Below are 57,671 nucleotides of genomic sequence, written 5' to 3'. Positions count from 1 at the left end.
ACAGGTTGTAGAACATCGACGAATAGGCGGGAGCGCCGAGATTCATGCCGCCGGAAATGACATATGCCGCTGTAAACTGCTGCATAGCGCCAATGACGCCGGTAATGAAGGTGAACAGAATGACCGGCGAAATCATCGGGACAGTCACGTTGAAGAACTGCTGGATGCGATTGGCGCCATCGATCTCGGCGGCTTCGTAGAGCGCAGTGGGAACGCCTTGAAGCGCCGAGAGGTAGATCAGCATCGTCCCGCCGAATCCCCAGAGCGACATGAGCGTAAAGGACGGAATGACCCAGTTCGGATCCTGGAGCCAGCGCGGTCCGGTAATGCCGAGCGGGATCAAACCATTGGGACCGACCAGGTTACGGATGATCAGATTGATCGCGCCGAACTGCGGATTGAGCAGCCAGGAGAAGAGCAGCGCAACCGCGACGCTGCCGCCGAGCAGCGCGGGCAGATAGTAGAGCGTGCGAAAGACGCCGAGCGCCGGAACGCGCTGATTGAGCAGCACCGCCAGCATCAAACCGAAAGCGATGCCCAACGGAACGCTCAACAGGGTGTAATAGCCGGTGACCTGGAGCGACTTCCAGTACACCCGATCATTGAACAGGTTGATGTAGTTCTCGAAGCCAACCCACACCGGCGGACTCGCCACGTTGAACACTGTCATGCTGTAGTACGCAGACATGACAATCGGGTAGAGGGTAAATGCGAGAAACCCGATGACCCATGGCGAAATGAAGATCCAAAACCAGAGCGCTTCACGCCGCTCGATCTTTCCAGCCGGAATCAAGCCAAACAGGGCTGGCTTTCGTTTGCTCCGGGCCGGAACCTGCGCCGTTTGCACCGCCATACTGCACCTCCTGCACCCATGTGCGCCATTGCGCCGTCGTGTTTTGGGCTTTCCTCATGTTGTTCAGCTCAGTAGCTCGATCACTCTGCCATCGGTTGTGCGCACATAGACTGCGCGTCCGGCAATAATCGGCGCTGTCGTTGCCAGGCGCGGCACCGCTTGCGACCAGACGGTTGCTCCAGTTGCCATATCGAGCGCCGCAACCGACGCATCCGCTCCCATGCCGCTGATGATAAACACATACTCCTGCGTCAGCGCGGGAAGCGAAACGTAGTTGACATCCTGAAACGACCACAATTCACGACCGTCGCTGCGATTGAGCGCAAACAATTCATTCGTCGTCTTGACGAAGACCACGTCACCATGCGCCCCCGCAGGAATGAGCGCTTTGCCGGGAACGCTCTTCTCCCAGCGCCTGGCGCCGTCGCGTATGTCGAGCGCAATCATGTTTTGCCCGCTGCTGATCAGCACCAGATCGCCGGTCGCCACCGATGAGAAGTAGACGGCGGAATGCGCCGGATACGACCAGAGCATCCTTCCGGTTTCCTGATCAATCGCATAGAAATTAGGAAAAGTCGGAGACGAACACCCGCCCATCGGCAACTGCTGCAGATGAGGTGATGAAGTCCTGCGCGCTAAACTCCCAGCGGATCTTGCCGTTGATTGCATCCAGCGCGTAGAGTTCTTTGCCGGCGCCGACGTACACTGTGCTATCGACAACCACCGGCGAGGTCAGATGACCGCCAAAGTAGTTGTTGGCAGCGGCGCTCAACCGTTTGGGAGTAAACGTCCAGCGTTGCCGTCCGCTGCTCAGTTCCAGCGCCACCATTTGCCCCTGATTTGCCTGTTCCGCTCGGAAATACACCGTATCGCCAGCAATGGCGGGCGAGATGTAGGCGCCTTTCTGACGATATGCCCAGCGTTGCCGACCGGTGCGTATATCGATGGCGCTCAACGCATCTCTGGTTTCCAACAGCATGAGACCGCGAGCGATGACCGGCGGTGACACGCCTTCTTCAAACGACGCAGTGACAATCACGCGCTGTTGTGCAGCGGCGGCGCAATTGGCGTTTCGACAGCGCGTGTACGCGCCGGGTTCAACCCTTCCATCGCCCAGTCGCCCGAAAGATTGGGGTCAGCATGCACGGAATCAGGTTGAGTGAACGGGTTTGCAGGAGCAACCGGCGCCGTAGCGACCGGCACCGTCGTTGGGGTAGGGGGAGCAGATTTGGCTGGCGTCTGTGACGGCGGCCGCAGAGCGACATAGCCAATCGCGCCAAGAACGGCGAGAATGGCGATCATCCACAAGCCACGTTGCCCGCTGGCATTCATACCGTGCTCCGTCAGGATGGCAGAGCGGCAATCATCTGGTGTGCGGAGAAAAACCTGAGCGGCGCCCACGCAGAGATGACGTACCGCGCTGTACTGTTCTCTTGCCCGTGGTGCAGGTTCCAGGATTATAGAACCTGCAACGTCTCCCTGTCAATCTGTCGTGCAGCGCCCCGTCGAAGCGCGAACGACCAGTTCGGTCTCGACGGTATACCGCATCTGTTCTGGCGTTTCGCTATCGATCAGTCGGCAGACCAGATCGGCGGCCATTTCGCCCATGGCGCGCAACGGCTGGCGCATTGTCGTCAGCGGCGGGCACGCCAGCGCCGCCTCTGGCGTATCATCGAATCCGATGATCGAGAGATCATGCGGGATGCGCAGCCCGTAGCGCGCGGCGACGTGCAGCGTTCCAATTGCCATCAGATCGTTGCATGCAAAGATCGCCGTTGGTCGCGGATCGAGCGCCAGCAGGCGTTCAGCCCCCACGATGCCGCTGGCAAAGCTGAAATCACCCGATGCCGTCAACGCCGGATCGAATACGATACCGTAATCGTGCAGCACCGCCCTGTACCCATCGAGCCGCAACTGGCCAACGGGAATATCGCCCCGTCCGGTGATAATCCCGATCCGGCGGTGCCCAAGCCGGATCAGGTGTTCGGTTGCCAGGTACGCGCCGTGATAGTTATTCACGGTGATGCCGTAGACATCCAGATCGTACTGCAGGTCGATGTGGACAATCGGCACGCGCCCTGGCGCCAGGCGGCTCAGGCTCAGACTGTTTGCCAGCGGCAACACGATGACCAGCCCATCAATGCGACGGCTGCGCTGTAAGGTGTCGATGACATCGAATTGCGTCGCGTCTTCGACCGTCGCCAGCAGCATAAATCGCCCGCGACGGCGGAGCGCCTGTGCGACGCCGTCGATGGTTTGCGCGAAGAAGGTGGACGTAACAGTATCAACAATAATGCCGACGATGTCGGTGCGGTTGCGTGAGAGACTGACGGCTTGAGCGTTGGGGTGGTAGTCGAGTTCAGCGATGACGCGCAGCACGTGTTCGCGGGTCGCTTCCGCCACGTCGGGGCTATTGTTGATCACGCGCGAAACGGTCTGATACGACACGCCAGCGCGGAGCGCCACTTCGCGGATCGTGCTGCGTCGCATGCTTCCGCCCCTGGTATTGAGAAAAGCAAGTAATGTGATCGGTCACACTATAGCACACAGAATGAGTTTGTCAAGACAGTTTTCCGTCCCACAGATACGTTTTCAGATCGACGTAGCCGCGCTCGTCGAAGACGACCCCTTCGGCTTCCAGGAGCGCGCGCTGTAATTCAGCGTGGTACTCATTGCTGATGCGCCCGGCAGCATTGATCACACGCCACCAGGGCACCTCGCGCGCCCGCGCGGGACCAAGCGCGTGCAGCGCCCATCCGACGCCGCGCGCGCCGCGCGGAACCGGCGTCATTGCTGCAATCCGCCCATATGTCGAGACCCGTCCGCGCGGGATGCAGCGGACAATTTCGTAGACGTCGTCGTAGTAACTCTTCATGGCGTAAAGGTATCATCATACCGCTCGAACGTTCCATCGGTGTACAGGACGTAGATCGTTTTCCCTCGTCCTAATCCCTCACGGCTATAGATCATCACGCCGCCGGTGAATGGCTGGTATGCGCCTTCGATCTCGTCGCTCTGCGGGCGTAGCGCAAAGCCGAGATTCTGGCGCACCCCCGGGTTAGCCGCCCAGATGATGCCGAAGGTGTTGGTTGGCGTCTGCAAGCCTGCCGGCGGCGTCGGGGTCGCGGGGGTATCGGGCGGCAGCGGCACGGGAAAGGAGAAACGCTGCCACTCGCCGCGCGCGAAACCCACCAGAACGAAAATATCGCCGATCGGCAGGAATGAGGTCATACTGCCGCCCTCGAAGCGCTGCTCGATGAGCGTGCGGTCGCCGCCGCGCTCGATGTCGGCCGGGCATCTGAGACGCCGCGCCACTGTTGCGTTCTTATTCCAGATCTCACCGAAGCCGCGGATGGGCGCAATCGGGCATGGCGTCGGCGTTGGCGTCGCGCTCGGCGTAAACGTTGCCGTTTCGGTCGGCGTCGCCGACGGTGTTGGCGTCACCGATGGCGTTGGCGTTGGCGTCTCGGTCGGCGCAGCGGTTGGCGTCGCGGTTGGCGCAGCCGTCGGGCGCGGGGTCGCCGTTGGCGGAACCGGCGTATCGGTCGGAGGAGAAGTGGCGGTTGGCGGTGCGGTCGGCGTCGCCGATGGCTCGGGTGTTGCGGTTGGAGTGGGGGTTCCGGTCGGCGTCGGAGTGAATGTCTGTGTCGGCGTTGCAGTGTCAACAACCGGCGGCAGGGTTGGCGTCGGCGATTGCGCGATCAGCAACCTGCCCGCTAGCACGGCTCCGCCGCCGCCGAGGATCAGGGCGCCCAGAGCCAGCAGCGCCAGTAACGCCGGATGCAACGGACGGTGCGGCGGTGCAGCGCCTTCTGCTGGCGGCGCCGGTGGGGGCGCCTCCTGTCGTGTGGAAGGCGGGCGCGCATCGCCGATGCCGGTCGGCGCATCAGGAGCGACGCGCACCACGTCCGGCGCCGGTCGTGGCGCAGCAGCAACCGCACGAGGCAGCGGCGCTTCCATCCGCTCTGCCGATTGCAGTGCACGCGCAAATTCTCCGGCGGTGCGGTAGCGGTCGTCGGGACGGCGCGCCAGCGCCAGGCGGATCGCGGCGCCAATCGGCTGCGGAATGGTCGGGACGAGCGCCGAGGGATCGACAATGGCGCCTTCGAGATGTCCCAGCAGCACTTCCTGCGTCGTTCCTTCGAATGGGCTGCGCCCGGTGAGACAGCGAAACGCCAGCACACCCAGCGCATACACATCCGCGCGCCCGTCGATGCGCGTATCACCGCGGATCTGTTCCGGCGCCATGTATTCCGGCGTGCCGACCAGAAAGCCGGTCGTGGTGGTTCCCGGCGTATCGAGCGCCTTTGCAATGCCAAAATCGGTCAGGATCGCGCGCATACCCGGCGCCGTCAGGCGCACCCGTTCCAGTGCGGAAGGGTCGCGCCCGTCCCACGGAACGCCCAACCCTTCCAGAATGATATTTGCCGGCTTGATGTCGCGGTGAATCACGCCGCGCGCGTGGGCATAATCGAGCGCAGCAGCAAGTTGATCGATCAGTGCAATAGTCTCATCGACCGTCAGGCGCTGGCGCGCCCGCAGCACATCGGCGAGCGAGGGACCATCGAGCAGGCGCATGGCAATGAACGCCAGCCCATTGAACTCGCCAACGTCGTAGATCGGCACAATGCCAGGATGATCGAGACGCGCAGCGAGCACCGCTTCGCGCCGAAACCGTTCGACGAGCGCGGCATCGCCGAGGAATTGCGGGTAGAGCACTTTCAGCGCCACATCGCGTTGCAGCGCCGTATCGCGCGCGCGGTAGACCGCCGCCATGCCGCCGCGCCCCAGCAGCGCGATCACTTCATACCGATCCACCCGGCGACCAACCAGATCTTCGAGCCGCATAGCGTTCCTGTCAACCAACAAAGAAACCGTTGACAAACAATGCTGCCGTCCACACCAGCAGCGTAAGCGCCACAGGCGTCGCCAGCAGCAGCACGGGACGACGCTCGATCAGCAGCGCCGCAGCAACGAACGCGGGCAACGCCAGCAGCACATACCGCGGGAGCGAATGCGAGACATTCGTCAGATACGCTGGCGCGAGCATTGCAATGGTCGCCAGCCCGTAGACCAGCGGCAGACGACGCAGCACGACCGCCGCCAACCCGGCGAACGCCAACCAGACGAGCAGTTGAAAGACGCGCGTGGGCCAGCGACCGCTCCAGTGATCGGCGCCGGCAACGATCGTCTCGATCATCATACGTGGTTGCACCCATGGCAGACTCAGTTGCTGATCCCAGATATCGCGCTGGGTCTGCATAAAAAGAAACGGTGACCCGAAGCGCCACCACTGGTATGCCATAAACAACCCCAGACCGAGCGCCGGCAACAACGGTGCCAGGTACGCACGCGTCAACGGCGGTCGCCGCCAGCCGGCATGTTCCAGTAACGCCAGTGCAATGACCGGCACCATCAGCACGCCTGGCAGCCGGGTCAGGCTCAGGAGGAATCCGGCGACGCCTGCAAGCAGCCAGCGCCGGCGGCGTAATCCCCACAGCGTCAGCGCCAGCAACGCCAGCGCTACCGACTCGGCGTACACAGCGCCTAAAAAGAAAGACGTGGGAAAGCACAACAGCGTTGCGATCGACCGGTAGGCAATCTGCGCATCGAAGTCGCGCCTGACGACATCGGCGAAGATCAACACAGCGGCGAAAAGCGCACAGTGTGTCACAATCAGCCCGGCCACAACGGCATCGCCTCCGGTTAACGGCAGCCCCATCCGAATGAGGAGCGGGTAGAGCGGCAGAAATGCCATATTTGCGTACTCCTCCGGCGGGTACTGGTATCCCAGGGTCACAATGCTCAGGTACAACCGCGAATCCCACTGCGACCAGGCTGTGCCAATCACGTGATCGAACGGCACGTACACCGGAATGGACAATGCAGCCAGCGCTCTGGCGTCGCTGATGATCCACTGCGCCAGCGGAGAGAGCCAGGCGCTGGTCTGTAATGCGACCCACGCGACCACCCACAGCGTCACACGCCACGTGACCACCAGCAATGCAACCGCAACCAGGGTTCGCCGGACGAGCCAGGACGGCGGGCGCGCCGCCAGTGCGCCAAATGCCGCTGTGACCGCTCCTGCGACGCTCCAGAGAACCGGCGAGGCGCTCTGGCTGCGCAGCACCCAGACGACCCATACCGTTCCAATCGCTGCCAGCGCCAGAAGCGCCAGCGCCAGTCGATGGTCATCGACCAGCAGAGTAATGGCGATCCATGCGCTGCCAATCAGGACCAGCGCGATACCCAACATTTGGAGCGCAGGCAGCGCCCATCCCTTCGAACGTATCTCCAGATGGTCGAGCAACAACCCCAACTGACGGGTATCGCCTGGCGGCTGGAGCGTGGCGCTCGTCAGACGCACCGCCAGCGCGCCGCGGGCATCGGCTGGCGCTAGAAAGCGGAACACCCGTATCGGACCAACGTCGCCAATAGCAGCGTTGCGCCTGCCGATCTCGATGCCTGCCGGCAGGGGATCGTGCCCGCCAGGACCACCCATCCGCACCAGAACTTCATACATGCCAGCGCCGGCCATTGGCGCCAGAATGAGCGACTGCCCCTGAGAGTAGGCATACGACATGGCGGCGTTGTACTCCGAACCATACAGGCGGGAAATCGGGGCAGGCTGGCTGCCAATATCATACACGGCGCGCAGGGGCGACAGGTACAACACAACAATGGCAGCGATCGTCGCCATGCCTATCGCGATTGATCCTCGCACGAAGAACGCGCTTCGCCGGAGGAACTGCTGATCAATGACCATGAAGGAACCTTATCAGGGCCTCCCGCAGGTTCCATGGCGTTCGACAAAAGTTCGGCATCGCCCGGTCTAGCCCGCGCAGGCGGGCTTCGCTTTCCATAGCCCACGGCTTCAGTCGCCAGGCGGGCGAGTGGATAGCAGAGTATTTATTCCAATTTCATCAAACCGGCGGGAAGCGCCCCAATTTCACGACGGCGATTATAGCATCTGCGACCAGATGCGCAATGTGTTACAATCGAAGGTATGGACAGTATACGCCGAAACCGTCGTTCCCGATCGCCGGGCCGCGCACCGTTGCCGCCAGGCATGTTGCGACGCGGGCGCACCGTTGAGCCAGACATCCGGATGGGCAGCGTGCTGGCGCGCCTGTTACTGGCACTCCTGGCGCTGAGCGTCGTGATAGCGCTGGGGGTCGTCGGGGTGGCGTACAGCGCCTATAGCGATCTTGCCGCATCGCTCAAACCGCGCCTGGCAGCCATCGAGAACCGCGAGAGTTTTGAAACCACGCGGTTGTACGACCGCAATGGGCAACTCCTCTACGAGTTCTTTGGCGCCGGAAAACGCACCCGCGTATCGATCGACCAGGTTTCAACCTACCTGATCAGCGCTACGGTCGCCATCGAGGATCGCACGTTCTTCGAGAATCGCGGCGTCGATTATGTGGGCATCGCGCGCACGCTGCTGACCAGCCTCCAGGCAGGCGAGGAAACCGGCGGCGCTTCGACCATCACGCAGCAGTTGATCAAAAACGTCGTGCTGAGCGACGAGGAGCGCCGGTACGAAAACCGGTATCAGCGCAAGATCACCGAGATTATTCTGGCGCAGGAACTCTCGGAGCAGTACTCGAAGAGCGACATTCTCGAGTTGTATCTGAACGAGATCTACTACGGCAACCTGGCATATGGCATCGAAGCCGCATCCAACGTCTATTTCGGCATTCCGGCGAAGGACCTGAACCTGCCGCAGGCGGCGCTCCTGGCGGGGTTGCCGCAGTTGCCGAATGTCTACGATCCGTTCAACTATCTCGATGGTGGCGTGCTCAAAGGTGTGCGCCTGGAAGATGGCTGGCTCAGCCCATCATACCGCCTGCCGACCGGCGCCCCGCCGCCGAAGTGGCGGCAGGTCGCTGTGCTGCGGCAGATGGTGGACGAAGGGATTATCACCGACCAGGTCGCCCGTCGTGCAGCGGCGGTCGATCTCACCTTCGCCAGCCAGGACGTGCCGCTCAATGCGCCGCACTTCGTCTTCTACGTGCGCCGTCTGCTGGAGGAAGAGTACGGTCCGCAATTCGCCAATATGGGGCTGTCGGTCTACACGACCATCGACCTCGATCTCCAGCGGATGGCGCAGGAGAAGGCTGCTGAACGCATCCAGGAATTGGAAGAGCGCAATATTCACAACGCAGCGGTCGTCATTCTTCAGCCGAACACGGGCCAGATTCTGGCAATGGTCGGCAGCATCGATTACAACGCAACGATCCCGACAAAAACCCCCGGCGAAACGGGCAATGTGCTCGATGGGCAGGTCAATGTCACGGTGCGCGAGCGACAACCCGGATCGGCGCTCAAGCCCTTCACCTATCTGGCGGCAATGGAACGCGGCATGACGCCGGAGACGGTCATCTGGGACGTGCCGACGAAGTTCCCGCTGATCGCAGGCGAGTGGTACGAGCCGCAGAACTACAACGGCCGCTGGAACGGTCCGGTGCGAATGCGTGCGGCGCTCGCCAACTCACTGAACATGCCGGCGGTCAAGGCGCTGAAGTTTGCCGGCATCGATCAAACCATCGGGCTGCTGCGCCGCGCCGGTATCACCACGCTCCAGCGCGGCAGCGGGTTCTACGGGCTGGCGCTGACCCTGGGAGGCGGTGAAGTGACGCCGCTGGAATTGACCGCCGCCTACAACACCCTGGCAAGCGGCGGGCGCTACTATCCGCCGGTCGCCATTCTGAAGGTTGTCGATTCAAACGGACGGACGCTGCAGGAGTTCCGACCAACGCTCCGCCCGCAGACGCTCAATCCGGATCATGTCGCAATCATTACCGACATCTTGAGCGACGACACAGCGCGCGCGCCGGTCTGGGGGTTGAACAGCAAACTGAAACTCTCTCGTCCGGCGGCGGTCAAAACCGGCACCTCGAACGACTGGCGCGACGCCTGGGCCGTCGGATACACGCCGTATGCGACCGTCGGCGTGTGGACCGGCAACAACAACAATGAACCAACGAAGAAGGTCGAGAGTCTGACCGGCGGCGGTGTGATCTGGCACAATATTATGGAAGAATTGTTTGCCAATCCGAAGTTTCAGCGGCTGCTCGCCGAACCGTATCCCGATGGTCGTTTGCCGCTCGATTTTACAAAACCTTCGTGGCTGGTGCGTAAACCGATCTGCCCGCTGCCGGGACCCTACCACGTCTCGAGGGAGGAACTGTTTGCGCCGGATATGCTGCCCGCCGGCTCTGCGCAGGTTTCCGACACGGCGCAACTCTGCCGTGATGTGTTCACCGAAGTGCAGTTCGTGCGGTTGAGCGATGCTCCTATCGAGGCAACCAGTCTCATTACCGATACCGCGATTGCAGGGCAATGGTACTGCATCCCCGGCGACGGACAGGGCGCAGCGTCAGAACAGGTGACGACGATCCTGACCTGGAACGTGCCGCCGCCCGACCCCGATGAGCAGATCGTGTACCGATGGGAAGGGATGAGCGCTTCGATTGGCGACCGAACTGTCGCGCCGGTCATTGCCTCTGCCATTCCTGCGTGCACGGCAGATATGCTCATTCCCTACGCGCCGCCCACGCCGGGCGCAGTGCGCATGCCGGATCTGCGGCGCTTCGGCGAGAACCAGGCGAAGGAGCAACTGGCCGCGCTTGGCATTTTCAACGTCTATGTCGATTACCAGACGCGCGACCGCATTCCCGATGTGTTCGACGAATACACGCCGTATGCCGTCGTCAGCACGCTGCCTGCCCCCGGTGAGTGGATCGACCCGAAAATGACCGTTGTGCTCGGTGTGCGCGCGCCGTAATCACCTGCCTGTGACGATGCGCGCAGCAATGGCCGCAATCTTCGCGCCATAATCGACGCCAGGGCTGGCCCATCCCTGTCCCGTCGGGTTATGCACCTTGCCGAGTTGCTTGAGGATCGGCGCCGAGCCGCGCATGCGCGCTAGCAGCGGCCGGTAGCGCAGCGCGCGCTCGATGGCGGCGCGCTGCACCGGATTCTCTGCGCCAATTGGGAGCGCATACGCAAGCAATCGCCCGACATGCGCCGGTATTGCGTCATGCTCCCAGGTAGCGAAACTGACTCCCGCTTCCCACTGCTGCCGTTGGGGGTTGAATGCCCAACCAGCCGTATTCGGCGGCGGGGTTGTTTGCTTTTGACCGGTGACGCCGATCCCCGCCGGATTGCGCTGTGGGCGCGCCGCCCAGAAACTGGTCAGGTTGCCGGTTTCGTGGATCATCTGCGCCACCGCCAGCGTTGGGTCGATGCCGACCTCGGCGCACAAGCGCCAGTATGCCGGCACAATGACCGCCTCGATGTCGTGCGCGGTGTATTCGCCGTGCGGGCGCGCCAGGATGAAGGCTGCCAGTTGCGCGACGCTGGCGGTTGGTCTGCCAAGGATCGGCGTCTGTTCGGTAAACAAGGGCATGTCCTTATCGAGCGATCAATCAGATGTTGCACAATAATGACCCGTCTTGACCGTCCTGCGGCGGACGTTGGCTGAGCCTGTCGAAGCCAACGTCCGCCGCGCCACATCCTTGATTGTCCGTGTTTGACTTCACTGCAAAAAGCTGTCAACCACGAAGGTCACAAAGGGACACACAGGACATGCGCTTCATCTTTATCACCCTTCGTGTGCTTCGTGTCCCTGGTGGTGAAGCCTTCCATGACTTCACGGCAAAAAGCAACCACGAAGGTCGCCAAGGGACACAAAGGACATGCGCTTCATCTTTATCACCCTTCGTGCGCTTCGTGTCCCTGGTGGTGAAGGGGGTAGGCGAAGGCAGTGCCTTCGCCTACCCGGCTACCCGGCTTACCGGACGATCAGCGGCATCACTACCCGATACAGCGGCGATGCCGCCGGCGCCTGCGCCTTTGCCGGACCATACTGGTTGATCTGTCCGGTCGTTTCGATCTCCTCAAGCCAGTATGTGTACGATGTGTCCGTTTGCGCAGTTACGTCACGCCATTCATACGCCGCGCCGCTGCCGGGGCTGCCGCGCGCGCGGATGAGCGCTGGCGTCACGAGGACCGCGTCGTCGCTGCGCCCGGTAGCGCTGCGCAGCAGACGGAAGCCGGCAGTATCAAGTTCCAGCATGGTCCCCCAACGAACAATCAGCGTTCCGCCTTCCCAGCCAGCCGTAAAGTACTCAAGCACAATCGCCGTAGGAATGCCCTCGAAGAACCCGAAGTCGTAGGTGTGGTTGTTCGTTCCGGCAGCCGCATGATTATCATACGGAATGACGAACACCGCGTTATTCCCGACCGTCACGCCATCGGAGTCGCGGCTGTCGCCATTCGGGCTGTCGTCGTTGTTTGCGAATGTCAGCGTCAGGTTGTTCAACGGCTGTTGCTGATTCGGACCGGTAATGTTCGGAATGCGGATCTCGTATTCCGATGCGCCGCCTGGCGTGCCGGTGCGGGTGCGAATGCCGATCCCGCCGTCGTGGATGATATTGTCCTCGAGGTTGGCGTCCACCGGGTCTCTGCCACTGCGGAAGTAGTACGTCCCCTCGGCATCAGTTACCGCAACGCCAATCCGCTGACCATTGCGCCACAATTCAACCGTCACGCCGGGGATGGGCGGTTCATCCGGGTCCTGCACGCCATTGCGATTGGCATCGAGCCAGACGCGGTTCCCGATTTCGATCGGCGCCTGATCGCAAAACGTTTCCAGGTCGCCAAGTCCTGCCGATTTGCCGAATGTCGCTCGCCGCACCCGCGTGCCTGGCGGTGAACCGATCGGTTGATCCGTCCCGAAGATCGTATAGGCATTGATAAAGGCGCCGTTGGCGGCATTGAACCAGCGCAGACCGCCGGAGCGGACCTGACCTCCCTGTCCTGCCAGCAATGCATCATAAGCCGTGGTAATCACCTGGCGCTGACCATAATGCACCGCCATGCCGCCGATGGTCACTTCATCGTGGGCTGTGCCATACTCATCGCGGTTGTAGAACTCGCCATTTCCCGGACCCTGCCGGTTGTTCGTCGAGCCGCCGACTAGACCGCCAGGGCATGCGCCAGCGTTTTCCAGGCTATAGCCGGAAGGCGCTGCAGGGTCAACGCATACGCGCAGCAGATCACCGGCAGCCACGCCATCGTACTCGCCTGTGTCAGTCGCAATCGTGCTATAGTTGCGGTTGCCCAATTGCATGCCCGCGCGATCATTGAACGCAACCAGGATAGCGCCATCGACATCGAAATCGATTGCGGTCAGCATCGGTTGCGGGTATATCGTCTGTCCAAAGGGACCCTGACCGGGCAACGGCACAGGTGGTCCGATATCACTCCACTCATTGATCCAGGGCAGCCAGGCGGCAGACACCCGATTGCCAGGACCCGCGTTCGAAGCCCGACCACGCGGATAGTTGAGCAGGAATGAGAAGACCTCGGTGAAATTCCCTGCCGCTCCATTCGGATCGTGGCGATAGATATGCGCTGTCAGATCGGTCGTGTCGATGTTCTTCCCGGCGTAGGGGAGTTCTCCCGAACAGACACCGCCGACGTACACCTGACCGGCATACGCCTTGACTGCCCACGGACGAAACACGCCATCGCTGCACTCAGGCGCTGGCAGAGGATGGACAGTGATATCTGCGGCTGTCGGTGTAACTGGCGGAACGCCAATCCGAATCTCGAGCAGCGTTCGGGCGGTCAGGTTGACGACCCACAGCGTCTCTTCATCTTCCGAGAGCGAAATGCCGCCGATGCCAAGTTTGCCAATCGCGTCGAACGCTGCGGGATCGCGGCTCGGATCGGCTTCGTTGATGGCCAGGTCGCCAGGACTGCGCGGATCAGGACCGACTGCGACGCCGGACGGATACCCGGCGGTATTCAAGTCGATCAGCACAGCGGGAGCAACGACCCCATCGCGATCAATACGGTAGATAGCGCCAATGCCGCCTGCGCCAAAACCGACGTAGCGTTTCACGACCGCCGAAGCCAGCAGTGTTCGGCTGGAACGCTGATAGGCCAGCCCCCACGTCGCACCGACCTGCTGGCCGGTCGCAAGATACACATTATCGCCGGGACCGGTGGTGGCAGGGTCGAATGGAACTTGCACAATTGCGAATCGGCTCGCTGTCGAGCCGCCGCCCTGCGGGTCGCCGTTCGTATAGCAACTGGTAACGAGATCTGGTCCCTGCTGGCAATACTCTGCCGGATTGTGCAGCGCAAAATTGATATTCGACGAGTTGCCGTCCGGCACGAACTGAATGCTGGTGTTGTTGCTCGCGCCCTGGACTGCGGGACGCATATACGCGGGCCAGCCGCTGAACTCGATGCGGTACGGTCCTGTGCCGCCGGCATTGAGGGTGTAACTCCCAATCGCCGGCGTATTCAGCGCGGTACACTCCGCTATCGGGTTTCCAGGACCGAGGCAGAGTGTGGCAAAGCTCACCGTAACACCCACTGCCGCGCCTGACGAGTCATAAGCAGTGACCGCAATGCCGCCGACGCCGGGTTCGTTTTCGTCACGCACACCATCACCATCGAAATCACGGAACACATTGCCACTTATGACGCCAGCCGCCTGAACCCCGGCGGCCATTGGGAGAGCAGCCGCGATGAGCGCCATAATCAGCGCGCCGACCATCAGAGCCGGCGCGCGCCGTCCGGGGGGCAAAAAACGTTGCATGGTTCATCCTCCTGTGCGTTTACCGGGAGCGCGCGCGAACAGCCGGGGTTCGCGCATCAAATGGGAACGGATCGGCGAATGCGGGGTTGCGTAGCGACTCTTCGTCGGTCAGCGCCTCGAGAAATGCGATCAGGTCGCGGCGTTCATCGTCGCTCAACACAAACCCGGCGATCAGCGGGTGGCGCGCGGCGATGCGCTCTGGTTCAGCGCCGCCGCCCTGACGCCCGCCTGATTCGTAGAAACGAAGAACTGCATCGAGCGTGGGCAGACTTCCGTCGTGCATATAGGGCGCCGTCACCGCCACGTTCCGCAACGGCGGCACGCGGAACCGGTAGGCATCCGCCAGGTTCCCCGTCTGCTCCGCCAGACCGCGATCCGGGCTGCGACCAGCGCCTGTGGCGACATATGTCAGATCAGACCAGCGTGGCGGCGTGGCGCGCTCCGGCGGCGCAATGTCAACGTGGCAATGACCACACGCCAGCCCTGGCGAAAAGAAGAGCGCCAGACCGCGTTTCGCGCTGTCGCTCAGCGCAGCGTCTTCGCCATAGTAGACATATCGGTCATAAGGCGTGTTACGCGCAGCCAGCGAACGAACAAAGACCGCCAGCGCGTCGGTCATGCGTTGCCAGGTAAACGGATCGGCATCCGCAGGAAACGCAGCAGCAAATTGATGGAGATACGCCGGATCGGTTCGCAGCCGGTCAATCACCATGGTTTCATATCCTGCAACGCCCATCTCTGGCGGGTCGGCGGTAAAAAGTGCGCGCGCTATTTGTTGCTCCAGCCGCCGAATATCGGCATTCGCCCAGGTCAACACAGATAGTTCACCGCTGTTGAACAGTCCTGGCGCGTTCCGCCGCAACGGGACGCCGGTAGCGCCGATCGGAACAACCCGTCCATCACTGAACCCCAACTCCTGCCGGTGACAGGTGGCGCACGCAATCTGGCCATTCACTGACAGGCGCCGATCATAAAAGAGCCAGCGCCCCAGTTCGATCATCGCCTCTGGCGATCGGCCGGGTGCTGGCGTTTCGGCAGCAGGAACAAACCCTCGCACCACGGTGACGAGCGCCACAATGAATAGGGCGATGCCCAAGAGAAAAGCCAGGCGCATTGCAGCCTTTCTGAAAGTGCTTGAACCTTACATTGTAGTGAGCGTGGGCTGAGCCTGTCGAAGCCCACGCCAATCCATGTAGTGAGCGTGGGCTGAGCCTGTCGAAGCCCACGCCAATCACCACGTCGTTTTGCCCAAAAAGAGCGCCGCCACCCCTCGGCGTCTGTAAAACGCCGCTGATTGCTTTAGCCATGCGCCAGCGTTGCTACGACGTATGTGCATTTATGTATGGCTGGTCGTACTATCCTATCACGTGGAACGAGACAGATCAAATGTCAAAATCGTCAAAAAAGCGCTGCGTGTCTGACAGTTTTGTTCCTTATTCCGAAACGCTTGTAGGAAGATCAATCTAAACCCGGACACCCACGCTTGCACCTGTGGAACGGTTGGCGTTGGCTGAGCCTGTCGAAGCCACCGCCGATCCTTCACAACCCAGAAGAGGCGTTGGCTGAGCCTGTCGAAGCCGCCGCCGATCCTTCACAACCCAGAAGAGGCGTTGGCTGAGCCTGTCGAAGCCGCCGCCGATCCTTCACAACCCAGAAGAGGCGTTGGCTGAGCCTGTCGAAGCCACCGCCGATCCTTCACAACCCAGAAGAGGCGTTGGCTGAGCCTGTCGAAGCCACCGCCGATCACGAGATTGTCTCATATCCGGTTGATCTTCCTGTTAGGGTATACTTGTTGCACAGCAGTTTCAGCATGAAAGGCACACCTATGCGACTCGAACACATCGCCCTGAACGTTGCGGACCCCGATGCCATGGCGCAGTGGTACGTCACGCATCTGGGGATGCAGATTGTGCGTCATATTCCGACGCCCAACGCAATCTATTTTCTGTCCGACTCGGCGCAGCGCAGCGTGATCGAGATCTACCGCAACCCTGCTGCTCCCATTCCCGACTACGCCTCCCTGTCACCGCTAGCGCTGCACCTGGCATTCAACACAGATGACATGGAAGGCGATATTGCGCAGTTGGTCGCTGCGGGCGCAACCCACGTCTCACCCATCGAAACGACGCCCTCCAACGACCGGCTGACATTCCTGCGCGACCCGTGGCACGTTGCGATTCAGTTGGCGCAGCGGAATACGCCGCTCCTGCAACCGGCGCCGTAACCGTCATACCAGGAACGATCGCCAATGCCGCGACGACAACCGCAGAAACGACACCGGCTGCCGCCGGTCGAAGGCTTTGCGCGCCGGGCGCTGGCACTGCGCGCGATGCTCAACGACGACAGCGCCAGCGCTGGCGATCAGGCGCTCAAATTGCTCGAAGAGTATCTCGAACGCCTGGCGTATGGCTACGGCTATGTCGGCGACGGTAGTCTGGGGCGCTACGCAAACTTTCTCCGGGGACGAAATGCGCTCGATGAGGATATTATCGAGCGTATCGACGCCTACACCCAGGTGCGCAACTGTCTGGCGCATTCGTATGGGTTGCAGACCTCGCCTGACCTTGCCGCTGAACTGGTCGAGTTCATCGAGTTGCTCCTCAAGCGTGGCGCTCCGACAGCGGAAGATTTGATGACCCACGCCGTTCGCACCGTCGATTTGGGGGCGTCGCTGGCGCATGTACGCGACCTGATGATCCGCGGCGGCTATGGGCGGTTGCCGGTACTGCGCGATGATCGCCGGATAGTCGGATTGCTGACGGAGCGCGACCTGGTTGCCACCCAGGCGCTTGCTGAGCGGGCGCATCGGCGTTTCGACGAACTGACAGTTGCCGATGTGCTGCCGCCGGACGCTCGTGATCGCGTTGTGTGCGTGGCGCCCGACACGTCGCGCGAGGAGGTGGCGGAAGCGTTGACGCGCGGCGGAGTGATTGCCTGTCTGGTGACGCCGGACGGTTCGCCCGATGCCGCGCTGCTCGGCATCATCACCCATGCAGATTTGCTTTATCGGATGTAGGGACGCTTTCAGGGAAGGGAACCCAGGAGTCGCGCTCGGCGTCGTAGCCGTATCGCAGCACGACCTGTTGCTGCTCGGAGACGGCGCGCAGGTTGAACGCAAACGGCACGACGAAGAGGGTCATGTTCGTCTGATCGAAACTGATCCGCCGCACCCGCGGTTCGGCGAAATGCGCCAGACGATCGTCGATTTGCAGGTCGATCCGGAACTCGCCGGTGGCGTGGCCTTCGGCGTCCAGCGCCACTGAGCCGACTTCGGCGCTGCGCGCCAGCCCGACGTAGAGCCGCTTCCCGGCGCGCCCCTGAAACACTGCCAGCCCGATGGCATCGATACCGATCATTTCATCGCTGATCGCCCCGCTCGCCAGATCAACCCGCACGATCCGCCCCTGTTCCGCCTGCCGCGTCGAACCGGCGACGGTACTGACATACAGCGCGTGGGTATCACAGTCGTAGGTCATCCCCAGGATACCGAACGGATTGTCGCTCGAACCGGCCACTCCCGGCAGCGTGACAAACGGTTGCAATTCCGCAGTCTCGCTATCGATCCGGTAGACCACATTCAGGCTGCCGGGCGGATTGTCGCTGACGGCGGTGCGCGGCACGGCGGCAGTGTAGATATGCCCGTCGCGGTCAATGACGAATGGTCCCAGCGTCCCGGCGCCGTCCCACGACGGTTCCTGGTGAATGTCGCGCTGCGCCGGGTCGGCGGTGACCGGCACGCGCCCATCGAAGATGACCAGCCCTTTGTACATGCGCTCACTGGTGCTGATGCCGAGCCGGTCGGCATACCCCAGCCGCGCGGCGAAACGCGGGATGCCCCGGCAGCCGGTGACGCCGCCGATGACGGCTGGTGAGCGTGTGGTCGATGGCGCGATCGGCACGGCGTTCTCTGCACTGCGCGTCACCCACCATCCGACACTGGCGATCGCCAGCAATGCGACAACCCCTGCGACAAGCAACAGAAAGCCGCGTCCGGCGGAAGGCGGCGAGGCAGCGGGGCGCCTCGTTCCAGATGTGGCAGTGCGGCGGCGTTTCCCCATCATCCGCCTCCCAACGGCACAAACAGCGGTCCGGCGGCGCAGGGCCAGATGCGCGGCGTGAAGATGCCTTCGCTCAGAACAGAATCCGCCCAGCAGTATTCGGCGCCGGGCGTATCCGAGTTTTTCAGTTGCGGCACGTACCAGAGGACGAGCGGCGCCCGCTTGAGCGACTCCGGCGGCGCCAGGAAACGCTCCGGTCCCTGGCGTTCATCGGTATTGCAGCAGTCGCCGAGCGTCGGCAGGTCGCTTTCGCCCTCATCGCGGTCGGCATCGCCGCGCACGGCGTACAGGTAGGCGTTGTCGCCGCGCCCGCCATCGCCGAACTGCCCTCGTCCCGGCGCAATGTACCATCCGCGCCGGGCGACGTTCACAATCCGATATTGAAATCCCTCCGGCGTGTACGGCGTCACATCGCGTTGCACCTGCCATCCCTCGGTGGTCCAGTCGCGCCAGCCGGCGCCATCCCACTCGGAAAAGGTGTACTGGTCGTCTGCCAGAGCAATGCGCATCACCGGACGATACATCCCATCGTTGCCGCAGCCACGCCCTTCGCTCACGAACACGACGCGAAAACTGCCGTCCTGGTAGAACTCATAGCGCTGGCGATACGCATAGTTGCACGGCGTGGGCCAGAACTCGCTGCGGAAACGTTGCACCAGCGCGAACCCCGCAACGCCGCCTGGGGAACGAATCTCTTCGACCTGCGGACCATCCCACGTGACGACCGCCGCCGCCGAAAATGCCGGGCATCCCAGCGCATCGCTGTAGCCGAACCCTTCCTGCTGCGAATAACTGATGTGGACATCGACCAGTTTGGCGCTGCGCAACACCGGACTGTCGTTGAAGCGCACATCTTCGATGCGCAGCCCGTCAGTGCTGGTCAGCAGATAGCGCAACGACCAGCCATCGCGCTGCAGGTCGGTCTTTTGATCGCAGAAGCGCGCCGTCACCACATCGTCCTGGAGGCGTTGTTCGGTGACCGGACGACGACTCGACGCGCCCAGGTCGGTCCAGCGCAGCCCGATAATCGTATAGTCGACCAGATCGACGATCACCCACAGCGCGCGGTCGCCCCAGACGAAGATCGGCGCGGTGCAGAGGTGGCGCGAGCGTTCGCAGGCGGTCGCCTGGAACTGCACCTTCATCTGCGGCTGCTGGATCATGCGCTCGTCTGGCGGCAGATCGAGTTCTTCGCGCACCTCAGGGGCTGCCAGCGCAATCTGCGCTGCGAGATCGAGCAGGTGGCGCGGCACGACCGTCGGCTGCGTGTCGTCGAGCGTCGCCACGCGATAGACGCGCTGCGCCTGCGGCTCGACGATCACAATCACCGTGCGGTTGCGTGCATAGTCGTAGAGTTCGACGCGATAGCAGGCGCGGTTGCGGCACGCATCACCCGCCAGGGCGTCATCCGCCGGACCGAGCGGATAGATGCCGAACACCTCAGCGCGCACCAGGCGACCGTCGGCGGTGGAAAGCGCCTGGCGCACCCGCTCGTCGGCGACGGCGAGTTGCCATGCCGCCTGTTGTGCCGCATCGAGACCTTCGAGCAGCATTAGCGGTTCACCGCGCCCAAGCGCCTGTTCGACCTGCGCCAGGCGCGCTGCCAGGAGCGGCGCCACATCCGGCGGCGGCGTGGCGCGTAGCGCCAGGCGTCCCGGATCGGCGGGCGGCGTGATTGGACGGACGACCGGCGTGCGGACGTTCGTAGATGTGGGTGAAGGCGGCGTAGCGGGCTGGCTGCACGCCGCGAGAAGAACAATCATGAAGAGTGCAGGAAGGGATTGTCTCATCAGGAAACCGTCAGCATGCACACCTGGCGTCGCGTGTTCCATGGTACCACGAGTTGTGGCGGGGTGGAGCACGGAAGGCTCATTGAACGTCGGGTAGGCGAAGGCATTGCCTTCGCCTGCCCAATTGACTTCTTCGGATACGCTCGCAGATGGAGCGTTGTGCAGGTGAGAGGTGGGATGGACCAGAGCGCCGCTGCGCCTGTACGCACATCGCAACGCTGTTCGCCGCTCGTCTCTCTCCCTGGAGAAGAGAATGATAACCACATTTATACAATTTTGATAAAAGATTATTCATCTTATCAATATGTAAAACGAATATGGAAGGTTTTTCTTGCAAAAACGGTAAAAACATCCCTGGTTCTCTGACATTATGTTCATGAATTCAGGAGTCGAGCGCATACAAAACGTATACAAAGGCTCATAAATGCACCACTTATCGCTACAGCGCTCCTTATTTTGACTGGGATTTTACACATCGATGACTTCAGATGACAAAAACTTCACGATTGGAGTGAGATGCCGCAAGAGGTTCTTTATCTTCTCCTGCTACAGTGATACACGAAGACCTACAACGCTCTTCCCACATCGAGCACGACATCATTCCCTCTCTTGGTACATCTATCACGTACCAGCCAGGCATCCAGTGCAGGCGATTGTGCGCCTGAAGGATCGACACGGGATCGTGCGATCCTGGGGGTTACTATTGTCTGGTTTATGCACTATTCCCTCGTCACTGCGCAGAACGGGGCAAGGGCAGCATGCTGACGTTCACCCGTCAGTAATATGTGATGCCAGCCCTGATAGCAGCGTCGAGTTGGGAGGAGAGCGGCAATGGATGGACGATTTGTGCGGCGGCTGCTGCGACGGCAGTGGCGCGCCGTTGTTGCAGGCAGCGGACTCGTCGGGCTGCTTGCGCTGATCATCAGTGTGCTTCAGACGCCCGTGTATCAGGCATCAACCACGTTGCTGGTCAATCAGGGACGAGGAGTCGCGGCGCCGACCTACGAGTCGGTGCTGATGAGCCAGCAATTGACGCGCACATACGCAGAACTTCTGAAGAAACGACCGCTGTACGAGATGGTCATCGCCAACCTCAAACTGGATGCGTCTCCCGACCATCTGATGCGGAATGTGCGGGTTTCGACCATTCGTGATACGCAACTCATTGTGGTGACGGCATATGATCGTTCGCCGCAACGCGCTGCCAGTATCGCCAATGAACTGGTGCGGCTCCTGCGTGAACAAGATCGTCAGTTACTGACGGGCGCGTATGTGAGTGGCGAGCGTGGATTGAGCGTCGTAGAGCCGGCCCAACCCGATCTGGTCCCGGCACGTCCGAAGGTAGTGCGCAACACGCTGCTGGGGCTGTTCTTCGGATTGCTCGGCATAGCCGGCGTCGCGCTGGTGCGCGAGTATGTCGATGAGTCGATCAAAGATGGCTACGAAGCCGCACAGGCGGTCGGCGCGCCTGTCCTGGCGGTCGTTGGCGCTTGAACAGCGGCAGGCAACGCGCAACGACAGGTGGTTGACGATGGAGATAGCGCAAACGCAGAATCCTACCGGATGCTTGCAGTGCGCACGCGCAGCGTCCTGGCTGACAACCCGGTGCGTTCGTTGTTGGTGACGAGTGCGGAACCGCTGGCAGACACCCAGGATGTCGCCGTGCATCTGGCTGTGGTCTACGCGCAGCTTGGTCAGCGCGTCGTGCTGGTCGACGGCAATCTGCGTCAGCCGGCGCTGCACTCCTGGTTCGATCTGCATGGGGACGCCGGTTTGCATGATGTGCTCACATGCGCCCAAAACCTGCCTGTCTATCGTTACCTGCAACCGACGTCGGTCGCTCACTTGATGCTGCTCCCTGGCGGCAAACCGGCAATGCATCCCCTGACCCTCGTCAATACGCCGCGCCTGAGCGAGAGCATCAGCGCACTGTGCCAGCATGCCGACCTGATTATCGTTGCTGCTCCGACGCTGCTGAACGCTGCGGAGACCCTGATCCTGGCGCAGCGGACAGACGCGACGCTCCTTGTAGTGCGTGCTGAGACGACCGCCTGCACCGCTGCCGCCGCAGCGCGCGCCATCCTGGACCAGTCACACATCTGGCTGGCCGGTGTCGTATTGACCGGCGTGCCAGACGATGATCGCACCTCGTTCGCACATGCTCCTGCGCCCAAGGCGACGTTGCCGGCAGTATCCCGGAAACGTCGGCGTCTGGCGCCGACCAAAGGTGAAGAAGAACGTTATCGCCTCTCGATACCGGCAGCATCGGCTGTTTCATCCCGACCCTCCGACCAGTAACCCGTTGCGGATGTCACCGAAGAGTTGACATTAGAGACATCGGCGTCAGATCGAAGGTACGTCTTCGACTCACCAAGAGGGAGGTGGGAGATGTCTGTTCCTGTGCACAAAATCGTCATCGGCGCGCTGGCAGCGATTCTTCTGACAGGCGGCGCGTTGATGGCATACCATCGTGTCGCTCCGCCATTGACCGCAGAGGCGTCAACGGAGAGCACAGCGCCGCCAGTTGCCGCACCGGCGACGCAACCGATTCTTGCGAACGGCATTGTAGCGCCTGCCAGCCACGTTGATCTCCGTTTCGCAATTGGCGGAATTGTGCGTGAGGTGCTGGTACGCGAAGGCGATGTGGTCAAGGCTGGCGATCCCTTGTTGCACCTGGATACGAGTGAACTGGATCTGCGCGTTGCGCAGGCGCGCGCCCAACTGGCAGCGGCGCAGGCAAGTTATGAACTGTTGATGAGCACCGCCATGCCTGCCGATATTCAGCGCGCGCAGGCGAACCTGGCGCGCGCGCAGGCGCGATTGCGTGAAGTGAGCGGCGCCGTGACCCCGCACGCCAGAGCGGCAGCGCAGGCGCGCCTCGAAGCGGCGCGCGCCGCGCTTGCGCGCCTGGAAGCGGGACCCAATCCGGCAGAAGTGCGCGCATTGCGCGCCGAACTGCGCCAGGCGGAAGCGGATCTCCAGACGACCCGCGATCGTCTGTCGCTCGAAAAGACGACGCTGCGCTTGCAGATGGAACAGGCTGCCAATCTGCTGCGCGACCGTCAAACCGAGTATGCCCGCATTCGTGATGAAAACCAGGCGCGCACCGAACCGCTGACCGCCGAGCAGCGCACCCGGGAGACCACCGCGCGACTGGCAATGGACAGCGCCGAGAAAGCGCTCGAACAGACGCGGGTAGCGTATGAGACGGCGCTACAGGCGGAGCGCACCGGCATTGCCGCCGCAGAAGCGCGCGTTGATGCCGCCAAAGCGCGGCTTGAGCGCGCACTCACCGGCGCCGACCCGGATCAACTCGCTGCGGCGCGCGCTGCCGTCGCACAGGCGGAGGATGACCTGGCGCGCCTCCAGGGTGAACAGCGCGCCGGCGCCATCGAGTCGGCTCAGGCGGAGGTTGCGATCGCCGAAGCCGAACTGGAGCGATTGCTGGCGGGGGTGCGACCGGCGGAAGCCGCCATGGCGCGTGCGCGCATCGAAGAAGCGCAGACGGCGCTCGAACAGGCGGAACTCGCACTCGAACGCGCAATTCTGCGCGCGCCGATTGCAGGGGTCGTCGCATCGCTCAATGTCAAAGCCGGTGAAATCGCAGATCCGCAGCTTGTTGCAGTACGTCTGGCGGATGTGCGCACCTGGCGCATCGAAACCACCAACCTGAGTGAACTGAGTGTCACCCGCCTGCGCGCAGGCGATTCCGCGATCATCCGGCTCAACTCACTGCCCGACCTCGAAATCCCTGGCAAAGTGACCGACATCAGGCTGCTGGGAACCGGTCAGGATGGCGATGTCACGCTGTATACCGTCATCATCACCCCGGATCGGATGGATACGCGTCTGCGCTGGAATATGACGGCGCAGGTGCAGATTACTCCCGGTCATTGAGTGTTGCCGAACAGAGGAGTGCGATCCGATGTCCAGATTGCGCCTGAAAGCGGGTATCCGGTGGACGCTGGGACTGTCGCTGATGCTGGTGTCGCTCTCCTTTTGCGGCTCTGGCAAACCGTTCTCATCAGAGTCCACAACACTGCCGGTGAGTATGCCTGGCGGGACAGCGGCAAGCGCGACGCCTGCTCCTGTCGTTCCGCCAACCACGACGCCGGCAGATGCCGCCGACTCTGCGACAGATGTCTCGGAACAGATCACGCTGCGCACACAGGACGGGCTGACACTCGTTTTTGATCGGCAGACGGGCAGGTTTGTGCGCCTGGACGTGCAGGATCGCACATTCCCGCTCGCCACAGGCGACGATCTGGCGGTGTATCTGTTCGATCCGCGCGGAAACCCGCTGTTGAACCCCCGGAGCGCCAGCATTGCGCACATCGAACGGACGGACAACAAACTCACCATAATCCGCGAAGATCGTGCCATGGGCGTCCAGACGACCGAACGATGGGTTGAGTATGCCAATCGCATCGATCTTGAGACCACAATCGTCAATACCATCCCTTCATTAACATCTCGCGCTATCGAGGCGTGTCTACAGATACCCATCGATTTGACCAACACATACTGGCGCCACCATTTCGATGCGCGGGAACGTATTGTTCCACGCAGTGAACCATATCAAACGACGCTTCAGAAACTGATTGATATCGGAACGTTCGATGATGGCAGTTTCCATCTCAAAACCGATCTGGACATCAATCTGAATGGTCTCAACCTGATAGGAGATGATCAGTTCGGGCTTGCGCTTTCAATTAACCCGGAACGCCCTGCAGCGTACTATGTGCGTTACGATACGCAGCGTCACTCCTACGATGCATGTTTCCATCTAGGCATTTACAACGAGCACATTCGCTTCCAAAACACGGTTTCCTTTGCGCTCTCGCTTTTTGTGCCGGATGAACCGGCTTGGGGACTGCGTTCGGCATATGCAAAATACGTGACCATCTACCCGCAGGCGCATGCAGGCAGGCTGCCGCGCAAAACAACCATGGTCGTGCTGGAGGAATACGACTACCGCGTCTTTCCCAACCCTTCCGATTACCGGATCGGCGCCGTCTGGGGACGGTACAAGGCGCAGAACCGCCGTTTCGGCGTCGATGACCTGGTCTACATCTGGCCCCATGGCTACTACGACCGCGGAATGCGCCTGAAAGCGTCGCCGTCGTCCGCCGGAAGCGTTCAAACGTGGGAAGCGGATATTGCCGCCTGTTTCGCGCTGTACGAAGACATCGAACGCGGACGGCAGCCGTTTGCTGAAACCTGCACCGGATCATATCCATTTGCGACCTGTACCAGGCAGTGAAGCAGCGGGCAGATGTATGGTCCGCTGCTCGAACGTCAGCAAGACAGCGGCTGGCGGCGCGTCGAAGCGTATCAGATGACCGTCAGCAACGGACCGAACTTCCTGATCGGCACATTTCACCTGCCTGCGCCATTTGCGGCATCGCTGCTGCAGGACGCCGACGGACGCTGGCTCAATGCAGTGAGTTTCGCCTCCATGCTCACGGAAGTTCCCTGGGAGCCGGGATTTCGCCGTTGCATCTTTGACGGCATCAACCCCGATCCCGGCATCGATGCGGCGCTGTCGAACGAACCGCGCACCACGCCTGCTCCCACGATGGTGCGCAATTTTGGCGAGTTGAATCTGGAAATCGTCAAGCGCGCCAATGGTCTCTACGGAGCGGCATATCTCGATACGCATCCAGAAGAAGGAACAACACTGTACCACGGCGTCGCTGTTGACACCGTCGGAGTGTACTTGCGCCCGGATTTCAATCCGCGCGCGCTGCGCGTCGCGTCGCTGCCGCTCAGTTACGACCGGGCGACCGGGCGGGTCGTGGCGCTCGAGCATCTGACGACGCTGGCGTTTCTCCGCGCATTGCGCGCCTCACTGCCATCCGATGCGCCCATTGCATCGAGCGGTGCGCCGATCGGTGGGATTTTGTACCAGGAAGCCGATTACATCGTCGAAGAGTTCGTCAAAATCGAACGCGCCGGACGGTGGATTGATGAGTTGTATGACGAGACATTACCGAATAAAGTGCGTCTGATCAACCGGATCCGGATGGGAGCGAATAAGCGACCGATCACGTTTGCCGTCCGTTTTGAGCGCACAACGGACGAAGACGCTTTTATCGATCAGATTCGACGCTATCTTCCTCTTTACACGGCAAAAGGCATCTATATCAATATTGATCGGTATGGCGCCAACCCAGAGCATTATTTCTGGAACGATCCCCCCAGTCAACGCGTCTTGAGGGAGTATCAACGCCACCTGCATCTGGTGCATACATTGAATGTCGCCGGCTGGCAACCTGTTCCATATGCGACTGCTGCCGATGGCATTCTGGTTGAGCGGTTCGGTAAAGATTATCTGACAATGTACAACACGGCTGAAACCTCGACTTTGACCAGATTGAACGTGAACTGGCGCGCTATTGGGTTTGATAAAGCGCCATACTGGATCATAGACGCAGAAACCGGCGCTGAACTTCCGTTCAACGTCTCAGGTGATTATCTGGTCCTTGATCCTTTGACAATTGATGGTCTCGCGGCACGCATCGTCAGAATTGACCCGCCACGCTGGACGGTCCTGTTGCCGATGGTTGTTGCGATATAGGCGAATTATTCGCAGAAAACGGAACATATATGCCTGTAGATCGTTACAATCAGCCGTTCGCACGTCTCTCATTGCGCGCCAATTTTTCCTGGACATTTGTCGGAAATGTGGTGTATGCCGCGTGTCAGTGGGGCATGCTCATGGCGCTGGCGAAACTTGGCTCACCGGCAACGGTTGGCATGTTTGCGCTCGGTCTGGCGATTACGGCGCCGGTGTTTATGTTCTCGAACCTGCACCTGCGCACTATTCAGGCGACGGATGCGCAGCAGCAGTATCAGTTTCGCGATTATCTCGGCGTTCGCCTGGCGACGACGACGCTGGCGTTGCTGGCGGTTGTGGTCATCACGCTGACCGTCGGGTACCCGTGGGAGACGGGCGCAGTGGTTGTTGCAATCGGATGCGCGAAGGCGTGCGAGTCGATCAGCGACATTTTCTACGGTCTGCTCCAGCGCCTCGAGCGCATGGACCGGATTGCTGTGGGGATGATGCTGAAAGGCGTTGTCTCACTGATCGTGCTGGCAGTCGGCGTCTATCTGAGCGGATCGGTAGTGTGGGGTGTGGTCGGAATGACCGGCGCGTGGGCGGCGGTGCTGACGTTCTACGACGCGCCGCAGGGTTTGTACGCATTGCGGCGCTCTCCGGCGCGCCATACGTCGTCGGCGCTCCCCGAACGTATGGCAATCGCCGCGCGTCTGGCGTGGATGGCGCTACCGCTCGGCATCGGGATTTTGCTGGTGTCGCTCAGCACAGCAATTCCGCGCTACTTCGTCGAGCGGGTGCTGGGTGCGGCGAGTCTGGGCATCTTCGCCGCCATCGCCTACATTCAGGTAGCCGGCACGACGGTCATCAGCGCGCTCGCTGCGGCTGCCAATCCACGTCTGGCGCAGCACTACGCTCGTGGCGATGCACGTGCGTTTCGCGCCCTGCTGCACAAACTCGTGGCCATTGCGCTGACGCTGGGCGGCGCCGGCGCGCTGGTCGCATGGCTGATTGGCGGCTGGATTCTGACCCTGATCTATGGACCAGAGTACGGCGCGCACAACCATATCTTCGTGCTGGTCATGATTGCAGCCGGTATCGGCTACGTCGGCTGGTTCGTCGGCGATGCGATGACGGCGGTACGGTGTTTGCGTGCACAGGCGCTGCTCTTTCTGACAATGACAATCGCAACAATCGGCGCCTGCGCCTGGCTGATCCCGCTGTTCGGTCTGACCGGCGCGGCGCTGGCGACTATGGTCACATCGGTGATCCATGCTGCTGGCGGCTGGCTCATCGTTGAGCACACATTGCGCGCGCTGCCGTCAACGAGAGCAACGGCGGACGCGGACGAAGCGACGTTGACAAGGCGTGTTTCCTTCAACCGATGAGATGGTGAGCATGACCATGACCGTGATGAGATCCAACCTGAGAGTGCAACATCGCGCAGGGGCGATGTCGGGGCGCGACATCGAGAGCCTGGTCTTGTCTGTGTACGCCTGCGCGCTGACGCTGACCGTCTTCGTGGCGCTGTCGGATCAATTCTGGCACTGGTTCGTCGCGCCGGTTGCGATGTCGGGCATCCTCATCGGCATCGATACCGTGGATTGGATGCGGGGGCGGGTTGACCTGTTCGATCCAATCGGTCTTTCCGGCGCATTCGGCTGGTTTTTCTTCTTCTTTGCGCCGTTGCTGACTGTCGCCGCTGGCTACTGGCTGATCTACGTCGAACCTCCCGCCGAACGACGCGACTGGCTGGGCTGGATGGCGCTCCTGAATCTGCTGGGATTGATCGTCTATCGCGGCGTGCGTCTGATCTACTTCCAGCGGGAACGGCGGATTGCGACGTTCTGGAATATTGATCGCAAACGATTTTATGTCCTGGGCGCCGCGGCGCTTGTCGTGACCGCTTTCCTGCAAATCTACGTCTATAGCAGCCTGGGAGGCATTCAGGGGTTTATCGAAGCAGCCACCGATCAGCGCGCCATCCGCCAGAATCTTCAGGGTTTCGGACAAGTGTTCATGATTTCAGAGAGTTTCCCAATTATTGCGCTGATGATGTTTGTCGTGTATGCAAGCAACCAGAAGTCGCCGTCATATCGTTCATGGCTGGTCCTCGGAATTGTACTGCTGATCTACTTTGCACTGAAGATTTTCTTTGGAGGATTACGTGGAAGTCGCAATAACACAATCTGGGGGTTGTTCTGGGCATTGGGACTTGTTCACTTCTGGATTCGACCAATAACGCGCAAAGTCGCGCTCATCGGATTGATCTTTCTTATTACATTTATGTATGTCTATGGGTTTTATAAGAATGCTGGTCTTGACGTGATGCGTCTGATTGAAAATCCGACCGCACGTGTCGAACTGGAGCGCGAAACTCGTCGTGATCTTCCCACGCTGCTGCTCGGCGATCTGGGGCGCAGCGATGTGCAGGCATTCCTGCTCTATCAACTGGCGCGCCCTGATAGCGACTATGAGTATGCCCTTGGTCGCACGTATATTGCCGCATTTGCGGTATTCATCCCGCGATCATTGATCGAACGCATGCCAAGTAAGACGCTGGAAGGCACCGAGGCGCTGTATGGCAAAGGTTCGTACATTCCGATCGATTTCGAAGCGTCACAACTCTATGGTATTGCCGGTGAAGCGATGCTCAACTTCGGCTTTCTTGCCGCACCGGTGTCGTTCATCATCTTTGGGCTGGCGAACTGTTCGGTGCGACGCTGGCTCTCAGGGTTGGCGCCGGGTGATGCGCGGTTGCTCTTCTTTCCGTTTCTGTCACTCTTCTGCTTCTATATGCTCGCCTGCGACCTGGAAAACATTGTGTTCGACGTCATCAAGAACGTGGTGACGCCGCTTGCCATAACCGTGCTGTCGTTGTCGTCAGTTTCGCGCCTGCCCGCTTCCGGGCAATAGACTGGAGCAAGAGGAACATATGCGCGTTATCGTGTCGCTCGAACACCACTTTGATCGCACGCCAGACGGCGTGGTATGGACGCAGACGCAGTTTCCCTATCGCTTCTGGCAGCGCTATCTGGAGGTCTTCGATCAGGTGCGCGTCGTCGCGCGGGTGCGCAACGCGCCACGGGCAGCGCCCGACTGGCAGCGCGCCGATGGTCGGCATGTCTCCTTTGCCGCAATCCCGGAGTATCTGGGCCCGCGTCAGTATCTGATGCGCTTCCGGCAGATACGCGCAGCGGCACGCAGTGCGATAGGCGCGGATGATGCGGTCATTCTGCGCGTCAGTTCGCAGATCGCCAGCCTGCTCTATCCCTTGCTGCGGCGTGACGGTCGTCCGTATGGCGTCGAGGTGGTCAGCGACCCCTACGATGTATTTGCGCCTGGTTCGGTTCGGCACCCGTTGCGCCCGTTCTTCCGCTGGCTCTTTCCACGCCGGCTACGGCAGCACTGCGCCGGTGCGGTCGCCGCGTGCTATGTCACCGAACAGGCGTTACAGCGACGATACCCATGCCCGTCATTTTCGGTGGCGGCGTCGGATGTGGAACTGCCCGATGAGGCAATCGTTCCGGCGCCGCGTTCGTTGCGCGCTTCTGGCGCCGCCTGTCGCCTGATCTTCGTTGGGACGCTGGGGCAGCTGTACAAGGCGCCGGATGTGTTGATCGACGCCGTTGCGCTGTGCGTGCGCGACGGCGTTGATCTGACGCTTACTCTGCTCGGCGATGGCAAACATCGTGTGGAGCTGGAAGCGCGCGCCCACGCGCTGGGCATTGCAGACCGGGTGACCTTTCGCGGACAGGTGACGGCCGGCACGGCGGTGCGCGCCGAACTCGACGCGGCGGACCTGTTCGTCCTGCCGTCGCGTCAGGAAGGCATGCCACGCGCCATGATCGAGGCGATGGTGCGCGCGCTTCCATGCATTGGCTCGACGGTCGGCGGCATCCCCGAACTGTTGCCGCCGGAAGACCTTGCGCCCCCCGGCGATGTCGCTGCACTGGCACAGGTCATCCGCGAGATGGTCGCCAGCCCGGAGCGGATGGCGCACGCCTCGGCGCGCAACCTCGAACGCGCACGGGCATTCGCCGAGTCGCGGTTGCGCGCGCAACGACTGGCGTTCTTCCAGCGTGTGCGTGAGCAGACCGAAGCCTGGATCGCTCATCGCCGCGCATCGACCGGATGGCAGGCGCGGCGTCGCGCGCTGCCGTAATGCGCACGTTGATATTCATCACACAAGGTGACCTATGTCACGTCTCTTGATCGTGACAACTGTTCCGGCAACGCTCTCAGCATTTCTGCTGCCATTTGCGCGACACTACCGCGCCTGCGGCTGGCGGGTCGATGCCATGACGCGCAATGAAACGATCGACGCTGAGACGCGCACAGCGTTCGATCACATCTGGACGCTTCCCTGGTCGCGCCAGCCATTCAGCCCGGTGAACCTGATCGGAACGCCGCGCCGCATCCGACGCATCGTCGAGGGTGAGCAGTACGACATCGTCCACGTGCATACCGCGGTCGCAGCGTTTGTCACGCGCTATGCGCTGCGCACCGTCCGTCGGCGCACCGGCGTTCGGGTGATCTACACGGCACACGGCTTCAACTTCGACCGGGGGATGCCATGGCACAAGAATCTTGCCTTCCTGGCGCTGGAAAAATGCGCAAGCGCCTGGATGGACTACCAGGTGGTGATCAACCGCACCGATGAACAGGCGGCTCTTCGCTACCGTCTCGCACCGCCGGAGCGCGTCTGGTATATGCCCGGCATTGGCGTCGATCTCACCCGCTACTGTCCCGATGGCGTCGCCGAGACGGATGTGGCGGCGCTGCGCCAGCGCCTGGGTATCGCGCCCAACGAGGCGCTGTTCCTGATGATTGCCGAGTTCATCCCGCGCAAGCGTCACACCGATGCGTTGCGTGCATTTGCGCAGCTGGGGCGGCAAGACGCCCATCTGGCGCTGGCGGGAGACGGACCGCTGCTGGACCCGATGCGACGCCTGGCGAACGACCTGGGGATTGCCGAACGAACCCATTTCCTCGGCTACCGACGGGATATTCCGGCGTTGTTGCGGGCGGCGACGGCGCTCGTGCTGCCATCGCAGCAGGAGGGATTGCCTCGCAGCATTCTGGAGGCGCTGGCGCTTGGCGTGCCGGTGATCGGTTCCGACATTCGCGGCGTGCGCGATCTGCTGGCGGATGGCGCCGGTCTGCTTGTGCCGGTTGGCGACGTTGCATGGCTGGCGCGCGCGATGAGACGACTTATCGATGAAAAAGCAGCAGCGCGCGCAATGGCGCAACGTGGATTGGAGCAGGTGAAGCGGTACGACTTGCGGCGCATCATTGCGCTGCACGACCAATTATATGCGGCGGCGTTGAGCGAGCGACATGCCCTGACGCCAACAGTCTAGAGGAGGACCGCTGATGTATCGCAGATACGGCAAACGCGCATTGGACCTGATTCTCGTGGTTCCGGCATTGATCCTGCTCGCGCCGGCAATGGCAATCCTTGCCCTGCTGATCCGGCTCAGGATGGGATCGCCGGTGTTGTTTGTCCAGGAGCGGGCCGGAAAGGACGGGAAGCCATTCAGGCTCTATAAGTTTCGCAGCATGACCAATGCGCGCGATGCGCAGGGCAACCTGCTGCCCGACGAGCAACGCCTGACGCCGTTCGGCAAGTTCCTACGCAGCGCCAGTCTGGATGAACTGCCGCAGTTGTTCAACGTCCTGCGCGGCGAGATGAGCCTGGTCGGACCGCGACCGCTGCTGATGAGATATATCGACCGGTATACGCCAGAGCAGCGCCGACGTCTCGATGCGCTGCCTGGTGTCACATGCCAGGCAGTGCTTCACGGGCGCAGTAATCAGACGTGGGACGAAATCCTGGCGCACGATGTCTGGTATGTCGATCATATCAGCCTCTGGACCGATCTGCGCATCCTGGTTGGCACGGTGCGGGTGGTGCTGACCCGCGAGGGGGTCGAGCGCAGCGCAAATGGGCAGGTTCCCGAATTTCTTGGTGTGCTGGCTCAAACGCAGGGCGCCGCTCCTGAAGCGCGCCGCGTCGGGCAATCATAGGGACGTGAGGTGGGTATGCGTATCACGCTCATCCGGTCTGCTCAGGAATCTGAAGCAGTGTTCGATGCAGTCGAACGTCTGTTTTGCAGCACGTTTGGTTATCGCCCGGACAGGAGTGCATGGTCGCAATTCTACTTCGCCAATCCGTATGGCGATGCCATTGTGGCATTGGGCTGGAACAGCGATCAACTGGTCGGGCATCACGCCCTCGTGCCGCATGTGCTGACGGACAGCAATGGGCAGTGCTACCGGTATTACCTGGCGATGAGTCTCATGCTCCACCCGGATCATCGCGGCTTTCCCGCCTTTTATCGGCTGGTCGCGGCGACGACCGAGGCGGCGCGGGCGGAGGGTGCGCCGTTTATTCTCGGGTTTCCGAACAAGAACTCGTATGCGCTCTTTCAGCGCGCGTTCGGATGGAAGACGTTGATCGAAACCGAGTTGTACAACTGGCGCCCGACAGCGCCGGTCGATCCACCGCACAGCATCGTTGCATTGCCGCATCTGCGCCTGACCGATGAGATAGGACCGCCACGCGATGAGACATACCGACAGTGGCGCAGCCTGACGCGCCCCTACCATGCCGAACTGGTCAACAGGCGGCTTGCCGTCATCTACAAAATCGAGCGCAACGACACGCTCACCGTGCTCGACATCCTGACCGATTGCCCAGAGGCGGCAGCGAACGACCTGGGGGCATTGGCAGCATATGCGGGCGTACAACAGGTGCGTATCACCGGTGTGCACGCCCGGATGATCGGTCTCGAACCGGCGGGTATGGAGCGCCACACCGATTACCGCTTGCGCATGTGCTATGCGCCGTTGACGGATCACCCGCCGTCGATGCGTTTCAGTCTACTCTTGAGCGATGTGTTCTGAAAGGGAGAAAAGGAGTTCCGGTATGAATGTTCTGGTGGTGGCGGCGCATCCTGACGACGAAGTGCTTGGATGTGGCGGGGTTACGGCGCGTCACGTCGCGCAGGGCGACCCGGTCTACGCACTGATCGCCACTCGCGGCATGCCGGAAATGTTTCCGCCGGAGCGGGACGAAGCGGATCGCCAGGATTCGCGGACAGCGCATCAACTGCTTGGCGGTTCGGACATCTTCTTCCTCGACTTTCCTGCGCCACAACTGGATATGGTGCCAGGGCACAAACTGGCGGACGCGATCCGCGAGGTGATCTTCGCTGTGCGCGCCGACGTGGTCTATGCGCCGTTTGGCGGCGATCTGCACGGCGATCACAAAGCCGTCTATCTGGCAACGCTGGTCGCGGCGCGCCCGATCAATGGGTGCCCGGCGCGGCGGCTGCTCTGCTACGAAACCCTCTCTGAGACCGATTGGGCGTCGCCAATCGAGGAGAGCGCCTTCAAGCCTACCGTTTTTGTGGACATCAGTGATGTGCTGGAGCGTAAATTGCAGGCGCTTGCCTGCTTTCGCAACGAACTCAAACAGCCGCCGCATCCCCGCTCGTTGCGTGCGGTCGAGGCGCTGGCGCGGGTGCGCGGCAGCACTGCCGGTCTGATGGCGGCAGAGGCGTTCATGCTGGTTCGCGAGATTATCAGTTGAAGGAGGACCTCAAACATGCAGGTCACTGCACTGGACGTTCCATCTCAGATTCGCCACTACATTACGCACAACCTTTTGTTCGGCGACGAGGGCTTGGTCTACGCTGACGACGACTCGTTCCTCGAGCGGGGTATTGTGGACTCGCTCGGCGTCATTGAACTGGTCTCGTTTATTGAAGCGCAATTCGGCATCAGTGTCGCCGATCACGAATTGACTCCCGAGAACTTCGATTCGGTGACGAAACTCTCGGAGTATGTGGCGCGCAAACTTGCGAACAACGCGCATGAAACCGTCGCAGTCCAGGCGCCGCTCTCCTCGATTGCCCTGGGAGGAACATGATGCTGGTTCACGATTTTCTGACCAACAGCGCCACGCGCCTGCCGGAAAAGGTGGCGCTCGTCTGCGACGGTAAACGGTTGACCTACCGCGACCTCGATCAGATGACGAGTCGCCTGGCGCGTGCGCTGGTCGAGCATGGCATCCGACGCGGCGATCGGGTGGCGATCTTTGCGCCCAACTCGGTCGAGGCGGTCGTTGGGATTTTCGCCGCGCTCAAGGCAGGTGGCGTGTTCGTGGTCATCAACCATACGACCAAGCAGGATAAACTGATCGCCATTCTGAACAACTGCCGCGCATCGGCAATCATCGTTGACGCCCAGATCAGAGACGTCCAACTGTCGGCATTGCTGCACAACGTGCCATCACTCCGGGTTGGCGTGCTGGGCAATCAGCGCACCAGCGCTCGTCTGTCGCATCCCCGTTTTATCGACTTCGATGAGGTGCAGGCGCAGTACGATGCAACGCCTCTGCCGCGCGTCAACATCGATCTCGACCTGGCGTGCCTGATCTACACCTCGGGCAGCACCGGCGAGCCGAAGGGCGTGATGAGCGATCACAGCAACGTCGTCTTCGCCAGCGGGTCGATCATCGAGTACCTGCAAAATGTCGAAGATGATGTCGTCATCAACATGCTGCCGCTCTCCTTCGATTACGGTCTCTACCAGTTGCTGATGACCGTGCGTTTTGGCAGCAGGCTGGTTCTCGAACGTTCGTTCGCCTATCCGGCGGCGATCCTCAAGCGCGTCGAGGAAGAGCGAGTCACCGGTTTCCCTGGCGTGCCGACGATCTACGCGGTTCTCTTGCAGATGGACCTGAGCCAGTACGATCTGGCGAGCATCCGGTACCTGACGAACACCGCAGCCGCGTTGCCGCCGAGCCATCTGCTGGAATTGCGCCGGAAGTTCCCTTGGGCGCGCATCTACTCGATGTACGGTCTGACCGAAACCAAGCGCACCCTCTATCTGCCGCCGGAAGAACTGGAGCGACGCCCCGGCTCGGTGGGCATCGCCATTCCCGGCACCGAAGTCTGGCTGGAAGACGAACAGGGCAACCGGGTGACGCCCGGCGAAGTCGGCGAACTGGTGGTGCGCGGGCGGCACGTTATGCGCGGCTACTGGGAGGCGCCGGAAGCAACCGCACAGCGATACCGTCCTGGTCCATTGCCGGGGGAGCGCGTGTGCTACACCGGCGACCTGTTCCGCATGGACGAGGAGGGCTTCCTGTACTTCGTCGGGCGCAAGGACGACATCATCAAGAGTCGCGGCGAGAAAGTCGCCCCCAAAGAAGTCGAGAACGTCATCTATGAACTGCCGGGAGTGGCGGCAGTCGCCGTCGTCGGCGTGCCCGACCCGATACTGGGGCAGGCAATCAAGGCATTTGTGGTCGTCAAAAACGCAGATCTGACCGAAAAGCAGATTCTGGCGCATTGCCGGGCGCGATTGGAAGATTTCATGGTCCCGCAGTACGTGGAATTCCGCGACGAATTGCCGGTCAATGCATCGGGGAAAATCGCCCGCCGCGAATTGGCCGGACCGTAGGCGCATCGGCGGGGTAAAACGAGGTTGGTATGGGTCGGTATGGGTTGGTATAGATGGGGTCGGTGGGACGGGGCGGCACGGCATGGAATGTCGCGGCGGCGCGGACGGAATGTCGCCGCAAGGCGGCGCAGAGGCGACGCGGCGGGGGGGCGGGTCTGAGACCCGCCCCTACACGGACCCGCCCCGACGCCCCGACGCCCCGACCATCGTCCATCGTCCCATCGCCCGTCGCCTGCCGCCCCGGGAACACCAACCCGACCCGGCGACATATCGTAAGATCAGGAGTTTCGTAATGTGCGGAATTGTGGGCATCGTTAATGTTCGCGGCGATCAACCGATCTCCGAAGAGACGCTCCGCCAGATGCTGGCAATGATCCGGCATCGCGGTCCAAACCAGTTCGGCATCTACCTCGACGACCGGGCCGGGCTGGGCAATGCGCGGTTGCGCATCATCGACCTGAGCGGCGGGCAGCAGCCGATTGCCAACGAAGACGAGCGTTTCTGGATTGTCTTCAACGGCGAGATTTTCAACTACGTGGAACTGCGCTCCGATCTCGAAGCGCGTGGACACTGCTTCACGACTCATAGCGACACCGAGGTGATCCTGCACCTGTACGAAGAGTACGGTCCGGCGTGCCTCGCGCATCTCAACGGTCAGTTTGCGATTGCCATCTGGGACGCGCGCGAGCAGACGCTATTCCTGGCGCGCGATCGGGTGGGCATTCTCCCGCTGTTCTACTCCCTCGTCGATGGAACATTGATCTTTGCGTCGGAGATTAAAGCAATCCTGGCTGACCCGCGTGTTCGACGCGCCATCGACCCGGTGGCGCTGGAGCAGATTTTCACCTTTTGGGCAACACTCTCATCCCGGACGATTTTTCGTGACATCGTGAGCCTCCCTCCAGGTCATTACCTGGTTGCGCACCATGGGCGGATCGACGTTCAGCCGTACTGGCGCCTCGAATTCGGCGCGCCGGCGAAGGAGCGCAGCGAGGAGAAGTATGTCGAGGAATTGCGCGATCTGCTGATCGATGCCACACGGATCCGCCTGCGCGCAGATGTGTCGGTCGGCGCATACCTGAGCGGCGGACTGGACTCCTCAACAGTCGTGGCGATTGTGCGCCGGTATACCGGCAACCCGCTCGACACCTTTTCGATTGCCTTCAGCGACCCGGAGTTCGATGAGAGTCCGTTCCAGCGCCAGATGGCGCAGTATCTCAGCACCAACCATCAGGTGGCGTATGTGACGCACGCCGATATCGGGCGCGTCTTCCCGGAGGTGATCTGGCATACGGAAATGCCGATCCTGCGCACGTCGCCTGCGCCGCTCTTCATGCTCTCGCAACTGGTGCACGACCATTCCTACCGCGTAGTGCTGACCGGCGAAGGCGCCGATGAGTTTCTCGCAGGCTACGACATTTTCAAGGAGGCAAAAGTGCGACGGTTTTGGGCGCGTCAGCCCGACTCACGACTGCGACCGCTGCTATTCCGCCGCCTTTACCCGTGGATCGCCGGATTTGCAAGCAGCAATACTGCCTATCTCGCAGCATTCTTCAGCGAAGGGCTGATGGACACCGCCGCACCGGATTACTCCCATCGTCCGCGCTGGCGCACCACCAGCCGCACCCGCCGGTTCTTCAGCGATGAGGTGCGCCAGGCAGCCGACACGCTGGCGCACCCGACGGATCGCGCGCCGTACTACCCGGAAGCGTTCTCTTCGTGGGAACCGCTGCATCAGGCGCAGTATCTGGAAATTACCACCTTCCTCTCGCAGTATCTCCTCTCGGCGCAAGGCGACCGGATGATCATGGCGCACGCAGTCGAAGGGCGTTTTCCGTTCCTTGACCATCGCGTGATCGAGTTCGCCAACCGCCTGCCGCCACGCCTGAAACTGCGCGGTCTCACCGAAAAGTACATCCTGCGCCAGGTCAGTCGCGCCTGGCTGCCAGACGCCATCTGGCAGCGTCCCAAGCAACCATATCGCGCGCCCATCCATCGAAGCTTCTTCAACGACGCGCGCCTGGACTACGTTCAGCACCTTCTCTCGGTAGACTGCATCCGGGCGAACGGTCTGTTCAAACCGACAGCAGTTGCACACCTGAAGGAAAAAGCGCAATCCGGCATGCGCCTGAGCGAAATCGAAGATATGGCGCTGGCAGGCATTCTCTCGACCCAACTGCTGGTCGAGCGGTTTATCCGCGATTTTCGTATGCCGCCGCCGATCGCCGACGCAGATGATGTCAAAGTCTGCATCAGAAGCGGCATTGTTGCAGGAGGAAGCTATGGGGTTTGATACGCGCGTGCTACAGATCGATGCGGCAGCCGAGACGAAGCGCATCATTGCCTGGTTGCAGTACCACGTTATCAGAACACTGCATCGTCAGGGAGTCGTGCTGGGAGTCAGCGGCGGGATCGACTCATCGGTGGCGCTGGCGCTCTGCGTCCGCGCATTCGGGCCGCAGCGCGTGATTGCGCTGATGATGCCCGAGCGCGACTCTGATCCGCAGACGGTGCATCTGTCGGAGATGGTTGCCCGACACTACGGCGTCGAGCCGATCCTGGAAGACATCACACCGGTGCTCGAAGGGTTTGGCTGTTACCGCCGCCGCGACGAAGCGGTGCAACGAATATTCCCGGAGTACGACGCCGAACGCGGCTACAAAATGCGCATCGTGCTGCCACAGAACCTGCTCGATGCCGATACGCTGAATGTCTTTTCGCTCGAAATCATCACGCCGGAGGGCGAGGTGAAGAGCAAACGCCTGCCGCCGCGCGAATACGCTCAGATCGTTGCCGCCTCGAATTTCAAGCAGCGGACACGGATGGCAATGGTGTACTACCACGCAGAACTGCGCAACTATGCCGTCGTTGGCACGCCGAACAAGAACGAACACGATCAGGGATTTTTCGTCAAGTACGGCGACGGCGGCGCCGATCTGCGCCCGATTGTGCATCTGTACAAAACGCAGATCTACCAGCTGGCGCGTTATCTCGATGTACCGGAGGTCATTCAACGTCGCCCGCCGACATCCGACACCTACAGCGCTCCAACCACGCAACAGGAATTCTTCTTCCGCCTGCCGTTCGAGACGATGGACCTGCTCTGGTATGCGCAGGAGCACAACGTACCGGTAGCGGACGTGGCAGAGGCGCTGCACCTGACGCCGGTGCAGGTGCAGCGCGCCTTCAACGATTTTGCCCGCAAACGGCACACGACCGCGTATCTGCGGGTGCCGCCGCTAGAAATGCGCGCCGAGGAGCACGCAACAGTCACTGTGAATCTGTAGACTCGGGAGGATGGAATGCAGGCAAGAGTATACACCGTTGACGATCGGGAAACGTGGGAGGCTGCGGCGCCGGCGCACGTGAGCGTCTTTGGCAGTGTCGGGTACGCCCGGGTGGTTCAGAAACACACCGGCTATCCGGCGCGCTTGTTCGTCGTATCATCGGATGAGGGACGGATTGTGCACCCGTTTTTTCTTCGACCGGTGAGCAATCTGCCCTTTGCCGCACATTATGCGTCGTACCGGGATACGCTCACCCCTGAGTACACCGGTCCGATGGAGTTGGGAGCAACAACGCCCGATCTCCGTTACGCTTTCGTGCAGTACTGGAATCAATACTGCGAAGATGAGCGGATCGTCGCCGAGTTTGCGCATCTGTACCCCGCTCATCGCCACACCGGACTACTGTGCGCCAATGATGTCCACTACAATCGGGATATTGTCGTGGTCGATCTGACCTTGAGCGACTCTGATCTCTGGAGTCGCTCTTTCAACGACACGTGCCGGAACAGTATCCGCCGGGCGCATCGTGAGGGAGTGCGCGTCTTCGAGGGTCGAACCGCAGCGGATGTGCGCGAGTTTCACCGCATCTACACGATGACGATGGAACGGCACAATGCGAATGCGCGCTACTTTTTCCCGTTCGAATATTTCTGGTCATACTGCGAAGAATTGCCGGAAAACGCTCTCTTCCTGCTTGCTGAACACCAGAATCGGGTCATCGCCGCAAAATTATACCTCTACGACAACGACGAGATGTACGATTTTCTTGGCGGCATGGACATCAACTATCAGAATCTTCGCGCCTCGCATGCGGTGATTTACGCAGCCATTCAGTGGGGTCAGCGCCAGGGGAGGCGCCGTCTCATCCTGGGCGGCGGCCATCGACCAGATGATGGCATCTATCGGTTCAAGGCGAGTTTCTCGCCGCTTCGGGTCCCATTTTCCATCTATCGTCGCATACGTTGGCCAGCATTGTATGCCGATCTCTGTCAGGCATGGACGGAATACTACGGATGTGCGCTGCCGCACGATGCGGACTACTTCCCGGCATACCGCATGCTGCCGCCGCGCGACGAAGGACGGGCGCGAGAGGTTGGCGGTTGACCCTCCGTTTGCAGAAGCGACAAGGCAGGCAATAACTCAGATGAGGTCTGGAGCGTGCAGCGCCCTCCAGGCAACAGTATAAGGGAGCCACTCCATGGATGCGGTCCCAATGTCCTCACCCGACCTGACCGATGCCGAACGTCATGCCATTTTGCACGTGTTGCAGACGCCGGTTTTGAGCATCGGGCCATATGTGCAGCAGTTCGAACAACGTTTGGCTGCATTCGTCGGCGCGCGTTACGGCATTGCAGTCAATTCTGGCACGAGCGGATTGCACCTGAGCATCATCGCTGCCGGAGTCACAGAGTATGATCTGGTCGTGACCACGCCGTTCTCGTTTATTGCCTCCGCCAACTGCATTCTGTACGAGCGCGGCATCCCGATCTTCGTCGATGTCGATCCGGTGACGGGCAATATCGACCCGGAACAGATGCATGCTGCCATCAGCGATCTGTCACGCGGCGGGATGACTGCGCGCCGCTGGTTGCCCCCGGCGCAGCGCAACAGTCGCTACGGTCGCGTCAAGGCGATCCTGCCGGTGCATGCCTTTGGGCAACCGGCGGATATGATGCCGATTGTCGCCATTGCACGGTGCCGCAACCTGATCGTGATCGAAGACGCCTGTGAAGCGCTCGGTTCGGAATACCGCGGTCGTCCGGCTGGAACACTGGGTGACATTGCCGTCTTCGCCTTTTACCCGAACAAACAGATCACGACGGGCGAAGGCGGAATGGTCGTCACCAACAACGAAGAATGGACGACGTTATTGCGCAGCCTGCGCAATCAGGGGCGCGACGTCTTCGACGCCTGGTTGAACCATACCCGCCTTGGCTTCAACTACCGGCTCGATGAACTGAGCGCCGCGCTGGGATGCGTGCAGATGCAGCGCATTCACGAACTGCTGGCGAAGCGCGAGCGGGTCGCCGCCTGGTATAACGAGCGGCTGGCGGATATCGAACTGGTCGAGCGCCCGACCATCAGCGCCACGACCACCCGAATGAGCTGGTTTGTCTATGTGGTGCGGATCAGACCGCCTGCCAGCCGTGATGCGGTGATGCGCCATCTGGCGGCAGCGGGCATTCCCAGCCGCCCCTACTTCACGCCAATTCATCTGCAACCATTCTATCGCAAGCGGTTCGGTTTCCGGCCAGGCGATTTCCCGGTCACCGAGCGTTTGGGCGCCACATCGCTGGCGTTGCCCTTCTCCGGCGTGATGACCGAGTCGCAGGTGGATCTGGTGTGTGAACGGTTACGCGAGAGCCTGGAGCGATCGATCACGCGCAAGGAAATGGCGGATGCACTATGAACATGCGGTCGATAGAACATCACACCGGACCGCTTTGTCCGGCGCGCGAGCGCCGGCGCCTGTGGTCGAAGCGCCGATTCGTCCGCATTGGCGGCGTCATGCTCGCAACGATTGCGGTTCTGGCGAGCAGCGCCGGCTGGTGGCTGCCCGCGCTCGGCGGTCTGCTGGCGTTGCCGGGGCGTCCGGCGCGCGCCGATGCCATTGTGGTGCTGGGTGGCGGGTTTCCGCTGCGCGATCAGCACGCCATCGATCTCTATCGCGAAGGATGGGCGCGGGAAATCTGGCGCACCGGTGAGACCCCTGGCGGTTCTTTCGTGGTGCAGAAAGCGCGGCGGCTGGCGATCCAGCAGGGTGTTCCCGCTTCGGCATTCGTGCCGCTGATCACCGACAGTACGTGGACCGACGGGCGCGAAATCGCCCGGATGGCGCGAGAACGCGGCGTCGCGCGCGTGCTCATTGTGACCGACTGGCCCCACAGCCGGCGCGCAATGTGCGTCATTCATCGCCATCTGGCGGATACAGGGGTTGTTGCGATCTACGATGGACCGCGCAACCCGCCCTACACCCCGGCCAACTGGTGGAACGACCCGGAAGGTCGTCGCATTGTACCGGGGGAACTCCTCAAAACGCTCTACTACCTGGTGCGCTTTGGAGTGACGCCCTGGACATGTTCGTAAGGAGATGAGCCATGCAACGTGCTGCTCCTGCTCTCCATTTCTATGGAATAGACGCTCTGGCGCTGATCATTGCCGCATTTATCAGTTATGCCTTACGTCTCGAGCGCCTCGATCTGGCGGAATACTGGGCGTCGTTCGCGTTGTTTGCGAGTGTAGCGGTGATCATCGTGCCTGCCATCTTTGCATTGATGGGGGTCTATGCGCAATACTGGCGCTATGCGTCGTTCTATGAATTCAGTCTGCTGGCGCTCGCGCTGGTGCTCGCCGGAGCGGTTCTCGCAAGCCTTGCGATACTTGGTCGTGTTCTGTTCGCAACGCTGCCGGTGATACCGCTCTCAGTTCCGCTGATTTTCGTCATGCCCGCACTGGCGCTGACGACGCTGGCGCGATTGAGCCTGCATGCGCGTTTTCATCCCGCACCCCGGCGGAGTGTGCAGTCGGGTGACAATCGGGTGCTGATCATGGGAGCGGGCGAAGCCGGCGCGATGATTGCCCAGAGTATGCGCATCGCTCGCCGGAAAACCGTCATTGTTGGCTTTGTCGATGACAACCCGCATAAGCGCGGTATACGGATCAATGGCATGTCGGTGCTGGGCGATCGTCACGATATTCCGCGTCTGGTCGCCGATCACCAAGTCCATGAAGTGATCATTGCCATGCCGGGCGCGCCGGGCAAAACCATTCGCGATATTGTGGCAATCTGTGAACGCGCCGGCGTGCGCACGAAAATCATTCCCGGCATTGCTGAACTCGTCGATGGGCGCTTCAGCGTGAACCACATTCGCGATGTACAGATCGAAGACCTGCTCCGGCGCGCGCCGATCAAAACCGATATGCAGGCAGTGAGCGCCCTGATCCGGGGACGGCGCGTGATGGTTACCGGCGGCGGCGGCTCGATCGGAAGTGAAATCTGCCGCCATGTGCTGCGCTATGAACCGGCGGAACTGATTATTCTCGGGCATGGCGAAAATAGCGTTTTCACCACTCATAACGAGCTGCAACAATGGCTGAACGACCCTGCCCGCAACAGATCAGGCGCCTCGCGCAGCACGACCGTCCTGCATACCGTTATTGCCGATATTCGTTTCCCTGAACGGACTCATTCCGTATTTGCGAACTATCGCCCGGAGATCGTCTTCCATGCTGCGGCGCACAAACATGTGCCACTCATGGAGGCCAACCCGGTCGAGGCTGTCACCAACAATGTGCTCGGCACGCGCAACGTGCTCGACGCCTCAATCGTGACCGGCGTGGAACGCTTTATCATGATTTCAACCGATAAAGCCGTCAACCCGACCAGTATCATGGGGAGCAGCAAGCGCGCCGCTGAACTGCTGGTTCACCGCGCGGCGAAACTCAGCGGTCGGGCGTTTATGACCGTCCGCTTCGGGAATGTGCTCGGCAGCCGAGGCAGCGTCGTGTGGACCTTCAAGCAACAGATTGCTGCCGGCGGACCGGTGACAGTCACTCACCCAGAGATGCGGCGCTACTTCATGACCATTCCCGAAGCGGTGCAACTGGTGTTGCAGGCGGCCGTGCTCGGTCAAGGCGGCGAAGTATTTACGCTCGACATGGGAGAGCCGGTCAAAATCCTCGATCTGGCGCGCGACATGATCGAACTTTCCGGGTTGCAGGTGGGGCGCGACATTGACATTGCCTTCGTCGGGCTGCGTCCCGGCGAAAAACTGTACGAAGAGTTATTCTTGCCCGGTGAACAGTATGATCACACGAGCCACGACAAAATCTTCATCGCACAGTACGCCAGTCGCCTTGTGCCAGCCGATGTTCTCGCCCTCATCGCCGACCTCGAAGAAGCTGCGCTGTCGGACGACGCGCAGCGCACCGTGCGCCTGCTGCGCCTCATTGTTCAACGTAGCCATTCGGCGCCACACGAGACGCTGCCCGCAGACCAGCCGCAGCCGCTGCCTGAATTGCGGGCGCTGACGGTGGGTGGGATGTAGCACAGACTACTGATACAACCGCATGCCCACCCGATACCCGCCATCCACGCAGATGGCGCTGCCCGTTATGTAATCGGCGTCGTCGCTGGCGAGGAACACTGCCGCGCGCCCGATGTCGCGCGGCGTTCCCAGGCGCCGCCAGGGAATGTGGTGTGCGGCGCGCTGCAACTCCTCCTCGGTGGCGAACTTGCGCTCTCCAGGGGTGTCGATGTGCCCTGGATTGATGACGTTCACGTTGATCCGGTACGGCGCCAGTTCGGCAGCCAGCGTTGGCGCAAACTGATTGACCGCCGCTTTTGCCATGTTGTACGCGGCGCTCGTTGGCAGGGGAATCTGTGAGAGGATCGATCCGATAATGATGATTTTGCCCGGACCGCCGCGCGCAACCATGTGACGCGCCGCCGCCTGGCATGTGTGAAAGACGCCGAACTGCGTCACCTCGATCGTCCGGAGCACGTGCTCCCATTGCGCCTCCACCACCGGTTCCCGGATGGACAACGCGGCATTGGCGACCACGATATCGAGCCGTCCGAAGTGCTCCACGGCTGCATCAACCATGCGCTCGACCGCGTTGCGATCCGCCACATCGCCGTACAGCGCCAGTGCGCGCCTGTCCAGCGCCTCGACCTCGGCGGCTGTTGAGCGGACATCAACGCATCCTGGCGTCTCCGGCGGCAGATCGTTGAGCGCCACGTCGGCGCCTTCTTCCGCCATGCAGAGCGCGATCCCGCGACCAATGCCGCGCGCCGCGCCGGTGATCAGCGCAACTTTATCCTTCAATCGCTGCATTGCGAATCTTCTCCCTGCATTATGTTGCGAGCATCAGATACCCGAAGCGGGATGGTTTGTGAAAATCGGCAGGCGTGGTGAAGGTCGGCGACCAGCAACTGAACTCGGGTTCGCCGTTGTGTGGACGTTCGATCCGAAACAGATTGGCGCGCCAGACCGTCGGAAGCGGTTCGGATGCCAGGCAGCGCCACGGCAACGCCAGGATCGCCGTCCAGCGACCGGCATCGTCCTCCCGGCGCGCCCACCAGCGCGCATCGGCATTCCATCCCAGATCAACGCGCAAAGTGGTGCGATCCTCGTGCAGGTTACTGATCCGTGCGTCGAAGAAGACGCCATTGGGACTGATCTCGAACTCGAAATACTCCGTCGGCGTCTCTGCGCCAGGACTGATGAACAGTTCAACGACCTCTTCATCATAGAGCGGCTCGTCGCGCTCGCGGTATGTTCCCCAGATGTCGTGATCCTCGCAATCGAACCGAACATACAAGCAGTCGGCGTCGTACCCGAGGCGCGCCACCGTCTGCTGGAGCGCCGGTCCGCCGCCATCGGCGAGGATGAACGGCGTGATTGCCGGCAACTGCGTCCAGTCCCAGGAGAAGGGATCATCGCCTGCCAGCCACGCTGGCGGCACACGCACGACGTGGTAATGAGGCAATTCATTCATCGTTCCGCCTTACGATCACCAGAGGCGCACTTCCTGGCGCACGCCGCGCATATCGACCTCGAACTCCAGACCGATCACCGGCGGGCGGCTGTAGTACCACTGAAACGCATGCACGGCGACGGCGCCGAGCGGCGCAAGCAACGTATCGGTCAGAAAATCGAGCGGAGAGTGCACGGAGTACATCGCCATGGCGGTCACATCATCAATCCCGCATCCCAGCGCCGCCAGCCGCTTCAGCATGACGTCCATCACAAACGCCGCCTTGGTGCGCATCGCTTCGGGCGAGGTCTGACCCTCCGCCACGATCCCGCGCTCGTCAAGATCGCCGGCGCCTGCAATGACGAATGTACGTCCAGCCAGCGATGACGGGATCGTGTAGGAGAAGGCGTAGAGCGAGGGTTCCGCCGGCGGTGCAAAGGCAGGTGCCACATTGGTGCGTGCAACCGGGTTCGTCCCGTCGAGCAGAATGCCGCGCGCTTCCAGTTCGACGCGATACCCCGCATTGAAGACGCCGAAATCTTCCATGCTCCAGGGTTTTGGGGAGCGCAACTCGATGGCGCAGAGCGCGGCAGATGGTCGTCCGATCGACTCCAGATGGCGGTCGATCAGGGCGAACCCGTCGCGGTACGGCAGCGGGCGCTGAAGGGTTGCGCGCACGATCTCGAAGCCGGGCAGCGCGACGACGCCCGCAGAATAGGGCGACCCGCCCGGCAGAAAGGCGAACCCGCCAGCGGGATTCTCGACCAGTTGCATGGCATGCTCCTTCTCACAGCTTGATCGCGCCCTCTGTGAGCCCTTTGAAATAGAGGCGCTGGAAGAGGGCGAAGATAATAATACCAGGAGTGACGGCGATCACATACACCGCGGCGATGCGCGGGTATGCCCACTGCCCCATGCCGGAGTGCGCCGACGCCAGCACCACCGGCAACGTGCGCGTCGCCTGATCGTTCGTCAGGGTCACTGCCAGCAGATACTCGCCCCACACCCCGACGAAATTGACCATCGACACCACCACGATGCCGTTGAGCAGGAGCGGCAGGAGCACCAGAAACAGCGTGCGCCAGGGTCCGCAGCCGTCGATGCGGCTGGCTTCGACCAGTTCGTGCGGCAACTGCTCGAAGATTCCGCGCATGATCAGGATGCTGACCGCCAGGTTCAGGGTGACATACGGAAAGATCAGCCCGACGACCGTATTGAGCAACCCGAGTTGCCGTTGAATCTCATAGATTGAAATCAGCGAGAGCAGGCGCGTCGGAAAGAAGAGCGACGCAATCAACAGCCAGATCAACAGCATCCGTCCGGGCAATTTCACATGCACCAGCGCATAGCCGCCGAGAATGGCGCAGAACGTCGTGATCGCAACGGTTGCCAGCGTCACGAAGATGCTGTTGAACATATTCTGAGGCAGCGTCTGAATGCGGGTGAGCACGAATCCGTAGTGGCTGAAATCGAACTGGCGGGGCCAGAAATTCGTCGTGTACGACTCCGGCAGCGACTTGACGGACATGAGCAGCACCCAGAGGAGCGGCAGCAGGATGATCACCACTCCCAGGTTAATCACCGCGTGTTTGGCGATAAGACCCGTAGGGAAACGGCGCCGGTGATGACGCTGGATCGTCACAGCCACAATGTGCCTCCCTCTAGTCGCGCGAGCGGAACACATAGAGCATTCCGATCACAAACACCATCATCACCGCCGCACCGAGCCAGCCGATTGCGGCGGCATACCCCTGCAGCCAATCGCCAATGCGGAACGCCAGATCGTACATATACACCGTCCAGGTATATGTCGGTGAGGTGCGTTGAAACCCGCCGAAGATCAGATACTCGTCGATCACCGACATCGCCGTGCCAAAGCGCAGGACGACCAGAATGGAGAGAATTGGCAGCAAGCGCGGCACAATGACGCGCCAGAACAGTTGCCACTCGTTTGCGCCATCGATGCGCGCCTGCTCTGAAAGGTCTTTGGGAACCGCTGCAAGACCGGCGAGGAAAAACATTGTATGATACCCAAGCCCCCACCAGACTTCCATGATGATCACTGCCGGCAGCGACAGCGGCGTTCCTCCCAACCACTGCGGCGCCGTCTGGCGGGTGAACAGCCCCAGCCACTCAACCAGAAAGGTGTTAATCGGACCGATCTGAAAGTCGAAGAGCCACTTCCAGAGCACAAACACCAGCGGACCGGGGATAACAGCCGGAATGAGGAGCACGATGCGATAGAACGACGAGAGCCAGGGCGAGGTCACGCGATCGATCAGCACAGCCAGGACGAGCGGGATCAGAATAGTAAGCGGCACGAACGCAAGAGTAAATGCGAATGCGCGCAGCATGCCGACGTGAAATAACGGATCGTTGAGCGCATTGATATAATTCTGCAACCCGACGAAGTTGGGAGGATTACGCTCGAGGTATTTGTAATCGGTGAAACTCAGCAAAAAAACGCGAAGGATCGGATAAATCTGCCATCCGACAAAGAAGAATGTCGCTGGAATAAGGAAGAGAACATTGGCGTAATCGCTCAGGCGATACGTTGAACGCCATGTGCGCGCTACACTCGCCACTCTGGAAGCAACTGTCGCCATACGCGCCCCTCTATACACCCCTGTCGTCTTGCTGCGCCTGCTTCATCCCGCTGCGCCTTTGCGCGCGTTCGTGCTATTCCTCACGCAAAGGCGCCAGGGCGCGAAGGACGCAGGAGATTCCTCTTTCGCCGTCCCGCTGCGCCCTGGCGCGCGTTCTCACTGTTCCTCACACCAGGGCGCCAGGGCGCAAAGAACACAAGATATTTCTCTGTGCCTCTGCGCTTTTGTGTGCGTTTTGTTCCTCATGCCGGCGCGCAATTGCGCAAGAGTGCATCTTATGCACTACTGTCGCCCTATCCGGCTTTAGCGATCTCTGCCGCCACCGCATCCTTCGCCTTCTGGAGCGCGGCGCGCGGGTCCGACTCCTTACCGGTGAGATATTCTTCCCAGTACGGCTTGCCAATGACAAACTGCGTCAGACCGAAGGGGTGGTTGGTAATTGCCCGCGCCCGCTCGAACTGTTCCCGCACCAGCGCCACAAACGGCTGCATCCAGTCGGGTTTGTTCGCTTCCCACTCCGCATAGATCGACTTGAAGGGCGGCAACTGACCCGGATGGGCTGTCGGCGAGCCGGCGATTGAGTCCTTCCAGATCTGCTGATTGTAGGTCAGCGCGCGCATGTACTCAACCGCTTTCTCCTTGTTCTTGCCATACTTGAACAGACACGCACCCGTTGTCCAGAAGACGGTGCCTCCCTGACTGTTCGCAAAACGCGGCAACCCTGCCATTTGCAGTTTGTCGGAGAAGCCGCCGGTCTGCGCAAAGCGCAGCGGTGCATTGAAATACTTCGTATAGTACGCAACCTGCTGTGCAGCAAATGCGCCTTCGTCCGGCGTATTGTTCACACCGCCGTCGGTCGTGCCTTCGTTGAGAATATCGGGATTCGCCAGGTCTTTGATCTTCTTCATCAGAATGAGCGCTTCGACGGCTGGCTCGCTGGTGAAGTCGAAGAGACCTTCAGGGGTATACACATTCGTGCTCAGACTATGGGTGAATGGCGCCAGCGAACGCCAGCCGCGTGCGTCATAGGTTGCGCCATACGGCGCCGCGCCGGAGTCGACCACCTGCTTCGCGTTTGCCAGATACTCGTCCCAGGTCGTCGGAACGGTCGTAATCCCGGCTTTATCGGTCAGATTGCTATTCCACGCCATGCCGATCACATCGAGCAGGAAGGGCCAGCTGTAGAGTTTGCCGTTCACCGTGCACTCCTCACGGATCGGCGGGAGAAGGTCGTCGAGCACATCTTTTGGAATATAGTCGTCCCAGGGTTCGATCACATCCGCCTTGATCAACTGACTCATCTCAACGAACGGTGTCATGCCGACATACACATCCCACGTACTTTCCTGGTTCTTCGCCTCCGCCACAAAACGTTCGATGCCGAACCCCTGCACTGGTGCGATCTGAAAGTTCAACCCCTCGAAGGTGCTATTGACCTGTGGAATGGCCGGGTGAAGATCGACGATCCACTGGTAGAACGTGGGCGTCAGCGGGCGTGATGCTGTCTGCGCGGGGGCGCTCCCCGACGGAGTTGCCGGCGCTGTTCCGCCACAGGCAGCGAGCAGCGCGCCGCCCGCAGCAGTCGCCGCGCCGCCTGCCAGCAACCGGAGCATCTGTCGGCGGGTGAGGGACAGTCGAGATCCATGCGTGTCTGGATGATTGGGAATCTTCACTGAACGCCTCCTTCACATACGGTGAGCACTGAACCGACAAACCTGCGTCAAAACGACGCGACAATGAGCGAAGCATGCCCTATGACAGAAAAGACCGGCTTAATGTTGTAGCAATGGCAAGGCTTTGCCCTGCGCGTCTGTGCGTCAAGCGTTTCGAGAAACGCCACAGGGCGGATGAAATCGGGACCCGACACTACGACAGCCGGGCGCTCGAGTGCAGCAACCCCAGCTCCTGATCGAGCACCATTGCCGTGATACCGAGCAGAACAGCGTCACTCCGTTCCGGGATCAGTTCGACGTTCGTCATTGCTGCCAGCGGCGCAAGAGCGTGGCGCACCAGCGATGCCCGGATCGCTTCGAGCAACGGCGGTCCCAGCACGGCAATCGACCCCGTCACCACAATGCGCTCGATGTTGAGCAGTCCAACGATATGGGCAATGGCGATCCCCAGGTAGTGTCCGACTTCCTCGATAACCGCCGTGACACCCGGGTCTCCCGCCTCCAGCGCCCGACGAACCACATCGAGATCCACCGCTGCCGCTGATGGCGCCAGCGCGCGCAACTGTGATGACGGATCGCCAAACCATCTCCGTGCGGCGCGAAGAATCGCCGGAACACTGGCGACTGTTTCCAGGCAGCCAACGTTGCCGCAGTTGCAGCGGATGCCGTTGTCGGCGACAACGACATGACCGATTTCGCCGGCGCCAAATCCATCGCCATGGAACAGGGTTCCATTCAGCACGACCCCCGCCCCGACTCCCACGCCGACGCTGATCACTGCCAGATTGCCGCTGGCGGCGCCGTCGCCGAACATGTATTCCGCCAGCGCCGCCAGATGTGCGGCATTGTCCAGGTAGACCGGCAGATGGTACCGTTCCTGGAGCACCTGGCGCAATGGCGCATCGACCAGACCAAAATTGACGGCGCGCCGCACAATACCGCGCAGCGGGTCCACAATCCCGGGCATACTCAAGCCGATGCCAAGGATATGGGTTGTGGCGTCAGCGCGCAATTCATCAATCAGCCGGGAAAGGTAGTCGGGCAGTTCCTCCGGTCGATACCCATACAACGGCAGACTGACGCGCTGCTGAATACCGCCGCGCATATCGACCAGCGCCCCGGCGATCCGCATATCCTCGAAACTCAATGCCAGAACGCCATGCGCTTCATGCGCAACGCGCAGCAGAACGGGAAGCCGCCCGCCCGATGATTGACCTGTACCCGTTTCCTCGATCAATCCCTGTTCGATCAACTCGCTGACCACCGTCGAGACGGTTGTACGGGTCAGTCCGGTCTTGCGCGCAATATCCGCTCGACTGATCGCTTCATCCTCGTAGATGATCCGGAAGACCAGACGACTGTTGTGATTCTTCGTGTGCTGCCGCGTGGCTTTTGCCAGAAAGCCCTTCATGCCTTCTTCCGAATCTGAAAGCGACGTTCGTCGGTGCGGCGCAACCACGCTCGACAGAAGCGCCAGAAATGGGTTAGAATCAGGAACGGAGATTGATGTTAGTTCAGTGAACTGACAAAGTTAGTGTATCATACTCCCAAGAGTTTGTCAATACTTCATTAAGACAGGAGGTCATCATGCAGACGTCGGTTTTTGTGTTCGCGTATGACCTGGCGGATGAGGGATACGGACATGTGCTCGACGTGGTGCGCGAACGCGCTGGCGCCGGCGCCGTAAACCTGGCGTGCAGCTACCACCACGCGCGTGATGTCTTCCCGCACAATCCGGTGCGAAAGGTGCGCTTTCTCGAGGGTGGAGCGTGCTTCTTCCGTCCCGATCCGTTGCGATACGCCAATCTCAGGATCCAGCCAATCGTCAGCCGCCTGACCGACGACCACGATCCGCTGGAGCGCTGCATCGAAGAAGCCGGACGGCGCGGCATGGTGGTGCGCGCCTGGACGACCAACCTGCACAACACCGGTCTTGGCTCGCGCCACCCTGATTGTGCATTACAGAATGCCTTCGGCGATCCCTACATCACCTGCCTCTGCCCGGCACACCCCGATGTGCGCGCCTATCTGTGCGCACTCAGCGCCGACATCGCCGGTCGCGGCGTGCAGGCCATCCTGCTCGAGTCCATCGGCTACCATTCCTTCGACCACGGCTATCATCACGAGCGCAGCTTCGTTCCGCTTGCGCCTGCCATTCGCTTTCTGCTCGGCCTCTGCTTCTGCACGCATTGCACGGCGCGCCTGAGCGCTAGCGGCGTCGATGTGGAGCATGTGCGCCGGTTTGTGCAGACTGAGGTGGGGAAGGTGTTCGACGGCGAGCCGGGTGACGTGGAGTCCATTCCCGTCGAGCGCCAGGCATTGGCAACGCTGGCGAACGGCGAACTCGGCGCCATGCTCGACGCGCGCTGCGCCATTGTGACCTCGCTCGTTGCCGAAATCACCGATGCCGTCAGCGCCGCCGGTTCGACGCAGGTCATCGCCATGGACATGTCGGGCGCCGCCGTCGGCTACGCCACCGGCGCGCCCACCGGCAACCCGGCGCCAGCGCGCGCCTGGGAGGATGGACTCGATCTTCCGGCGGTTGCAGCGGCGTGCCACGGCATCGCCGTGCTGGCTTACGCCCGTGATGTCAACCGCGTGCGCACCGACCTCGACGCCTACGCGTGGCTGTTGCCCGCCGGCGTCAACCTGACTGTCGGGGTGCGCCCGATGCCGCCGGACTGCCACAGCGCCGCCGAGATGGCGCCGAAAGTCGCGCTCCTGCGCGAACGCGGCGTCGCCAGCATGGATGTGTACCATTACGGATTGATGCGGCTGAAGCACCTCGATTGGGTGGGGGAAGCGGTGCGGGACGCGGCGGGTTGAAGGCGGGAAGGTTGAAGGTGACAGGTTACAGGTGTGGGTTTCCGGTAGCGACGTTGCACCGCACCGTCTCAGTGTTGCACCGTAACGTCTCTCCGGGCGCCGAACGTGGTAGATGGGAAGCAGGTAGCGACGTTGCAATGCAACGTCGCAGACCGCAACGTTGCGCATCATGACACGGCGCCGGTTGAACGTGGTCGTTGCACATTGAACGTGGGAAAGCGGATGATGATGCATCCAGAAAGGCAGCGCCCTTATGAGTCCCGCTCGCTTATCCAGGATCGAAGCGGCTGTGCGGATCGTTCTCGATTTCAATGAAGCGTTCAATCGTCACGAAGTTGCGGGGATGATGCAACTGATGAGCGACGATTGCGTCTTCGAGAACACGCACCCCGCCCCTGACGGCACAGTCTACTCAGGCAAGGCGGCAGTCGCACAATTCTGGCACGACTTCTTCCGCCAGTCGCCGCACGCCCACATCGACATCGAAGAGATTTTCGGAGTAGGGCAGCGATGTGTTATGCGTTGGCGGTACACCTGGGTGGACGCAACCGGAAACGAGGGACACGTTCGCGGGGTCGATATTTTTCAGGTGAAGCAAGGTCTTATCACCGAGAAGTTATCCTATGTCAAAGGGTGAGTCGAGAGCGAAAAAGGGCGTGCGGAGGCAAAAGGAACGATCCTCTTGACGATCCTGGTACGATGACGCTACCATACTACACTCTGCTGACATCAGGAGGTTGTGATGAGCGCCGACGACGGACATCCGCTCCAAGTGACCATCCAGGACCTTCCATCGCTCAAGGTTGTCTGCTTCTCCTGCAATCTGCGGTTGGCGCCAGGACAGTTCAGCGATCAGATTCAGAGCGGGTTTCAACGGATCAAAGCGTGGGCGTCGCAGCATGGCATTGATCTTGCGCGCTACAGGATCATTGGCATCCCTCACGTTTGCAACGAGCAACTGACAGGCTATGACTGTTGTGTGGAACTGCCAGAGGATGTCACGGCTGACGACGATTCCTTCCAGACGAACCACGTGCCAGGAGGACGCTACGCAGTTCTGTCAATCAAGAAGGACTCCTCTGCTATTGGCGAGGCTATTGGGCGGTTTTTCGGGGAATATGCACCAGCGCACCGTCTTGTCATCGATCCTTCGCGTTCGAGTTATGAAGTTTACGATGAGATCATCATGGAGTACCGTGTCCCGATCCAGTGACCGTGTTGGGATGACCAAAAAGAGCGCCGATGCGCTCTTTTGAAATGGCGCTGGCGAAGCGCTGCAGGAATATACTGCGGGGCGTGATGTCACGCCCCCGCCTCACACTCATCGCTGCCGCAGCCGCTTACCGCACAACCACCGGCAATGTGACCATGTACATCGCCTGGGTCGCACTCTGCGCCTGATTGTTCGTCAACACCGGGTCCTCAGCGCCTGCCTGAGCCGTGACGGTGCTGGAGAAGGGGAGTGGTCCCACCGCCCGACTGAAGACTGTGCCGGTGACCGTATAGGTGACCGTGCCGCCCGGCGCCAGTGTGATGGCGTCGTCTACCGTCGCACTGCCGCTCGTTGCACCGCACTGCGACCCTGCTGACGCCGCGCACGTCCATCCGGTCACGCTCACGAGTGCAGGAGGAGTTGTGCTGACCCGCGCGCCGGCAGCAACGCTGGGACCGTTGTTCTGCACCGTGATGGTATAGGTTAGGGTCTGTCCCACAATCACGTGGGACGGCGTCGTCTGCGTGATGGCCAGATCGGTGTGCGGCTGGAGCGCGCTCGTAATCGACGCGCTGTTGTTGGCGAACGTCGGATCGTCGACCCCGACCGGCGGTAGCGCCTGTGCCGTATTGATCAGGTTCCCGCTTGCCTGCGCAGCCACAATGCCGGTCATGGTAATCGTCGCCGATCCGCCAACGGGGAATGTCGGAAGGGTCAAGACCAGATCGCCACTGCCGCTCGCCTGCGCGCAACTGGCGCCAGCCGCGCCGCTGCACTGCCACATCACACCCATGATCGTCGGCGGGAACAGGTCCAGCACAGTTGCCCCGTCGGCGTCGGCAGGACCGGTGTTCGTCACGATGATAGTATACGTCACCGGCAGACCAGGAACTACGGTTGCAGGTGCAACCGACTTGCTGATTGCCAGGTCGGCGACGCGCTCCAATCCGCCGCCATCGGTGAACACATTGTTTTCTGCATCAGGATCGGTCACATTCCCCGGCACGGTCACAATCGCCGAGTGCGGCGGCATCGAGGCGGCGGATGGCGACACCATTCCGGTGGCAGTGAAGGTTGCAACGCCGCCAGGCGCCAGCGTGACCGGCGTGTTGATGTTTCCGCTGCCCGACGCCGGGCAGGACGAGCCGGACGTGGCGCTACAACTCCAGATCACGTTTGTCACGCTGATGGGAAACAAATTGACGACGCTGGCGCCGACCACCGTGCTCGGTCCGCTGTTCGCCACCGTCAGCGTGTAGGTAATTGGTTGACCCGCCTGCGGCGTTGGCGGCGTACTGCTGCGCGTGATCGAGAGATCGCCGCGCACGTCAATTGGCGTCACAAGCGTCGAGGTATTGTTGCCCGGAGTCAGTTCATTGAGCGCAGCCGGTGTGACCACATTGACGCTACTCGTCAGATTGCCGGTCGCCGCAGGCGGCAGATTGCCGACGACAGTAAAGGTCACACTGCTGCCGGGCGGGAGGTTGAGCGATTTGTTGTTCCAGTTGCCGCTACCGCCTGCCGGCGCACAGGACGCCCCCCCTGATGTGGTGCATGTCCAGGTGACGCCCGCCAGTTGCGCCGGAAATACGCTGTTCAGCAAGGCATTCGAGACCGCGCTCGGACCGGGGTTGCTGACGGTGACTGTGTAGGTCGCCGGTTCGCCTGCAACCGCCGCCCCCGTGCTCTGCACCACGCGCAGATCCGCCAGGTCGACGCGCGCCCGTTCGAGCACCTTGTGCGTATCGAAGGTCTGGATCAGAAGATAGGCAGGATTGGGCGCGCCGGCGCCGAGGCTGAAGCGGATCGCCTTCGGTCCTGCAACGGCGCCGTTGGGCAGGCGCAGCACCAGGGCATCACGCGCCGCGAAGCCGCTATAGGCATCGGTAATCGCGCCGCGTTCGCGCGCAAGGGAGGCGCCTTCTTCGAACCCCTGCAACTCGATAGCAGAAAACTGATCGAGTGATACATCTGGAGGCAGCGTGATCAACACACTGCCATTGACTGGTATCGCTCGTTGCGTGGCAAACTCGATCCGGAACTCATCCCCATTGCGCCGCACCGTCGGCGTGATCGGCGTTCCTTGCGTCATCTCGACCAGACCGAAGCGGGTGCTGTTGGGCGTGCCCGCCGTGGCATACCACATACGGTAGGTCAGGTCCTCCTTCAAGAGACGGACGACCCACACATCATCGTTGGTTCCAGGAGGATTGACCTGGATGTTGTCCATGTCGCCGCTGAATGCCGGACGATTGGGATTGGGGCGCACCCAGTTGACCCCATCCACCGAGGTGACATGCCCGATAGCGAACCAATCGCCAAACGGATGCTCGGGCGGATTCTGGTAGCTCTTCGCCTGGTACCACATGCGATAGATAGCGCCGTCCTTAATGACCGCCGCCAGACCGACGTTGTTCGAGTCGAACGCAGCAAAGCCAAGAGGTCCGTTCGGATCGCCAGCCAGCACCGATCCGAGCGCTGCCGGTCCATTGACAATCGACCAGGATATGCCATTAGGAGAAAGCGCAAGCCCCACATAGAACGTGTTATCCGCTCGAAATCCTTCGTACCACATGCGGAAGCAGCGCCCGCTCGTGCGACCGCCTTCACAGGGTGCAATAGTGCTCGCCTCATCGATGAGCACAAACGGACCGATGATCCGATCATCATCGAACTGTCCCAGCCCGGGTCGTGAGGTCAAAACCGGCAGCCCTCCATTTTGCCGCTCCCAGGTAATGCCATTGTTCGAGGTCGCATAGCCGAACCCCACCCAACGCCCATCGCTGCTGACGCCGGTATACCACATGTGATATTGCCCGCCATCTTTGATGACGTGAAATGTGGTCACGCCATTCTGATCGAAACTGCCCGGCGTTCCAGACCCTTCAAAGACGCTGCCGCCGGTGTGCAGACCCTGCACACGATACCAGGAGACGCCATCTGGCGAGACGGCATATCCAATCCGGCGCGCTGGATCACCGGAGCGCGTGCCGACATACCACATCCGATAACATAGTCCGCTTGTGCGGCCATTTTCACATGGCGCAGTGACACTCGCTTCATCCCTGAGCACATTCGGCGGAAAAACCTGCCCTGTATCGAACTGATTCGACGATGGCGCGCCAGAAGTAAAGACGCCGCAGTTGAGCGCGCCCGACGCCGGATTCCACGCCGCAAAGACAGCGCCCTGAAACGCTGGATCGCATGTGCCAGGCGTCACCGTCCAGTTCT

48 protein-coding genes (1 of these 48 running past the window's edge) are annotated in these 57,671 nt (G+C 61.1%); 27 read left to right on the top strand and 21 right to left on the bottom strand.

The window, feature by feature from the left end; all coding sequences use genetic code 11:
* The 8 genes from AC3EA7_RS07825 to AC3EA7_RS07790 form a co-directional block, all read right to left on the bottom strand.
* Positions 1–853 carry the 5' portion of a carbohydrate ABC transporter permease gene (locus AC3EA7_RS07825; protein WP_488613481.1) on the bottom strand. It extends 155 nt beyond the left edge of the window, so the window shows 853 of its 1,008 coding nt (coding positions 1–853); the start codon lies at positions 851–853; its stop codon lies beyond the left edge, outside the window.
* Positions 854–916: 63 nt separating this feature from the next.
* Entirely contained in the window at positions 917–1,387 is a 471-nt protein-coding gene (locus AC3EA7_RS07820; RefSeq protein WP_488613480.1) for an outer membrane protein assembly factor BamB family protein, read from the bottom strand.
* A 31-nt stretch (positions 1,388–1,418) separates the two neighbouring features.
* Positions 1,419–1,862, bottom strand: a complete 444-nt coding sequence (locus AC3EA7_RS07815) for an outer membrane protein assembly factor BamB family protein (RefSeq protein WP_488613479.1) — start codon at positions 1,860–1,862, stop codon at positions 1,419–1,421.
* Between the two features lie 26 nt (positions 1,863–1,888).
* On the bottom strand, positions 1,889–2,185 hold the full coding sequence (locus AC3EA7_RS07810; protein WP_488613478.1) for a hypothetical protein: 297 nt from the start codon (positions 2,183–2,185) through the stop codon (positions 1,889–1,891).
* Between the two features lie 150 nt (positions 2,186–2,335).
* Complete coding sequence (locus AC3EA7_RS07805; protein WP_488613477.1) at positions 2,336–3,343, bottom strand: LacI family DNA-binding transcriptional regulator; 1,008 nt, start codon at positions 3,341–3,343, stop codon at positions 2,336–2,338.
* Positions 3,344–3,413: 70 nt separating this feature from the next.
* Positions 3,414–3,728 carry an MGMT family protein gene (locus AC3EA7_RS07800; protein WP_488613476.1) on the bottom strand — a complete coding sequence of 105 codons (315 nt, stop codon included), beginning with the start codon at positions 3,726–3,728 and terminating at the stop codon, positions 3,414–3,416.
* Entirely contained in the window at positions 3,725–5,701 is a 1,977-nt protein-coding gene (locus AC3EA7_RS07795; protein ID WP_488613475.1) for a serine/threonine-protein kinase, read from the bottom strand. Before AC3EA7_RS07795 ends, AC3EA7_RS07800 begins: the two co-directional genes overlap by 4 nt.
* Positions 5,702–5,711: 10 nt before the next feature.
* Complete coding sequence (locus AC3EA7_RS07790) at positions 5,712–7,553, bottom strand: hypothetical protein (protein WP_488613474.1); 1,842 nt, start codon at positions 7,551–7,553, stop codon at positions 5,712–5,714.
* Between the two features lie 306 nt (positions 7,554–7,859).
* Between AC3EA7_RS07790 and AC3EA7_RS07785 the strand changes: the two genes are divergently transcribed.
* Positions 7,860–10,643 (top strand): transglycosylase domain-containing protein, encoded by a 2,784-nt coding sequence (locus AC3EA7_RS07785; RefSeq protein ID WP_488613473.1) that lies wholly within the window; start codon positions 7,860–7,862, stop codon positions 10,641–10,643.
* On the opposite strand, the gene AC3EA7_RS07780 is transcribed toward AC3EA7_RS07785, so the two are convergent.
* From AC3EA7_RS07780 to AC3EA7_RS07770, 3 genes are all read right to left on the bottom strand, one after another.
* Positions 10,644–11,267: a glucosaminidase domain-containing protein gene (locus AC3EA7_RS07780; protein WP_488613472.1), complete on the bottom strand. Its 624-nt coding sequence runs from the start codon at positions 11,265–11,267 to the stop codon at positions 10,644–10,646. It lies immediately after the preceding gene.
* A 384-nt stretch (positions 11,268–11,651) separates the two neighbouring features.
* Positions 11,652–14,474 carry an SdrD B-like domain-containing protein gene (locus AC3EA7_RS07775; protein WP_488613471.1) on the bottom strand — a complete coding sequence of 941 codons (2,823 nt, stop codon included), beginning with the start codon at positions 14,472–14,474 and terminating at the stop codon, positions 11,652–11,654.
* 19 nt (positions 14,475–14,493) lie between these two features.
* Positions 14,494–15,588, bottom strand: a complete 1,095-nt coding sequence (locus tag AC3EA7_RS07770; RefSeq protein WP_488613470.1) for a cytochrome c peroxidase — start codon at positions 15,586–15,588, stop codon at positions 14,494–14,496.
* 696 nt (positions 15,589–16,284) lie between these two features.
* Here AC3EA7_RS07770 and AC3EA7_RS07765 point away from each other — a divergent pair.
* Together AC3EA7_RS07765 and AC3EA7_RS07760 are read left to right on the top strand one after the other, a co-directional pair.
* Positions 16,285–16,698, top strand: a complete 414-nt coding sequence (locus tag AC3EA7_RS07765) for a VOC family protein (protein ID WP_488613469.1) — start codon at positions 16,285–16,287, stop codon at positions 16,696–16,698.
* Between the two features lie 24 nt (positions 16,699–16,722).
* Positions 16,723–17,490, top strand: a complete 768-nt coding sequence (locus tag AC3EA7_RS07760) for a CBS domain-containing protein (protein ID WP_488613468.1) — start codon at positions 16,723–16,725, stop codon at positions 17,488–17,490.
* Here AC3EA7_RS07760 and AC3EA7_RS07755 read toward each other — a convergent pair.
* The gene (locus tag AC3EA7_RS07755) at positions 17,459–18,535 is read right to left on the bottom strand and encodes a hypothetical protein (RefSeq protein WP_488613467.1); all 1,077 of its coding nucleotides are present in this window, start codon (positions 18,533–18,535) and stop codon (positions 17,459–17,461) included. The genes AC3EA7_RS07760 and AC3EA7_RS07755 overlap by 32 nt on opposite strands.
* A complete protein-coding gene (locus AC3EA7_RS07750; protein ID WP_488613466.1) occupies positions 18,532–20,295 on the bottom strand; it encodes a hypothetical protein in 1,764 nt (587 codons plus the stop codon). Before AC3EA7_RS07750 ends, AC3EA7_RS07755 begins: the two co-directional genes overlap by 4 nt.
* A 42-nt stretch (positions 20,296–20,337) precedes the next feature.
* Here AC3EA7_RS07750 and AC3EA7_RS07745 point away from each other — a divergent pair, with 42 nt between their 5' ends.
* From AC3EA7_RS07745 to AC3EA7_RS07645, 21 genes are all read left to right on the top strand, one after another.
* Positions 20,338–20,688: a hypothetical protein gene (locus AC3EA7_RS07745; protein WP_488613465.1), complete on the top strand. Its 351-nt coding sequence runs from the start codon at positions 20,338–20,340 to the stop codon at positions 20,686–20,688.
* 465 nt (positions 20,689–21,153) lie between these two features.
* Positions 21,154–21,816 carry a YveK family protein gene (locus AC3EA7_RS07740; RefSeq protein WP_488613464.1) on the top strand — a complete coding sequence of 221 codons (663 nt, stop codon included), beginning with the start codon at positions 21,154–21,156 and terminating at the stop codon, positions 21,814–21,816.
* 27 nt (positions 21,817–21,843) lie between these two features.
* Positions 21,844–22,620: a CpsD/CapB family tyrosine-protein kinase gene (locus AC3EA7_RS07735; protein WP_488613463.1), complete on the top strand. Its 777-nt coding sequence runs from the start codon at positions 21,844–21,846 to the stop codon at positions 22,618–22,620.
* Between the two features lie 90 nt (positions 22,621–22,710).
* A complete protein-coding gene (locus AC3EA7_RS07730; protein ID WP_488613462.1) occupies positions 22,711–24,219 on the top strand; it encodes an HlyD family secretion protein in 1,509 nt (502 codons plus the stop codon).
* A 28-nt stretch (positions 24,220–24,247) separates the two neighbouring features.
* Positions 24,248–25,585, top strand: a complete 1,338-nt coding sequence (locus tag AC3EA7_RS07725; RefSeq protein WP_488613461.1) for a hypothetical protein — start codon at positions 24,248–24,250, stop codon at positions 25,583–25,585.
* A 12-nt stretch (positions 25,586–25,597) separates the two neighbouring features.
* Positions 25,598–26,902 carry a hypothetical protein gene (locus AC3EA7_RS07720; protein ID WP_488613460.1) on the top strand — a complete coding sequence of 435 codons (1,305 nt, stop codon included), beginning with the start codon at positions 25,598–25,600 and terminating at the stop codon, positions 26,900–26,902.
* 29 nt (positions 26,903–26,931) lie between these two features.
* Positions 26,932–28,269, top strand: a complete 1,338-nt coding sequence (locus AC3EA7_RS07715; protein WP_488613459.1) for a lipopolysaccharide biosynthesis protein — start codon at positions 26,932–26,934, stop codon at positions 28,267–28,269.
* Positions 28,270–28,279: 10 nt separating this feature from the next.
* Positions 28,280–29,797: a hypothetical protein gene (locus AC3EA7_RS07710; protein WP_488613458.1), complete on the top strand. Its 1,518-nt coding sequence runs from the start codon at positions 28,280–28,282 to the stop codon at positions 29,795–29,797.
* A 19-nt stretch (positions 29,798–29,816) separates the two neighbouring features.
* On the top strand, positions 29,817–31,046 hold the full coding sequence (locus tag AC3EA7_RS07705; RefSeq protein WP_488613457.1) for a glycosyltransferase: 1,230 nt from the start codon (positions 29,817–29,819) through the stop codon (positions 31,044–31,046).
* Between the two features lie 34 nt (positions 31,047–31,080).
* A complete protein-coding gene (locus tag AC3EA7_RS07700) occupies positions 31,081–32,244 on the top strand; it encodes a glycosyltransferase family 4 protein (RefSeq protein ID WP_488613456.1) in 1,164 nt (387 codons plus the stop codon).
* 13 nt (positions 32,245–32,257) lie between these two features.
* Positions 32,258–32,911, top strand: coding sequence for a sugar transferase (locus tag AC3EA7_RS07695; RefSeq protein ID WP_488613455.1), 654 nt, complete (start codon positions 32,258–32,260; stop codon positions 32,909–32,911).
* 15 nt (positions 32,912–32,926) lie between these two features.
* Positions 32,927–33,790 (top strand): GNAT family N-acetyltransferase, encoded by an 864-nt coding sequence (locus tag AC3EA7_RS07690; RefSeq protein ID WP_488613454.1) that lies wholly within the window; start codon positions 32,927–32,929, stop codon positions 33,788–33,790.
* Between the two features lie 22 nt (positions 33,791–33,812).
* Positions 33,813–34,478: a PIG-L deacetylase family protein gene (locus AC3EA7_RS07685; protein ID WP_488613453.1), complete on the top strand. Its 666-nt coding sequence runs from the start codon at positions 33,813–33,815 to the stop codon at positions 34,476–34,478.
* A gap of 15 nt (positions 34,479–34,493) precedes the next feature.
* Positions 34,494–34,817, top strand: a complete 324-nt coding sequence (locus AC3EA7_RS07680) for an acyl carrier protein (protein ID WP_488613452.1) — start codon at positions 34,494–34,496, stop codon at positions 34,815–34,817.
* Positions 34,814–36,355: a class I adenylate-forming enzyme family protein gene (locus AC3EA7_RS07675; RefSeq protein WP_488613451.1), complete on the top strand. Its 1,542-nt coding sequence runs from the start codon at positions 34,814–34,816 to the stop codon at positions 36,353–36,355. Before AC3EA7_RS07680 ends, AC3EA7_RS07675 begins: the two co-directional genes overlap by 4 nt.
* A 292-nt stretch (positions 36,356–36,647) precedes the next feature.
* Complete coding sequence (gene asnB, locus AC3EA7_RS07670; RefSeq protein ID WP_488613450.1) at positions 36,648–38,648, top strand: asparagine synthase (glutamine-hydrolyzing); 2,001 nt, start codon at positions 36,648–36,650, stop codon at positions 38,646–38,648.
* A complete protein-coding gene (gene nadE, locus AC3EA7_RS07665) occupies positions 38,638–39,642 on the top strand; it encodes an NAD(+) synthase (protein WP_488613449.1) in 1,005 nt (334 codons plus the stop codon). Before asnB ends, nadE begins: the two co-directional genes overlap by 11 nt.
* Positions 39,643–39,657: 15 nt before the next feature.
* The gene (locus AC3EA7_RS07660) at positions 39,658–40,746 is read left to right on the top strand and encodes a lipid II:glycine glycyltransferase FemX (RefSeq protein ID WP_488613448.1); all 1,089 of its coding nucleotides are present in this window, start codon (positions 39,658–39,660) and stop codon (positions 40,744–40,746) included.
* Positions 40,747–40,840: 94 nt separating this feature from the next.
* On the top strand, positions 40,841–42,052 hold the full coding sequence (locus tag AC3EA7_RS07655; protein WP_488613447.1) for a DegT/DnrJ/EryC1/StrS family aminotransferase: 1,212 nt from the start codon (positions 40,841–40,843) through the stop codon (positions 42,050–42,052).
* Positions 42,049–42,729 carry a YdcF family protein gene (locus AC3EA7_RS07650; RefSeq protein WP_488613446.1) on the top strand — a complete coding sequence of 227 codons (681 nt, stop codon included), beginning with the start codon at positions 42,049–42,051 and terminating at the stop codon, positions 42,727–42,729. The genes AC3EA7_RS07655 and AC3EA7_RS07650 overlap by 4 nt, the downstream gene beginning before the upstream one ends.
* 11 nt (positions 42,730–42,740) lie before the next feature.
* A complete protein-coding gene (locus AC3EA7_RS07645) occupies positions 42,741–44,690 on the top strand; it encodes a polysaccharide biosynthesis protein (RefSeq protein WP_488613445.1) in 1,950 nt (649 codons plus the stop codon).
* A gap of 6 nt (positions 44,691–44,696) precedes the next feature.
* Here AC3EA7_RS07645 and AC3EA7_RS07640 read toward each other — a convergent pair whose 3' ends face one another.
* The 7 genes from AC3EA7_RS07640 to AC3EA7_RS07610 all read right to left on the bottom strand — a co-directional run bounded on the left by AC3EA7_RS07640 (position 44,697) and on the right by AC3EA7_RS07610 (position 51,812).
* Entirely contained in the window at positions 44,697–45,479 is a 783-nt protein-coding gene (locus AC3EA7_RS07640; protein WP_488613444.1) for an SDR family NAD(P)-dependent oxidoreductase, read from the bottom strand.
* Positions 45,480–45,498: 19 nt separating this feature from the next.
* Entirely contained in the window at positions 45,499–46,143 is a 645-nt protein-coding gene (locus AC3EA7_RS07635; RefSeq protein WP_488613443.1) for a carbohydrate-binding family 9-like protein, read from the bottom strand.
* 15 nt (positions 46,144–46,158) lie between these two features.
* Entirely contained in the window at positions 46,159–46,896 is a 738-nt protein-coding gene (gene cnbZ, locus AC3EA7_RS07630; protein WP_488613442.1) for a 2-amino-5-chloromuconate deaminase CnbZ, read from the bottom strand.
* A gap of 13 nt (positions 46,897–46,909) precedes the next feature.
* Entirely contained in the window at positions 46,910–47,770 is an 861-nt protein-coding gene (locus tag AC3EA7_RS07625; RefSeq protein WP_488613441.1) for a carbohydrate ABC transporter permease, read from the bottom strand.
* 13 nt (positions 47,771–47,783) lie between these two features.
* The gene (locus tag AC3EA7_RS07620; protein WP_488613440.1) at positions 47,784–48,728 is read right to left on the bottom strand and encodes a carbohydrate ABC transporter permease; all 945 of its coding nucleotides are present in this window, start codon (positions 48,726–48,728) and stop codon (positions 47,784–47,786) included.
* Positions 48,729–49,021: 293 nt separating this feature from the next.
* Positions 49,022–50,401 carry an ABC transporter substrate-binding protein gene (locus tag AC3EA7_RS07615; RefSeq protein ID WP_488613439.1) on the bottom strand — a complete coding sequence of 460 codons (1,380 nt, stop codon included), beginning with the start codon at positions 50,399–50,401 and terminating at the stop codon, positions 49,022–49,024.
* A 193-nt stretch (positions 50,402–50,594) separates the two neighbouring features.
* Positions 50,595–51,812: an ROK family protein gene (locus AC3EA7_RS07610; RefSeq protein ID WP_488613438.1), complete on the bottom strand. Its 1,218-nt coding sequence runs from the start codon at positions 51,810–51,812 to the stop codon at positions 50,595–50,597.
* Positions 51,813–51,988: 176 nt separating this feature from the next.
* Between AC3EA7_RS07610 and AC3EA7_RS07605 the strand changes: the two genes are divergently transcribed.
* The 3 genes from AC3EA7_RS07605 to AC3EA7_RS07595 all read left to right on the top strand — a co-directional run bounded on the left by AC3EA7_RS07605 (position 51,989) and on the right by AC3EA7_RS07595 (position 54,440).
* Positions 51,989–53,227, top strand: coding sequence for a hypothetical protein (locus AC3EA7_RS07605; RefSeq protein WP_488613437.1), 1,239 nt, complete (start codon positions 51,989–51,991; stop codon positions 53,225–53,227).
* Positions 53,228–53,480: 253 nt separating this feature from the next.
* The gene (locus AC3EA7_RS07600) at positions 53,481–53,864 is read left to right on the top strand and encodes a nuclear transport factor 2 family protein (RefSeq protein WP_488613436.1); all 384 of its coding nucleotides are present in this window, start codon (positions 53,481–53,483) and stop codon (positions 53,862–53,864) included.
* Between the two features lie 105 nt (positions 53,865–53,969).
* Entirely contained in the window at positions 53,970–54,440 is a 471-nt protein-coding gene (locus AC3EA7_RS07595) for an AraC family transcriptional regulator (protein WP_488613435.1), read from the top strand.
* A 127-nt stretch (positions 54,441–54,567) separates the two neighbouring features.
* Here AC3EA7_RS07595 and AC3EA7_RS07590 read toward each other — a convergent pair.
* Positions 54,568–57,671, bottom strand: a 3,104-nt coding sequence (locus AC3EA7_RS07590) for a hypothetical protein (RefSeq protein WP_488613434.1), incomplete at its 5' end; no start/stop codon positions are given.

The organism is Roseiflexus sp. (genome assembly GCF_057785375.1).
Note: the sequence above shows the minus strand (reverse complement) of the source record. Positions and strands in the feature narration are given on the sequence as shown.

Bases quoted from the DNA above. Each gene is read 5' to 3' on its own strand.
- AC3EA7_RS07650 (WP_488613446.1), top strand. From the start codon at position 42,049: ATGAACATGCGGTCGATAGAACATCACACCGGACCGCTTTGTCCGGCG.
- AC3EA7_RS07790 (WP_488613474.1), bottom strand. From the start codon at position 7,553: ATGGCGACGATCGCTGCCATTGTTGTGTTGTACCTGTCGCCCCTGCGC.
- AC3EA7_RS07720 (WP_488613460.1), top strand. From the start codon at position 25,598: ATGTATGGTCCGCTGCTCGAACGTCAGCAAGACAGCGGCTGGCGGCGC.
- AC3EA7_RS07640 (WP_488613444.1), bottom strand. From the start codon at position 45,479: ATGCAGCGATTGAAGGATAAAGTTGCGCTGATCACCGGCGCGGCGCGC.
- AC3EA7_RS07775 (WP_488613471.1), bottom strand. From the start codon at position 14,474: ATGCAACGTTTTTTGCCCCCCGGACGGCGCGCGCCGGCTCTGATGGTC.
- AC3EA7_RS07740 (WP_488613464.1), top strand. From the start codon at position 21,154: ATGGATGGACGATTTGTGCGGCGGCTGCTGCGACGGCAGTGGCGCGCC.
- AC3EA7_RS07605 (WP_488613437.1), top strand. From the start codon at position 51,989: ATGCAGACGTCGGTTTTTGTGTTCGCGTATGACCTGGCGGATGAGGGA.
- cnbZ (WP_488613442.1), bottom strand. From the start codon at position 46,896: ATGCAACTGGTCGAGAATCCCGCTGGCGGGTTCGCCTTTCTGCCGGGC.
- AC3EA7_RS07810 (WP_488613478.1), bottom strand. From the start codon at position 2,185: ATGAATGCCAGCGGGCAACGTGGCTTGTGGATGATCGCCATTCTCGCC.
- AC3EA7_RS07745 (WP_488613465.1), top strand. From the start codon at position 20,338: ATGCACACCTGGCGTCGCGTGTTCCATGGTACCACGAGTTGTGGCGGG.
- AC3EA7_RS07600 (WP_488613436.1), top strand. From the start codon at position 53,481: ATGAGTCCCGCTCGCTTATCCAGGATCGAAGCGGCTGTGCGGATCGTT.
- AC3EA7_RS07645 (WP_488613445.1), top strand. From the start codon at position 42,741: ATGCAACGTGCTGCTCCTGCTCTCCATTTCTATGGAATAGACGCTCTG.
- AC3EA7_RS07725 (WP_488613461.1), top strand. From the start codon at position 24,248: ATGTCCAGATTGCGCCTGAAAGCGGGTATCCGGTGGACGCTGGGACTG.
- AC3EA7_RS07715 (WP_488613459.1), top strand. From the start codon at position 26,932: ATGCCTGTAGATCGTTACAATCAGCCGTTCGCACGTCTCTCATTGCGC.
- AC3EA7_RS07685 (WP_488613453.1), top strand. From the start codon at position 33,813: ATGAATGTTCTGGTGGTGGCGGCGCATCCTGACGACGAAGTGCTTGGA.
- nadE (WP_488613449.1), top strand. From the start codon at position 38,638: ATGGGGTTTGATACGCGCGTGCTACAGATCGATGCGGCAGCCGAGACG.
- AC3EA7_RS07755 (WP_488613467.1), bottom strand. From the start codon at position 18,535: ATGATGGGGAAACGCCGCCGCACTGCCACATCTGGAACGAGGCGCCCC.
- AC3EA7_RS07690 (WP_488613454.1), top strand. From the start codon at position 32,927: ATGCGTATCACGCTCATCCGGTCTGCTCAGGAATCTGAAGCAGTGTTC.
- AC3EA7_RS07595 (WP_488613435.1), top strand. From the start codon at position 53,970: ATGAGCGCCGACGACGGACATCCGCTCCAAGTGACCATCCAGGACCTT.
- AC3EA7_RS07695 (WP_488613455.1), top strand. From the start codon at position 32,258: ATGTATCGCAGATACGGCAAACGCGCATTGGACCTGATTCTCGTGGTT.
- AC3EA7_RS07680 (WP_488613452.1), top strand. From the start codon at position 34,494: ATGCAGGTCACTGCACTGGACGTTCCATCTCAGATTCGCCACTACATT.
- AC3EA7_RS07765 (WP_488613469.1), top strand. From the start codon at position 16,285: ATGAAAGGCACACCTATGCGACTCGAACACATCGCCCTGAACGTTGCG.
- AC3EA7_RS07610 (WP_488613438.1), bottom strand. From the start codon at position 51,812: ATGAAGGGCTTTCTGGCAAAAGCCACGCGGCAGCACACGAAGAATCAC.
- AC3EA7_RS07710 (WP_488613458.1), top strand. From the start codon at position 28,280: ATGACCATGACCGTGATGAGATCCAACCTGAGAGTGCAACATCGCGCA.
- AC3EA7_RS07730 (WP_488613462.1), top strand. From the start codon at position 22,711: ATGTCTGTTCCTGTGCACAAAATCGTCATCGGCGCGCTGGCAGCGATT.
- AC3EA7_RS07795 (WP_488613475.1), bottom strand. From the start codon at position 5,701: ATGCGGCTCGAAGATCTGGTTGGTCGCCGGGTGGATCGGTATGAAGTG.
- AC3EA7_RS07770 (WP_488613470.1), bottom strand. From the start codon at position 15,588: ATGCGCCTGGCTTTTCTCTTGGGCATCGCCCTATTCATTGTGGCGCTC.
- asnB (WP_488613450.1), top strand. From the start codon at position 36,648: ATGTGCGGAATTGTGGGCATCGTTAATGTTCGCGGCGATCAACCGATC.
- AC3EA7_RS07635 (WP_488613443.1), bottom strand. From the start codon at position 46,143: ATGAATGAATTGCCTCATTACCACGTCGTGCGTGTGCCGCCAGCGTGG.
- AC3EA7_RS07620 (WP_488613440.1), bottom strand. From the start codon at position 48,728: ATGGCGACAGTTGCTTCCAGAGTGGCGAGTGTAGCGCGCACATGGCGT.
- AC3EA7_RS07700 (WP_488613456.1), top strand. From the start codon at position 31,081: ATGTCACGTCTCTTGATCGTGACAACTGTTCCGGCAACGCTCTCAGCA.
- AC3EA7_RS07660 (WP_488613448.1), top strand. From the start codon at position 39,658: ATGCAGGCAAGAGTATACACCGTTGACGATCGGGAAACGTGGGAGGCT.
- AC3EA7_RS07785 (WP_488613473.1), top strand. From the start codon at position 7,860: ATGGACAGTATACGCCGAAACCGTCGTTCCCGATCGCCGGGCCGCGCA.
- AC3EA7_RS07705 (WP_488613457.1), top strand. From the start codon at position 29,817: ATGCGCGTTATCGTGTCGCTCGAACACCACTTTGATCGCACGCCAGAC.
- AC3EA7_RS07820 (WP_488613480.1), bottom strand. From the start codon at position 1,387: ATGCTCTGGTCGTATCCGGCGCATTCCGCCGTCTACTTCTCATCGGTG.
- AC3EA7_RS07655 (WP_488613447.1), top strand. From the start codon at position 40,841: ATGGATGCGGTCCCAATGTCCTCACCCGACCTGACCGATGCCGAACGT.
- AC3EA7_RS07780 (WP_488613472.1), bottom strand. From the start codon at position 11,267: ATGCCCTTGTTTACCGAACAGACGCCGATCCTTGGCAGACCAACCGCC.
- AC3EA7_RS07760 (WP_488613468.1), top strand. From the start codon at position 16,723: ATGCCGCGACGACAACCGCAGAAACGACACCGGCTGCCGCCGGTCGAA.
- AC3EA7_RS07750 (WP_488613466.1), bottom strand. From the start codon at position 20,295: ATGATTGTTCTTCTCGCGGCGTGCAGCCAGCCCGCTACGCCGCCTTCA.
- AC3EA7_RS07800 (WP_488613476.1), bottom strand. From the start codon at position 3,728: ATGAAGAGTTACTACGACGACGTCTACGAAATTGTCCGCTGCATCCCG.
- AC3EA7_RS07675 (WP_488613451.1), top strand. From the start codon at position 34,814: ATGATGCTGGTTCACGATTTTCTGACCAACAGCGCCACGCGCCTGCCG.
- AC3EA7_RS07805 (WP_488613477.1), bottom strand. From the start codon at position 3,343: ATGCGACGCAGCACGATCCGCGAAGTGGCGCTCCGCGCTGGCGTGTCG.